The sequence below is a fragment of the Aeromonas dhakensis genome, from assembly GCF_002285935.1.
GTDB lineage: Bacteria > Pseudomonadota > Gammaproteobacteria > Enterobacterales > Aeromonadaceae > Aeromonas > Aeromonas dhakensis.
The window spans coordinates 497,995-555,202 of the sequence record NZ_CP023141.1 but is presented as its reverse complement, the minus strand read 5'-3'; the positions used below and the strand labels follow the sequence as shown (position 1 = coordinate 555,202).

The 57,208-nt window shown below is 62.5% G+C and carries 48 protein-coding genes and 1 tRNA gene (1 of these 49 cut by a window edge); 24 read left to right on the top strand and 25 right to left on the bottom strand.

From position 1 onward, the window contains the following. From nirC to CK627_RS02840, 4 genes are all read right to left on the bottom strand, one after another. On the bottom strand, positions 1-701 hold the 5' portion of the coding sequence (gene nirC, locus CK627_RS02855; protein WP_095591627.1) for a nitrite transporter NirC. The gene continues 112 nt to the left of window position 1, outside the view; only the first 701 of its 813 coding nucleotides appear in the window; the start codon lies at positions 699-701; its stop codon lies beyond the left edge, outside the window. A 57-nt stretch (positions 702-758) separates the two neighbouring features. Continuing rightward, entirely contained in the window at positions 759-1,076 is a 318-nt protein-coding gene (gene nirD, locus CK627_RS02850; RefSeq protein ID WP_017787078.1) for a nitrite reductase small subunit NirD, read from the bottom strand. A gap of 100 nt (positions 1,077-1,176) precedes the next feature. Then, positions 1,177-3,723, bottom strand: coding sequence for a nitrite reductase large subunit NirB (gene nirB, locus CK627_RS02845; RefSeq protein ID WP_167385248.1), 2,547 nt, complete (start codon positions 3,721-3,723; stop codon positions 1,177-1,179). 304 nt (positions 3,724-4,027) lie between these two features. Further along, entirely contained in the window at positions 4,028-4,939 is a 912-nt protein-coding gene (locus CK627_RS02840; RefSeq protein ID WP_167385247.1) for a LysR family transcriptional regulator, read from the bottom strand. Positions 4,940-5,107: 168 nt separating this feature from the next. On the opposite strand from CK627_RS02840, the gene CK627_RS02835 reads away from it, so the two are divergent. Next, positions 5,108-6,532 (top strand): MFS transporter, encoded by a 1,425-nt coding sequence (locus CK627_RS02835; RefSeq protein ID WP_095591624.1) that lies wholly within the window; start codon positions 5,108-5,110, stop codon positions 6,530-6,532. Positions 6,533-6,620: 88 nt separating this feature from the next. Here the strand turns inward: CK627_RS02835 and hslU are convergent, their stop codons facing one another. The 4 genes from hslU to argS all read right to left on the bottom strand — a co-directional run bounded on the left by hslU (position 6,621) and on the right by argS (position 11,324). Then, on the bottom strand, positions 6,621-7,949 hold the full coding sequence (hslU, locus tag CK627_RS02830) for an ATP-dependent protease ATPase subunit HslU (RefSeq protein WP_005306542.1): 1,329 nt from the start codon (positions 7,947-7,949) through the stop codon (positions 6,621-6,623). A 66-nt stretch (positions 7,950-8,015) separates the two neighbouring features. Next, positions 8,016-8,549 (bottom strand): ATP-dependent protease subunit HslV, encoded by a 534-nt coding sequence (gene hslV / locus CK627_RS02825; protein ID WP_017779534.1) that lies wholly within the window; start codon positions 8,547-8,549, stop codon positions 8,016-8,018. A 186-nt stretch (positions 8,550-8,735) separates the two neighbouring features. Next, positions 8,736-9,575 (bottom strand): SPOR domain-containing protein, encoded by an 840-nt coding sequence (locus CK627_RS02820; RefSeq protein ID WP_017784188.1) that lies wholly within the window; start codon positions 9,573-9,575, stop codon positions 8,736-8,738. 3 nt (positions 9,576-9,578) lie between these two features. Further along, positions 9,579-11,324 (bottom strand): arginine--tRNA ligase, encoded by a 1,746-nt coding sequence (gene argS / locus CK627_RS02815; protein ID WP_017764841.1) that lies wholly within the window; start codon positions 11,322-11,324, stop codon positions 9,579-9,581. A 313-nt stretch (positions 11,325-11,637) separates the two neighbouring features. Here argS and CK627_RS02810 point away from each other — a divergent pair, with 313 nt between their 5' ends. From CK627_RS02810 to CK627_RS02800, 3 genes are all read left to right on the top strand, one after another. Beyond that, positions 11,638-12,204, top strand: a complete 567-nt coding sequence (locus tag CK627_RS02810; RefSeq protein ID WP_005306528.1) for an LON peptidase substrate-binding domain-containing protein — start codon at positions 11,638-11,640, stop codon at positions 12,202-12,204. 133 nt (positions 12,205-12,337) lie between these two features. After that, positions 12,338-12,907: a sigma-70 family RNA polymerase sigma factor gene (locus CK627_RS02805; RefSeq protein WP_010635791.1), complete on the top strand. Its 570-nt coding sequence runs from the start codon at positions 12,338-12,340 to the stop codon at positions 12,905-12,907. After that, positions 12,900-13,565: a ChrR family anti-sigma-E factor gene (locus CK627_RS02800; RefSeq protein WP_042005666.1), complete on the top strand. Its 666-nt coding sequence runs from the start codon at positions 12,900-12,902 to the stop codon at positions 13,563-13,565. Before CK627_RS02805 ends, CK627_RS02800 begins: the two co-directional genes overlap by 8 nt. 61 nt (positions 13,566-13,626) lie before the next feature. On the opposite strand, the gene bacA is transcribed toward CK627_RS02800, so the two are convergent. From bacA to galE, 6 genes are all read right to left on the bottom strand, one after another. Further along, a complete protein-coding gene (gene bacA / locus CK627_RS02795) occupies positions 13,627-14,442 on the bottom strand; it encodes an undecaprenyl-diphosphate phosphatase (RefSeq protein WP_095591622.1) in 816 nt (271 codons plus the stop codon). 192 nt (positions 14,443-14,634) lie between these two features. Next, positions 14,635-15,645 carry an aldo/keto reductase gene (locus tag CK627_RS02790; RefSeq protein ID WP_095591621.1) on the bottom strand — a complete coding sequence of 337 codons (1,011 nt, stop codon included), beginning with the start codon at positions 15,643-15,645 and terminating at the stop codon, positions 14,635-14,637. Positions 15,646-15,743: 98 nt separating this feature from the next. Further along, positions 15,744-16,736 (bottom strand): galactose-1-epimerase, encoded by a 993-nt coding sequence (gene galM / locus CK627_RS02785; RefSeq protein WP_167385246.1) that lies wholly within the window; start codon positions 16,734-16,736, stop codon positions 15,744-15,746. Between the two features lie 64 nt (positions 16,737-16,800). Continuing rightward, entirely contained in the window at positions 16,801-17,949 is a 1,149-nt protein-coding gene (gene galK, locus CK627_RS02780; protein ID WP_095591619.1) for a galactokinase, read from the bottom strand. Beyond that, the gene (locus CK627_RS02775) at positions 17,946-18,992 is read right to left on the bottom strand and encodes a UDP-glucose--hexose-1-phosphate uridylyltransferase (protein WP_043170604.1); all 1,047 of its coding nucleotides are present in this window, start codon (positions 18,990-18,992) and stop codon (positions 17,946-17,948) included. Before CK627_RS02775 ends, galK begins: the two co-directional genes overlap by 4 nt. 107 nt (positions 18,993-19,099) lie before the next feature. Next, on the bottom strand, positions 19,100-20,113 hold the full coding sequence (gene galE, locus CK627_RS02770) for a UDP-glucose 4-epimerase GalE (RefSeq protein ID WP_095591618.1): 1,014 nt from the start codon (positions 20,111-20,113) through the stop codon (positions 19,100-19,102). A gap of 206 nt (positions 20,114-20,319) precedes the next feature. Between galE and CK627_RS02765 the strand changes: the two genes are divergently transcribed. The 6 genes from CK627_RS02765 to CK627_RS02740 all read left to right on the top strand — a co-directional run bounded on the left by CK627_RS02765 (position 20,320) and on the right by CK627_RS02740 (position 30,226). Then, entirely contained in the window at positions 20,320-21,324 is a 1,005-nt protein-coding gene (locus tag CK627_RS02765) for a substrate-binding domain-containing protein (protein WP_017764831.1), read from the top strand. Between the two features lie 218 nt (positions 21,325-21,542). Further along, a complete protein-coding gene (locus tag CK627_RS02760; protein ID WP_095591617.1) occupies positions 21,543-24,620 on the top strand; it encodes a beta-galactosidase in 3,078 nt (1,025 codons plus the stop codon). A gap of 234 nt (positions 24,621-24,854) precedes the next feature. After that, a complete protein-coding gene (gene mglB, locus CK627_RS02755; RefSeq protein ID WP_017781207.1) occupies positions 24,855-25,841 on the top strand; it encodes a galactose/glucose ABC transporter substrate-binding protein MglB in 987 nt (328 codons plus the stop codon). A gap of 52 nt (positions 25,842-25,893) precedes the next feature. Beyond that, the gene (gene mglA / locus CK627_RS02750) at positions 25,894-27,414 is read left to right on the top strand and encodes a galactose/methyl galactoside ABC transporter ATP-binding protein MglA (protein WP_017781206.1); all 1,521 of its coding nucleotides are present in this window, start codon (positions 25,894-25,896) and stop codon (positions 27,412-27,414) included. 16 nt (positions 27,415-27,430) lie between these two features. Beyond that, on the top strand, positions 27,431-28,441 hold the full coding sequence (mglC, locus tag CK627_RS02745; protein WP_005306488.1) for a galactose/methyl galactoside ABC transporter permease MglC: 1,011 nt from the start codon (positions 27,431-27,433) through the stop codon (positions 28,439-28,441). Between the two features lie 51 nt (positions 28,442-28,492). Next, on the top strand, positions 28,493-30,226 hold the full coding sequence (locus CK627_RS02740) for a methyl-accepting chemotaxis protein (protein WP_095591616.1): 1,734 nt from the start codon (positions 28,493-28,495) through the stop codon (positions 30,224-30,226). 601 nt (positions 30,227-30,827) lie between these two features. Here CK627_RS02740 and CK627_RS02735 read toward each other — a convergent pair. From CK627_RS02735 to CK627_RS02725, 3 genes are all read right to left on the bottom strand, one after another. Then, on the bottom strand, positions 30,828-31,196 hold the full coding sequence (locus CK627_RS02735) for a hypothetical protein (RefSeq protein ID WP_005306483.1): 369 nt from the start codon (positions 31,194-31,196) through the stop codon (positions 30,828-30,830). Position 31,197: 1 nt separating this feature from the next. Further along, positions 31,198-31,845, bottom strand: a complete 648-nt coding sequence (locus tag CK627_RS02730) for a nucleotide-binding protein (protein ID WP_005306480.1) — start codon at positions 31,843-31,845, stop codon at positions 31,198-31,200. Between the two features lie 98 nt (positions 31,846-31,943). Next, positions 31,944-32,120: a hypothetical protein gene (locus CK627_RS02725; protein ID WP_010635804.1), complete on the bottom strand. Its 177-nt coding sequence runs from the start codon at positions 32,118-32,120 to the stop codon at positions 31,944-31,946. A 746-nt stretch (positions 32,121-32,866) separates the two neighbouring features. Between CK627_RS02725 and arcA the strand changes: the two genes are divergently transcribed. The 4 genes from arcA (at position 32,867) to CK627_RS02705 (ending at position 37,690) form a co-directional block, all read left to right on the top strand. Further along, positions 32,867-34,087, top strand: coding sequence for an arginine deiminase (gene arcA, locus CK627_RS02720; protein WP_017764826.1), 1,221 nt, complete (start codon positions 32,867-32,869; stop codon positions 34,085-34,087). 62 nt (positions 34,088-34,149) lie between these two features. After that, entirely contained in the window at positions 34,150-35,076 is a 927-nt protein-coding gene (arcC, locus tag CK627_RS02715; RefSeq protein ID WP_010635806.1) for a carbamate kinase, read from the top strand. Between the two features lie 79 nt (positions 35,077-35,155). After that, positions 35,156-36,160, top strand: a complete 1,005-nt coding sequence (gene argF, locus CK627_RS02710) for an ornithine carbamoyltransferase (RefSeq protein WP_005306471.1) — start codon at positions 35,156-35,158, stop codon at positions 36,158-36,160. 123 nt (positions 36,161-36,283) lie between these two features. Further along, positions 36,284-37,690: a YfcC family protein gene (locus tag CK627_RS02705; protein WP_005306469.1), complete on the top strand. Its 1,407-nt coding sequence runs from the start codon at positions 36,284-36,286 to the stop codon at positions 37,688-37,690. 148 nt (positions 37,691-37,838) lie between these two features. Here CK627_RS02705 and CK627_RS02700 read toward each other — a convergent pair whose 3' ends face one another. The 5 genes from CK627_RS02700 to CK627_RS02685 all read right to left on the bottom strand — a co-directional run bounded on the left by CK627_RS02700 (position 37,839) and on the right by CK627_RS02685 (position 40,767). Continuing rightward, entirely contained in the window at positions 37,839-38,330 is a 492-nt protein-coding gene (locus CK627_RS02700) for an arginine repressor (RefSeq protein ID WP_005306467.1), read from the bottom strand. Positions 38,331-38,548: 218 nt separating this feature from the next. Then, entirely contained in the window at positions 38,549-39,013 is a 465-nt protein-coding gene (pyrI, locus tag CK627_RS02695; protein ID WP_005306465.1) for an aspartate carbamoyltransferase regulatory subunit, read from the bottom strand. Between the two features lie 16 nt (positions 39,014-39,029). After that, positions 39,030-39,950, bottom strand: a complete 921-nt coding sequence (gene pyrB, locus CK627_RS02690) for an aspartate carbamoyltransferase (protein ID WP_005306463.1) — start codon at positions 39,948-39,950, stop codon at positions 39,030-39,032. Beyond that, a complete protein-coding gene (locus CK627_RS22465; protein ID WP_139431056.1) occupies positions 39,931-40,125 on the bottom strand; it encodes a hypothetical protein in 195 nt (64 codons plus the stop codon). The genes pyrB and CK627_RS22465 overlap by 20 nt, the downstream gene beginning before the upstream one ends. A 99-nt stretch (positions 40,126-40,224) precedes the next feature. Continuing rightward, on the bottom strand, positions 40,225-40,767 hold the full coding sequence (locus tag CK627_RS02685) for a hypothetical protein (protein WP_005306461.1): 543 nt from the start codon (positions 40,765-40,767) through the stop codon (positions 40,225-40,227). 209 nt (positions 40,768-40,976) lie between these two features. On the opposite strand from CK627_RS02685, the gene CK627_RS02680 reads away from it, so the two are divergent. Continuing rightward, positions 40,977-41,053: transfer RNA gene (locus CK627_RS02680), tRNA-Trp, on the top strand. A 294-nt stretch (positions 41,054-41,347) separates the two neighbouring features. After that, a complete protein-coding gene (locus CK627_RS02675; protein ID WP_095591615.1) occupies positions 41,348-42,718 on the top strand; it encodes a phosphatidylserine decarboxylase family protein in 1,371 nt (456 codons plus the stop codon). A 49-nt stretch (positions 42,719-42,767) separates the two neighbouring features. On the opposite strand, the gene CK627_RS02670 is transcribed toward CK627_RS02675, so the two are convergent. Further along, a complete protein-coding gene (locus CK627_RS02670) occupies positions 42,768-43,286 on the bottom strand; it encodes a class IV adenylate cyclase (protein ID WP_095591614.1) in 519 nt (172 codons plus the stop codon). 241 nt (positions 43,287-43,527) lie between these two features. Between CK627_RS02670 and CK627_RS02665 the strand changes: the two genes are divergently transcribed. Further along, entirely contained in the window at positions 43,528-45,420 is a 1,893-nt protein-coding gene (locus CK627_RS02665; protein WP_017779293.1) for a methyl-accepting chemotaxis protein, read from the top strand. 65 nt (positions 45,421-45,485) lie between these two features. On the opposite strand, the gene CK627_RS02660 is transcribed toward CK627_RS02665, so the two are convergent. Together CK627_RS02660 and CK627_RS02655 are read right to left on the bottom strand one after the other, a co-directional pair. Then, positions 45,486-45,998: a lipocalin family protein gene (locus tag CK627_RS02660; RefSeq protein WP_017787097.1), complete on the bottom strand. Its 513-nt coding sequence runs from the start codon at positions 45,996-45,998 to the stop codon at positions 45,486-45,488. 17 nt (positions 45,999-46,015) lie between these two features. Then, positions 46,016-46,918, bottom strand: a complete 903-nt coding sequence (locus CK627_RS02655; RefSeq protein WP_005306451.1) for an AraC family transcriptional regulator — start codon at positions 46,916-46,918, stop codon at positions 46,016-46,018. A 145-nt stretch (positions 46,919-47,063) separates the two neighbouring features. Here CK627_RS02655 and yqhD point away from each other — a divergent pair, with 145 nt between their 5' ends. The 7 genes from yqhD (at position 47,064) to CK627_RS02620 (ending at position 57,203) form a co-directional block, all read left to right on the top strand. Continuing rightward, positions 47,064-48,227, top strand: coding sequence for an alcohol dehydrogenase (gene yqhD / locus CK627_RS02650; protein ID WP_017779296.1), 1,164 nt, complete (start codon positions 47,064-47,066; stop codon positions 48,225-48,227). 507 nt (positions 48,228-48,734) lie between these two features. Beyond that, positions 48,735-50,261, top strand: coding sequence for a Re/Si-specific NAD(P)(+) transhydrogenase subunit alpha (gene pntA / locus CK627_RS02645; protein ID WP_095591613.1), 1,527 nt, complete (start codon positions 48,735-48,737; stop codon positions 50,259-50,261). An 11-nt stretch (positions 50,262-50,272) separates the two neighbouring features. Beyond that, positions 50,273-51,757, top strand: a complete 1,485-nt coding sequence (gene pntB / locus CK627_RS02640; RefSeq protein ID WP_005306445.1) for a Re/Si-specific NAD(P)(+) transhydrogenase subunit beta — start codon at positions 50,273-50,275, stop codon at positions 51,755-51,757. Between the two features lie 96 nt (positions 51,758-51,853). Continuing rightward, entirely contained in the window at positions 51,854-52,606 is a 753-nt protein-coding gene (locus tag CK627_RS02635) for a substrate-binding periplasmic protein (RefSeq protein ID WP_095591612.1), read from the top strand. A gap of 315 nt (positions 52,607-52,921) precedes the next feature. Next, the gene (locus CK627_RS02630) at positions 52,922-54,229 is read left to right on the top strand and encodes an L-cysteine desulfidase family protein (protein WP_043158750.1); all 1,308 of its coding nucleotides are present in this window, start codon (positions 52,922-52,924) and stop codon (positions 54,227-54,229) included. A gap of 166 nt (positions 54,230-54,395) precedes the next feature. Further along, positions 54,396-55,796, top strand: a complete 1,401-nt coding sequence (locus CK627_RS02625; protein ID WP_017779299.1) for an L-cystine transporter — start codon at positions 54,396-54,398, stop codon at positions 55,794-55,796. A gap of 78 nt (positions 55,797-55,874) precedes the next feature. After that, a complete protein-coding gene (locus tag CK627_RS02620) occupies positions 55,875-57,203 on the top strand; it encodes a CoA-disulfide reductase (RefSeq protein WP_095591611.1) in 1,329 nt (442 codons plus the stop codon). The last annotated feature ends 5 nt before the right edge of the window (positions 57,204-57,208 follow it).

The window sequence follows — 57,208 nt, the reverse complement described above, 5'->3', positions numbered from 1 at the left end:
ACTGTGTTGCCCAGGGTCACCCACAGCAGGTTGTGGCCGATGCCGCCAAGAGTGTAGGCCTCGGAGTGGGCGCCGAACCAGGAGAGGGCGAACAGGGTCATGTTGGCGATGGAGTGCTCGTAGCCGGAGGCGATGAAGGCCAGCAGGCACCACCAGATGGCGATGAAGCGGGCGGCACCTTCGGTGCGCAGCGCCATCCAGATGGCGAGGCAGACCAGCCAGTTGCAGAGGATCCCTTTCATGAACAGGGTCAGGGCCGGTGCCTGGGTCTTGGCCAGCGCCACCTTGTGGGCCAGGCTGCCTGCGTCCGGCAGCAGGCTGCCGCCGTAGGAGTAGATGAGCGCCACTGCGATGGAGCCGAGCAGGTTGCCAGCCCAGGTTTGCGGCAGGATGCGCAGCAGGTCGGCCATGGCGATCTTGCCGGTCTTCACCCCGAAGGTGAGGAACATGGTGTGGCCGGTGTAGAGCTCGGAGCCGGCGATGATGACCAGGGTCAGGGCGATGCCGAAGGTGGCCCCCATCACCAGCGGACGGATGCTCGGATCCACCAGGTTGCCCAGGGTGAAGATGAGGATGATGCCAAGGCCCACATAGGCCCCCGCCATGGCGGAGCTGAGCCAGAAGCCGAGCTTGTCGCTGCGCTCGAAGCGGTTGATGCGGGCCGCGTTGGCGGCGCACTTGTTGATGGTTTCGGTATACATCTTTGTTTCCTTCAAGAGGGCCGCCCGCAGGCAGCCCGAAAGAGAGTGAAATCGGCTTTAGACGGCGACCCAGACCTGCTGGTCGCGTACTTCAACGGGATAGCTTTGCACCGACATGGCGGCGTTCTCGAGGCAGTGGCCGTCGCGCAGACGGAAGTGCTGCTTCTTGAGCGGGCTGGCGACCCAGAGCTCACCCTCGTGTTCACCTACGATGCCGCGCGACAGCACGTTGGCGGCGAAGAAGGGATCCCGGTTGTCGATGGCGAATACCTCGGCCGCCGCGCTCGGGCGGAACAGGGCGATCTGGCGACCCTCAATGAGCGCACAGACGCCGGTGCCAGGGAGTATGTCGTTGAGTTGGCAGGCAAGTTTCATCGCTTAATCTCCACCTCGAGTTGGATGGACTGGCTATCGAGCAGGGCGCAAACGTCCATGCAGCCCGGCAGGATGTCGTTGAGTTGGCAGGCTAATTTCATCATTTGGTTTCCACCTCGATCTGGTAGACGGGGATGCGCTCGGCCGGAGTGGCGGGTCTGTGCTGGTCGCGCTCGGCGACGAACTGGACGTCCGGATCGCGCTTGTCGCTGTTGATGAAGTGGCTGAAGCGCTGCAACGCCTGCTCTTCGTTGAGGGTGCGCAACCATTCGCACTCGTAGCTGTCGATGAGGGTCTGGATATCGCGCTCCAGGGTCTCGGCCAGTCCCAGCTTGTCGTCGACGATCACTTCGCGCAGGTAGTCGACGCCCCCTTCCAGGTTGCCGAGCCAGACCGAGGTGCGCTGCAGTTTGTCGGCGCTGGTGACGTAAAACATCATAAAGCGGTCGATCAGCTTGATCAGGGTCTCGCGGTCGAGGTCAGACGCCAGCAGATCGGCGTGGCGCGGCTTCATGCCGCCGTTGCCGCCCACATAGAGGTTCCAGCCCGCGTCGGTGGCGATGATGCCGACGTCCTTGCCCTGGGCTTCCGCACACTCACGGGTACAGCCGGAGACGCCGAACTTCATCTTGTGCGGGGTACGAATGCCCTTGTAGCGGTTCTCGAGGAAGACTCCGAGGCCGACGCTGTCCTGCACACCGAAGCGGCACCAGGTGCTGCCGACGCAGGTCTTGGCCATGCGCAGCGCCTTGGCGTAGGCCTGACCGGTTTCGAAGCCCGCTGCCAGCAACTTGCGCCAGATGGCGGGCAGATCATCCTTCTGGGCCCCGAACAGGCCGATGCGCTGGGCGCCGGTGATCTTGGTGTAGAGCTTGTAGTCGCGGGCCACTTCGGCCACCGCCAGCAGCCCTTCCGGGGTCACTTCACCGCCGGCCATGCGCGGGATGACGGAGTAGCTGCCGTCCTTTTGCATGTTGCCGAGGAAGATGTCGTTGGTGTCCTGCAGCTGGGTGTTGAGCGGGCTCAGCACATAGTCGTTCCAGCAGGAGGCGAGGATGGAGCCGACGGTCGGTTTGCACACCTCGCAGCCATGGCCGTGACCGTGCTTGGCCAGCAGCTCGTCGAAGCTCTTGATCCCTTCCACCTTGACCAGGTGGAACAGCTCCTGACGGGAGTAGGGGAAGTGGCCGCAGAGGTGGTTGTTGACCTCGATGCCCTGCTTCACCAGCTCGGCGTTGAGCACCTGGCTGATGAGCGGCACGCAGCCGCCGCAGCCGGTGCCGGCCTTGGTGTGCTGCTTGATGGCGGCGAGCGTGGTGTGACCCTCGGCCACCGCCTTGGCGATGTCACCCTTGGAGACGTCGAAGCAGGAGCAGATCTGGGCGCTCTCAGGCAGGGCATCCACCCCCAGGGTCGGCTTGGCACCGGCGTAGGCGGGCAGGATCAGGGTGTCCGGGTGGCTCGGCAGGGGCAGGGTGTTGAGCATCATCTGCAGCAGGTTGCCGTAATCCTCCACGTCACCCACCAGCACGGCGCCGAGCAGACGGCTGTTGTCTTCGCTCACCACGATCTTCTTGTAGACGCCGGCCTGGTCGTCCTGGAACACATAGCTGTGGCTGCCCGGGGTGCGGCCGTGGGCATCGCCGATGGAGCCGACGGAGACGCCGAGCAGCTTGAGCTTGGCGCTCATGTCCGCCCCTTCGAAGCGACTGTCGCCGCCCAGCAGATGGTCGACGGTGATCTGGGCCATCTTGTAGCCCGGTGCCACCAGGCCGAAGAAGCGACCCTGCCAGGCGGCACACTCGCCGATGGCGTAGATGTCGGGGTCGGAGGTGAGGCAGTGATCGTCGATGACGATGCCGCCGCGCTCGGCGATGGCCAGATCGCCGTAGCGACCGAGGGTGTCTTGTGGGCGGATGCCGGTGGAGAAGACCACCACGTCCACTTCCAGCTGGCTGCCGTCGGCGAAGGCGAGGCGGTGTTTCGCCTGCTCACCGCCGTGCATCAGGATCTCGCTGGTGCTCTTGCTGGTGTGCACCTGCACGCCCATGGATTCAATCTTGCGGCGCAGCAGCTGGCCGCCCTGGCCATCGAGCTGCTCGGCCATCAGCACAGGGGCAAACTCCACCACATGGGTCTCGAGGCCCAGCGCCTTGAGGGCGCCGGCCGCTTCCAGGCCAAGCAGGCCGCCCCCGATCACCACCCCGCTCTTGCCGCTCTTGGCCGCGCTGCGGATGGCTTTGAGATCCTCGATGGTGCGGTAGACGAAGCATTCGTGGTGCTGGCTGCCCTGAATGGGCGGCACCCAGGGGTAGGAGCCGGTGGCCAGCACCAGCTTGTCGTAACCGACCACAGTGCCCTTGTTGGAGTGCACTTCGCGGTTGGCCCTGTCGATTTTTTTCACCGCTTCGCCGAGCAGCAACCGGATGCCGTGCTTGTCGTAGAAACCGGGTTTGACGAGGGAGAGATCTTCGCTGGTGTGGTGGGAGAAGTAGGAGGAGAGATGGACGCGATCGTAGGCGGGACGGGGTTCTGCACCGAAGACGGTGATCTCGTAGCGGCCCGGCTCAGCCCGCTCGATCAACTCTTCGATGAAGCGGTGCCCCACCATGCCGTTGCCCACAACGACCAGTCTGACTTTGCTCATGATTGCCTCTAGTTTGGAGTAATAAAACATCATTCTGAGGCTAGGCTACCCAGTCGGCAGGGGCGGGCGATTGATGCAAATCAAGTGTCTATTTATATATCCCATCAGGGGTAATTCCTGATAATTCAAAGCTATACATAAATAGGTATACCAGTGGTGCAATTGGTTATGGCGTGGGGATCGGGGCCAGCGTCGCAGGGGCTGCCTGGCTGACCCTGCAAAGAAATGCCCATACCGTCAAAAAGCGTGAAAAATTCCTTCATGGGATGACGGCAACCATGGGTTGTCAGCAGAACCGGGGGCGTCAGGGAAGGGGGCGGTAAGGCTCCTGGGCGCAGATATCGCGGATGAAGGTGCGCAGCCAGCGGTGGGCCGGGTCGGCATCCAGCCTGGGGTGCCAGAGCAGGGCGACCCGGATCGCTGGCAGCGCGAAGGGCAGGGGACGAACAACCAGATCCCCCAGCAGGGCGGCGCAATGACGCTCAGGCACAGTGGCCACCAGATCGCTGCCGCGCACCAGCGCCAGCGCGGTGGCAAAGCCGGGCACCAGGGTGGCGACGGTGCGCGAGAGCCCCTGCTTGGCCAGCGCCTCATCGACCGGGCTGTGGGGTTGGCCGCGGCGGGACACCAGCACGTGGCGCGCCCCGGCGTAGCGGCTGGCGGTGAGCGGGCCGTCGCACAGTGGATGACCGGGGCGCAGCACGACGACGAAGTGGTCCTGAAACAGGGCTTGGGTACGCAGCTCGGGCGCCGTGGTGGCGCTGATGACCCCGGTCTCGAAATCCAGCTCGCCGCTGCGCAGGGGGCCGCTCTCCTTGTCCGGCTTGGCCAGAAAGTGGAGCCGTACTCCGGGGGCCTCGGCGGCGAGTCGGTTCAGCAGGGCGGCGCCGAACAGTTCCACCAGCCCCTCGCTGGCGCGCAGGGTGAAGGTGCGCTCCAGCCGCGCCGGGTCGACCTCCTGCCGGGGGCTCAGCATGCTCTCTGCCTCTTGCACCAGCCGACCGACCTGCTCGCGCAGCAATTGGGCTCGAGGGGTCGGCACCAGGCCGCGGCCGGCCCGCACCAGCAGCGGGTCGCCGGTCGTCTCCCGCAATCTTGCCAGGGCCCGGCTCATGGCGGAGGGGCTCAAGCCCAGTCGTCTGGCGGCGCCCGCCACGCTGCCTTCGTCCAGCAGGGCATCCAGGGTGATCAGCAGGTTGAGGTCGGGAGTGCTCATGTGCATGCCTTCATCGGAGTGGGAGCAGAGGGGCCAGCTTCATCATACCCGAGAACGGGCACCCTTATATGGCGTCCGCTGCATTGATAAGCTGCAACTGGTGCGTCTTCCGCCTGCTCACCGACCCCACTAGCCTTGTCGTCATCACCCCTATGTGGAGCCCGGCTCATGTCAACATCAACCCATTTCCCGTCCCTGGCGGCGCCTCGCCTCGGTCTGCTGGCGCTTGGCCTAACCACCCTGTTGCCCATGCTGGCGGCCAGCATGGGCGGCATCTTGCTGCCGGCATTGGGGGCGGCCTTTCACCTACCTTTCGTCACCTTGCAGTGGGTGCTGGTGGCCTATCTGCTGGGGCTCACTTGCCTGACACTGGTGGCCGGCCGGCTGGGTGACAGGTTCGGCCGGCGCTGGCTGCTACTCTGGGGCATGGGGGGCTTTGCGCTGGCCTCCCTGCTCTGCGCGCTGGCGCCGACCATCGGCTGGCTGATCGCAGCCCGGGCGCTGCTGGGGGCGAGTGCGGCCTGCATGCTGACGCTCTCGCTGGCCATGGTGGGGCAGCTGGTGTCACCGGCCAGACGGGGCTGGAGCATGGGATTGCTCGGCACCCTGTCGGCCTGCGGCACGGCGCTGGGCCCCTCCTTTGGCGGCCTGCTGCTGGAGGTGGCGGGCTGGCAGGCTGCCTTCCTGGCGCTGCTACCCCTCGGCCTGCTGGCGCTGCTTTGTGCCCGTGCCGGTCTGCCCGATGACGGGGCGAGCGGGCAGGGGGCACGACTCAACCTGGCCAGCCTGTGGTGGTTGCTGGTGACGCTGCTGGGCTACGGGCTGGCTCTCACTACGACAGGCGTCCTGGCCCTCTGGCTTGGGGGCGGGGCGCTGCTGGCCGCCGCCTGGCTGGTGCGCAGCGAACTGGGCTCCCCCGCCCCTCTGTTGCCGCTGGCGTTGCTGCGAACCCGGCGGCTGCGCGGCGCTCTGGCGGCCAGTGCGCTGGTGGCCGGGGTGATGGTGGCGACCCTGCTGATCGGTCCCTTCTATCTGCAGGGGGTATTCGGGCTCGGCCCGCTGACCAGCGGGCTGCTTATCTCGGGTGGACCCCTGCTGGCGGCACTGAGCGGGATGCCAGCCGGCTGGTTGGTGGACAGGATCGGCGCCATCACAGTGGTGCGACTGGGCTTGCTGGTGATGAGCGCGGCGGTGGTGCTGCTGGCCACCCTGGGCAGCGGCGGGGGCCCGGTGGGATACCTGCTGCCCGTGTTGCTGCTGACTGCCGGTTACGCCCTGTTCCAGACCGCCAACAACAGCCTGGTGATCGGCGCCGCCGACGAACAGACCCGTGGCGCCGTGGCCGGGTTGCTGACCCTGTCGCGCAATCTGGGCCAGCTGACGGGGGCGGCGGGGCTGGGGGCCCTGTTTGCCGCCCTGGCGGGAGGCGGCAATCCGGCCGTCGCCAGTGCGAGCGAGCTGGCGTTCGCCATGCAGGCCACCTTCGCCCTGACGGCTCTGCTGCTGATGAGCGCACTCTGGCTGGCGGGAAGAGGTGAGCGCGACGTGCCGGGCAATGCGACCCGGGAAGGCTGCGAGCTGAGAGAGCGCTGAAAACGAAGACGCCTCCACAGGGGAGGCGTCTTGCTACGGGGTTGAGCAGGATAGTAAACCGCTCAGCTCCTTTTTATCGATCAACCTGTTACAGAATGAAGCGGCTCAGATCCTCGTCTTCAATCAGCTTGCCGAGGTGGGCGTTGACGTAGTCGGTGTTGATGACGAAGGTCTCGCCGGACTTCTCGGAGGCGTCGTAGGAGATGTCTTCCATCAGTCGTTCCATCACGGTGTGCAGACGACGGGCGCCGATGTTCTCGGTGCGCTCGTTGACCTGCCAGGCCGCTTCGGCCAGACGGCGGATACCGTCCTGGGTGAACTCGATGTTGACCCCTTCGGTGGCCATCAGCGCCTTGTACTGATCGGTCAGGGAGGCGTTCGGCTCGGTCAGGATCCGCTCGAAGTCTTCGGTGGTCAGGGCGGTCAGCTCGACCCGGATCGGCAGACGACCCTGCAGCTCGGGGATGAGGTCGGACGGCTTGGCGATCTGGAAGGCGCCGGAGGCGACGAACAGGATGTGATCGGTCTTGACCATGCCGTGCTTGGTGTTGACGGTGCAGCCCTCGACCAGCGGCAGCAGGTCGCGCTGAACCCCTTCACGGGAAACGTCCGGGCCTGAGCTCTCGCCGCGCTTGCAGATCTTGTCGATCTCGTCGAGGAAGACGATGCCGTTGTTCTCGACGGAGGCGATGGCCTTCTGCTTCAGCTCTTCCGGGTTGACCAGGCGGGCCGCTTCCTCTTCGATCAGCGCCTTCATGGCCTCTTTGACCTTGATCTTGCGCTTCTTCTTCTGGTTCTGGCCCAGGTTCTGGAACAGCCCCTGCAGCTGGTTGGCCATCTCTTCCATGCCCGGCGGGGTCATGATCTCGACGCCCATCGGGGAGGCGGAGAGCTCCAGCTCGATCTCCTTGTCATCCAGCTGGCCTTCCCGCAGTTTCTTGCGGAAGATCTGGCGGGTGTTGGAGTTGTCGGCTTTCTCTTCCTCGCCCCAGCTGTTGCGCGGGTTGGGCAGCAGGGCGTCGAGGATGCGCTCTTCGGCGGCCTCTTCGGCGCGGTATTTCATCTTCTCCATCTCGGTCTCGCGCACCAGCTTGATGGCGACATCGGTCAGGTCGCGGATGATGCTGTCCACTTCCTTGCCCACATAGCCCACTTCGGTGAACTTGGTCGCTTCGACCTTGATGAAGGGGGCGTTGGCCAGCTTGGCCAGACGACGGGCGATCTCGGTCTTGCCGACACCGGTCGGACCGATCATCAGGATGTTCTTCGGGGTCACCTCGTGGCGCATCTCCTCGGAGAGCTGCATCCGGCGCCAGCGGTTGCGCAGGGCCACGGCCACCGCACGCTTGGCGTCGGCCTGACCAATGATGTGTCTGTCCAGCTCGTGGACGATTTCTCTCGGGGTCATCTCGGACATGATGGTGTTCCTGTATCCGGGGCGGGCAGGGCCCACCCCTTGGAAAATGGGGTTTGGCTGGCGGCCTTATTTGGCGGTGTAGTCCAGCACTTCGATGGTGTGGTTGCCGTTGGTGAAGACACAGATGTCGCCCGCAATCTTGAGGGACTTCTCGACGATGCTCTTGGCATCCAGCTCGGTGTTCTCCAGCAGGGCGATGGCGGCGGACTGGGCGAAGTTGCCGCCGCTGCCGATGGCGATGAGATCGTGTTCCGGCTGCACCACGTCACCGTTGCCGGTGATGATGAAGGATTTGTGCTCGTCGGCGACGGCCAGCAGCGCCTCGAGGCGGCGCAGGGCGCGATCGGTGCGCCAGTCTTTGGCCAGCGCCACGGCGGCGCGCTCCAGATTGCCCTGATGGGCCTGCAGTTTGGCTTCAAAGCGCTCGAGCAGGGTGAAGGCGTCGGCGGTGCCGCCGGCAAAACCTGCCAGCACCTTGCCGTTGTAGAGGCGATGAACCTTGCGGGCGTTGCCCTTCATGACGGTGTTGCCAAGAGAAACCTGGCCATCGCCACCGATGACGACCTGACCGTTGCGGCGAACTGAAACTATGGTAGTCACTTTACTTACCTCGCTTGAGCCGAATGACGGCCTGACTGTGCATGGCAAGAGAGATGGGGATGGCAATCCGGCTTTTCAAGCCTGCGCGCTGGCGCGGCCAACGGGGTTGGCTGGGAGTGGTGGCGACTGGCACCAAAAGAAACAGGGCCGGGTGTTGCCACCAGGCCCTGTTTATGGACGCTGCGATCACCCCTTCTTGGGGATGCAGCCGCTGATGCCAGAGCCCTGCAGCTTGCGGTTGGCTGCGTCGGCCGCCGCCTTGCCGCTGAAGGGGCCCACCATCACCTTGTAGACGGCGCCACCGGCCCCGTTCACCACCTGCAGGCTGGAGGAGAGCCCGGCGGTGAAGGCGATGCGCGCCTTGAGGGATTCCGCGGAATCCTGCGAACGCAGGGCGGCGCACTGCATCATGTAGCGCTCGTTGTCAGCCGCGGCAGGCGGGGTCGCCGCCTTGGCCTTGGCGGCCTCGGCCCGTTCCCGCTCCAGTTCGGCGCGCAGCTCCCGCTCCATCCGATCCCGCTCGGCTTTGCGGTCGATCACCTGCTCCTGGGCACTGGCTACCGGCGCGCCGGTAGCCGGCTTGGCCGGTTGTACCGGTTGCGGCTTGTAGGGCTGCACCTGGCCGATGGGGGTTCCAGGCTGGGGAATATTGGTCGGCACCGGCTGCGGCAGCTTCTCCGGCTGCAGGGTCATGGTTTCCGCCGGCGGTGGCGGCAGCACGCCCGGCTGGGGCGGCGGCTCGACGATGTCGACCTGCTTGTTCTCCAGCCGTTCGATGTAGCTCCATTTCTCCTGCGGCAGGCCGTTGCTCTGGGCCTTGGGCTTGTTGGCTTTCACCTGCTCCTCAATGGTGGGGGCGTCGTTGCCCTTGCCACTGATCATGTAGAGGAAACCGCCGAACCCCGCCAGCAACACCACGGCCAGCAGGGCCGGGATAACAGGAAAGCGGCGAGGTGCCGCTTTCTTGGTGTTGCGACCACCCGCCCGACGTCGCGGGCGGCTGCCGACATAATCCCGGGTCGCCATCTATTACATGCGCTCCAGGGTGTGGATGCCCAGTACGCCCAGGCCCAGCTTGAGGACCTTGGCGGTGGCGGCGCACAGCAGCAGACGGCTCTGACGAGTCGCCTCGTCCACGCCATCCTTGTTGATCGGGCAGGCTTCGTAGAAGGTCATGAAGTTGCCGGACAGCTCGTACAGATAGGTACAGAGCAGGTGCGGCATGCCCTTGTCCGCCACGCCGTTGACAGCGTCGGAGAACTGGATCAGCTTCTGGGCCAGGGTCTCTTCCGCTTCCTCGTTCAGGACCACCTTGCCGCCCAGGGTGTCGGCATCGACGCCGGCCTTGCGGAAGATGGACTGGATCCGGGTGTAGGCGTACTGCAGGTAGGGCGCGGTGTTGCCTTCAAAGGAGAGCATCAGATCCCAGTCGAAGATGTAGTCGGTAGTGCGGTTCTTGGAGAGATCCGCATACTTGACCGCGCCCATGGCGATGGCGTGCACCACCTGGGCCTTCTCCTCGGCGGAGAGGTCGCTGTTGCGGCTCTCCAGCAGGGCAGCGGCGCGCTCTTCTGCCTCATTCAGCAGATCGACCAGCTTGACGGTACCGCCGGAGCGGGTCTTGTAGGGACGGCCATCCTTGCCCAGCATCATGCCGAAGGCGTGGTGCTCGAGGGGCACGGATTCCGGCACATAGCCCGCCTTGCGGGTGATGGTCCAGGCCTGCATCAGGTGCTGGTGCTGGCGGGAGTCGATAAAGTACATCACCCGGTCGGCGCCCAGGGTCTCGTAACGATACTTGGCACAGGCGATGTCGGTGGTGGTGTAGAGGAAGCCGCCATCGCTCTTCTGGATGATGACGCCCATGGGCTCGCCATCCTTGTTCTTGAACTCGTCAAGGAAGACGACGGTGGCGCCTTCACTCTCGACCGCCAGGCCGCGCGCTTTCAGATCGGCGACGATCTCCGGCAGCATGTCGTTGTACATGGACTCGCCCATTATGTCCTTGTTGGTCAGAGAGACATTCAGGCGGTCGTAGTTGCGCTGGTTCTGCTCCATGGTCATGTCGACCAGCTTCTTCCACATGGTGCGGCAGTACTCATCACCACCCTGCAGCTTGACCACGTAGTTGCGCGCGCGCTCGGCGAACGCTTCGTCTTCGTCGTAGTGACGCTTGGCCTGGGTGTAGAAGGCTTCCAGATCGCGCAGCTCCATGTCGGAGGCGTGCTCGTTGGCCATCTTCTCCAGATAGGCGATCAACATGCCGAACTGGGTACCCCAGTCGCCGATGTGGTTGGCACGCACCACCTTGTGGCCCAGGAACTCGAGGGCGCGGGCAGCCACGTCACCGAGGACTGTGCTGCGGATGTGATGCACCGCCATCTCTTTGGCCACGTTGGGGGCGGAGTAGTCCACCACCACTGTCTGCGGGGTTGGCAGCTTCACGTTGGCGTTGGCGGAGGTCACCATGGCCTCTACCTGACCAGCCAGCCAGCTCGGGTCGAAGAAGAAGTTGATGAAGCCGGGGCCGGCGATCTCGACCTTGGCGATCAGGTCGGAGGCGGGCAGGTGCTCGATGATGGCAGCGGCCAGCTCACGGGGATTCTTGCGGGCCGGTTTGGCCAGCAGCATGGCCAGGTTGGTGGCCAGGTCACCGTGAGCCTTCTCCTTGCATCGGTCTACTTGCACGCGGGCTTCCAGGTCCGCCGGCAGGATGCCCGCTGACTTGAGATTGGCTACCGTTTGTTCAAGTAGATGATGAATATGCTCTTTCATAACTGACCACCAAGGTTGCGCGTCGAAAAATGACTGATATATAAGGGCGTGAATTTTACCCGCATCGGCCCGAGAAAACTATAGGGATGACCCGCCGCTCGCGGTCGGGCGGATATTTCACTGCATTTGGCACCAGATCCCAGAATATTGGACGGAAATTACGGTGCTTATCCATTTCTACTGCATATCGAAGCGGCTTGTCCAGGCTATTTTCCCCTGATTGTTAAGGGGTTTTTTATTCCAACTCGTTCTGAATGATCTGCCCCGCCGCCCCGGTCGTATCAACAGGTACCTTTTACCGAGGAATCTGTCGATGAAACTGGCGCTGTTTCCCCTCTCGGCCCACCTGCTGCCCGGTGGCATCATGCCGCTGCGCATCTTCGAGCCCAGATATCAGCGCATGATCGCCGAGGCGGGAGAGCAGGGTTTTGCTATCTGCATGCTGGATCCTCGCCAGCCCGATGCGCTGCGCAACATGTACCCCATCGCCACCCGGGTACGGATAGTCGATTTCGATCAGCTGCCGGACGGTCTGCTCGGCATCACGGTGCTCGGCATGGAGCGGGTCAGGATCACCGATCTGTGGCAGGAGTCGGACGGCTTGCGGGTAGGGGAGGTGGAGGTGCTGCCCCCCTGGCGCACCGGCCGGCTCAATGCCGATCAGCACTCGCTGGCCAGGGCGCTGCAGGAGGTGTTCAACGACTACCCGGAATATGCGGCCCTCTACCGCAACCCCGACTGGGACGATGCCAGCTGGGTGGCCCAGCGCTGGCTGGAAGTGCTGCCCATCCCCGTTGAGCAGAAGCAGTGGCTGGTGGCGGCGGAAGACAACCAGCCGGCACTCTCCCTGCTGAGCGGATTGCTGGTCGCCAGCCACTGAGCCGTTTTTGATGGCAGAGCCGGTGATCCTTTTGCCACGCCGCACGTATTGGCACTCACCACCCTCTTCAAGGCATGGCGCAATGGCATATACTGGCCAATCACAATCGACTCCGTACAGGATATCGCCCCCCATGGATGACCCAGCCGGCGATCTCAAGTCCCTGCTCGTCAGGGTTGCCGAACATGGCGACAAGGCTGCCTTCGCCACCCTGTTCCAGCACTTCGCGCCGCGCATCCGCAGCTATGGGCTGCGCCACCTCGGCAGCGAGGCCAACGCCATGGAGCTGGTGCAGGAGACCATGCTGCTGGTCTGGCAGAAGGCCCGTCTCTACCACCCCGACAAGGGCGCCGCCACTACCTGGATCTACACCGTCATGCGCAACCAGGGCTTCGACATGCTGCGCCGGCGCCGCGCCAGCAAGGAAGAGCTCTGCGCCGAGGAGCTGTGGCCCATGCTGGAGTACAGGGCGGAAGAGGAGCACCTGAGCGGCGGCGAAGACGCGGTGCTGACCCGTCAGATGGCCCATTACCTCGGCACCCTGCCGGAGCCGCAACAGCAGGTGGTGCGCGGCATCTACCTGCAGGAGCTCTCCCAGCAGGAGCTGGCGGACCGGCTCGGCGTGCCGCTCGGCACCATCAAATCCCGCCTCAGACTGGCGTTACAGAAATTGAAGGAACAAGTGGAGCAAGGCCATGATTAAAGCCCATCCCGTTCAGGCCATGTTGCGCGCCTTTGCCGCCGACGAACTGCCACTGCCGCTGGCCGTCGGCGTCTCCGCCCACTGCGAGCTCTGCCCCGATTGTGCGGCCCGGCTGCGGGCCTGCGAAGAGGAGCTGGCCCGGCAATACCTGACCCCGGCCGAAGAGTGCGAGCCGCTGCCGGCGGCGTTCGATGCCATGCTGGCCGGCATACTGCAGCAGCCGGTGGCCACTGCGGCCGCGTTGAGTCAGTCGGCGGCGGTTCAGCCCGAGCTGCAGGTGGCGGGCCAGTCGTATCGGTTGCCGCGGGTACTGGCCCGTCACCACGCCCCCAGCTGGCGCCATATCGGCGCCATCCGGCAGGTGAGCCTGCCGCTTGACGAGCAGGGGGCCCGTGCCAGCCTGCTGCACATAGAGGCGGGCGGCCGCATCCCTGAGCACACTCACAAGGGTTATGAGTTGACCCTGCTGTTGGCCGGCACCATCGAAGATGGCGACACCCGCTATCAGGCGGGGGACTTCATCTGGCGCGATGCCAGCCACGCCCACAGTCCGCACACGCCGGACGGCTGCCTCTGCTACACGGTGCAGGACGCGCCAGTGCAGTTCACCAAGGGGCTGTCGCGGCTGCTCAACGGCATCAGCCATCGCCTCTACTGAGCCGACAAAGCAATAAAAAAAGGGACCCTAGGGTCCCTTTTTGCATGGTGCGCTGACCTGATCAGGCCACGAACACCAGGTAGACGGCGAAGGCCACCACGAAGCGGTAGATGGCGAACGGGATGAAGTCGAGGCGACGGATCAGCGCCAGGAAAGTCTGGATGGCGATCATGGCCACCACGAAGGCGGTGACGAAACCCACCGCGAACATGGGGAAGTCGGCCATGGAGAGGAAGTCGCGACTCTTGTAGAGATCCAGTCCGCTGGCCGCCACCATCATGGGCACCGCCAGGATGAAGGAGAACTCGGCCGCCGCCTGACGGCTGATCCCCATCAGCATGCCGCCGCTGATGGTGGCACCGGAGCGGGAGAAGCCAGGCCAGAGTGCCAGGCACTGGAACAGGCCGATGCCGAACGCCTGCTTGTAGCTGATGTCGTCCAGGGTTTCGGAGCGTACCGCCGGGCGGAACTTCTCGGCGATGATCAGCAGGATGCCGCCGGCGACCAGGGCGTACATCACGGTCTGCGGGCCAAACAGATGGGCCTTGATCCAGCTGTGGATGGCGAGGCCGATGACGACGGCGGGCAGCATGCCGAGGATGATGTGCACCAGCGAGAGGGTGGCGTGTCCCTGCGCCGGCTTCTGGCCGAAGTGGATGCCGATGAGGCCAAACAGGCGGCGCCAGAATACGGCGACCACCGCCAGGATGGAACCCATCTGGATCACCACTTCGAAAGTGGCAGCCTTGGGGCCGTCGAAGCCAAGCAGGTGGCCGACGATGATCATGTGGCCGGTGGAGGAGACGGGGAGGAACTCGGTCAGGCCCTCCACTATGCCCAGCACGAAGGCGACAAACAGGGCGTAAGACTCTGTCATGTTTCAGATCTCTTGATTATTGGTCCGGTTGAAGTCGGCCCCGAGCCGAGCCGGGGGCGACCAATGATGGAGGAAAATCGGGCGGGCAACCAGTGAATATTGTGTTGGCGCCAGGCCCCGCCGGCGGGATCGACGGCGAGGTCATTGGTTTTCATTCGGGCTTACATGGCGTTCGGCGCTCAGCGGCCCCGATCAGGCGGGGCCCTGACCGGCCAGGATCCCCTCGATTTGCTGCAGCAGCGCCGTATCCAGCGGGGGCTGGGCCTGGGCCTCCACCGCGCTGACAATCTGCTGCGGGCTGCTGGCACCGATCAGGGCGCAGCTCACCACAGAGTCGCGCAGGACCCACTGCAGCGCCAGCTGTGACAGCGGTTGGCCCCGCTGCTGCGCCAGCGCGTGCAGAGCACGGATGGTGGCCAGCTTGTCGGCGGTGATCTGTTCGGGCTTGAGGAAGGGGCTGGCACTGGCGGCGCGCGAATCCGCCGGAATGCCAGCCAGGTAGCGATCGCTCAGCAGCCCGCCGGCCAGCGGGGAGAAGGCGACCACCCCCATACCGTGCTCGCGGCAGACCGGCAGGGTTTCGGCTTCAATATCGCGCTGGAACAGGGAGTATTTGAGCTGATTGACCAGACAGGGGGTGCCCAGCTCCGCCAGCCGGGCGGCGGCCTGTGCGGCGAGCGGGGCCGGGTAGTTGGAGAGGCCGATGTAGAGCGCTTTGCCCTGACGAACCATCAGGGCCAGCGCCTGACAGGTCTCTTCCAGCGGGGTGCGCGGATCCGGCCTGTGGTGGTAGAAGATGTCCACGTAGTCGAGACCGAGCCGGCGCAGGCTCTGGTGCAGGCTGGCAAACAGGTATTTGGCGCTGCCGCCGTCGCCGTAGGGGCCATCCCACATGATGTATCCCGCCTTGCTGGCGATGATGAGCTCGTCCCGATAGGGCGCCAGGCTCCCCTTGAGCAGCTTGCCGAAGGTGATCTCGGCCGACCCCGGCGGCGGCCCGTAGTTGTTGGCCAGATCGAAGTGGGTGATGCCCAGATCGAACGCCTGGTGCACCATGGCTTTCGCGGTGGCGGGATCGCTCCCTGCGCCGAAGTTGTGCCAGAGGCCGAGAGCTATGCCGGGCAGGCGCAGACCGTGGCGACCGGCGGGTCGATAGGGCTGGCGCTGGTAGCGGTCGGGGGCGGCGAGGTAGTGATCATCCATAACGACTCCTTGCGTGGGATTGTTTGCGAGCAGAGGCGAGGGGTGACCCCGGTCCCTCTTCGCCTGGCATGTCTGCGTGGGAGAAGAGGGCGCCGGGGTCAGCTGGCGGCGATGAAGCGGTAACGGGTCTGATGGCGATAGGTCTGCCCCGGCAACAGCCAGGGATCCCCCAGCTCGGGTCGGTTGGGGCTGTCCGGCAACTGCTGGGCCTCCAGACAGAGGCCGGCGTGATCCCGATGGAGCCGGCCATCGCGTGCCGGGGTATTAGCCAGCCAGTTGCCGCTGTAGAACTGCAGCGAAGGCTGGTTGGTGTAGACCTCCATGGTCAGCTGGCGATCCCCTGAAACGACCCGCGCCGCCCACTCGGCGCTCGGCCCGTTGAGCACAAAGGCGTGGTCATACCCCTTGGCCTGTTGCTGCTGGGGATGGTTCAGCCAATCTTGTCCGATCAGGCGTTCGTGGCGCAGATCGAACGGCCCCTCCACCGGTGCGATCGCGAGCGGCAGCCCGCTTTGGTCGGTGGGCAGGAAACGGTCGGCGTTGAGGCGGATGAGATGATCGCGCACATCGCCATCGCCGGCTTGTCCATCGAGATTGAAGTAGGTGTGGCTGGTGAGGCTGACCGGGGTTGGTGCATCCGTGCTGGCGACGAAATCTACCACCAGATCGCACTGCTCCAGCCGGTACTCCAGTGTCACCCGCAGGTTGCCGGGAAAGCCCTGATCCCCGCTACGGGAGAGCAGGGTCAGTCTGACCCGGTCCGCCTCCCGCTCCTTGATCTGCCAGTGCTGGCGATGAAACCCCGCCCGTCCGCCGTGCAGGCAGTGGGGGGGCTGGTTGGCATCCAGCGGCCAGCGCTCGCCCCCTCGTACCAGCTCGGCTCCGCCGATGCGGTTGGCAAAGCGCCCCGCCACCGCCCCCAGCCACACCTGCTGGGTGGGATAGGCCTCATCGGTGCAGCCCAGCAGCACTTCACGGCGCCCACCCGCCACCGGCAGGGTGAGGGAGGTGAGGGTGGCCCCGAAGTCGAGGCCGCGCAGGCGCAGCCCCTCCTCGTTTTCCAGCTCGAACGGGATCATGGCATCGCTCATAGTTTGCCTGCACCGGCGTTGCCGACCCGGCAGACGTCGCCGTCGGCCTGCATCATCAATGGGCTCATAGTTTTCCTGCCCCCGCGCTGGCGCGGCAGACGTAGCTGTCGGCCTTGAGGCCGAAGCGGGCCGGGTACTCGGCATCGACCGCGGCGATCACCTCGGCCACCTTGTCGGGGTGCAGCAGGGCGACCACGCAGCCACCGAAGCCGCCGCCGGTCATCCGTACGGCGCCCTCAGTGCCGATCCTGGCCTTGATGATCTCCACCAGACCGTCGATGGCGGGCACGGTGATTTCGAAGTCATCGCGCATGGCGGCGTGCGAGTCGGTCATCAGCTCGCCGAGGCGCACCAGATCCCCCTGCGCCAACGCGTCGGCGGCGTCCAGGGTGCGGCTGTTGTCGCCCACCACGTGACGGGCGCGGCGGTAGCAGACCTCATCCAGCCCGGCCTTGCCCGCTTCCAGCGCCGCCAGATCGAGATCGCGCAGCGCCTTGACCCCGTAGTGACGGGCGGCGGCTTCGCACTGCTGACGACGGGTGTTGTATTCGCTGTCCACCAGACCGCGACGGACGTTGGAGTTGACGATCAGCACCGCCAGATCGGTGGGCATGGGGATGAGCCGGGTCTCCAGCGAGCGGCAGTCGAGCAGCAGGGCGTGATCCTGTTTGCCGCTGGCGGAGATCATCTGGTCCATGATGCCGCAGTTGCAGCCGACGAACTGGTTCTCCGCCTGCTGGCCGTTGAGGGCAATCTCGGCCTGGCTGATGGTGAGCCCCAGCGCCTCCTTGAAGGCCTGGCCGATGGCCACCTCCAGCGAGGCGGAAGAGGAGAGGCCGGCCCCCTGCGGTACGTTGCCGGAGACCACGAGATTGAGGCCGCGCAGGGGATAGCCGCGCTCCTGCAGGTACTTCACTACCCCGCGGATGTAGTCGCTCCAGCGCTGGTCGGCATGATGATTGATGGGCTGGCCGAGATCGAACAGGTCGCGCTGGTTGCCGTAGTCGGCGGCGACCACGTGCACCAGGCTGTCATCGCGCAGGCCGATGGCGACGCAGGTCTCGTAGTCGATGGCGCAGGGCAGCACGAAGCCGTCGTTGTAGTCGGTGTGCTCGCCGATGAGGTTGACGCGGCCAGGGGCCCGCACCAGCAGGTCGGGTTGTTGCTCAAACTGCTCGGCAAAGACGGCGCTGACGCGCTGGCTCGGGGTCATGGGGTCACCTCATTGGCTTTGTAATGAACGGGGGAAAGGGTGCGCAGGCGCTCCGCGGCTTGCTCCGGGGTCAGGTCGCGCTGGGTTTCGGCCAGCATCTCGAAGCCCACCATGAATTTGCGCACCGTGGCGGAGCGCAGCAGGGGCGGGTAGAAGTGGGCATGCAGTTGCCACGCCTCTGGGCAGTCGGAGCGGGGCGGCGCAAAGTGCCAGCCCATGGAGTAGGGAAAGCTGCACTCGAACAGGTTGTCGTAGCGGCTGGTGAGCTCCTTGAGCGCGATGGCCAGATCCTGTTGCAGCTCGGGGGTGAGCTCGAGCAGAGAGGGGACATGGCGCTTGGGCAGCAGCAGGGTTTCGAACGGCCAGGCCGCCCAGAAGGGCACTACCGCCAGCCAGTGTTCGGTCTCCACCACGATGCGGGAGCGATCCTGCAGCTCCCGCTCCACGTAGTCGACCAGCAGCGGGCGGCCGTGCTCCGCCAGCCAGGCGCGCTGGTGCTGCTCTTCGCGGGCAATTTCATTGGGCAGGAAGTCGCTCCCCCACAGCTGACCGTGGGGATGCGGGTTGGAGCAGCCCATGACGGCGCCCTTGTTTTCAAACACCTGCACCCACTCCCACTGGGCCGACAGCTCGGTCACCTGCTCCATCCAGGTGGTGATCACCTGCTCGATGGCGGGCAGAGGCAGCTCGGGCAGGGTCTTGCCGTGATCCGGCGAGAAGCAGATGACCCGGCTGGTGCCACGGGCGGCTTCCAGTCTGAGCAGGGGATCCTGCTCGCCACTGGCGGCCGGGGTGTCCTGCATCAGGGCGGCGAAGTCGTTGGTAAACACGAAGGTGTCCCGATAGTCGGGATTCTGGTCGCCGGTGACGCGCTTGTTGCCGGCACAGAGGAAGCAGTCGGGGTCATGGGCCTGGCTCGGCGCCTGGCTCACCTTCTCGACCTGACCCTGCCAGGGGCGCTTGGCCCTGTGAGGGGAGACCAGCACGTATTGGCCGCTCAGCGGGTTGAAACGACGGTGGGGGTGATCAACCGGGTTGAACATCATCACTCCTCAAGCTCAATAAAAGAAAATGCGGGCAGGGATGAGGGCGGGTGCGCCTCTCATCTGTGACCCTTCCCCCACAAAGGGAGAAGGGAGCAAAACGGGCATCACGCCTCGTACCCCTGCGGGTTGGCGGATTGCCAGCGCCAGCTGTCGGCGCACATGGCGGCCAGATCCCGCCGGGCACGCCAGCCCAGCTCGCGCTCGGCCCTGGCGGGATCGGCCCAGCATTCGGCGATGTCGCCTGGGCGTCTTGGTTCGATGCGATAGGGCAAGGGGCGACCACTGGCCGCCTCGAACGCCGCGACCATCTGCAGCACGCTCTGGCCCTGGCCCGTGCCCAGGTTGTAGACGTGCACGCCGCCCTTGCTGGCGCAGTGCTGCAACGCCTTGACGTGCCCTTCGGCCAGATCCATCACGTGGATGTAGTCACGCACACCGGTGCCGTCGACGGTGGGGTAATCGTTACCAAAGACCGAGAGGCAGTCGCGCCGGCCGATGGCGACCTGGGTCAAAAACGGCATCAGGTTGTTGGGGATCCCCTGGGGATCCTCCCCCATGGTGCCCGACTCGTGGGCGCCGACCGGGTTGAAGTAGCGCAGCAGGGTCATGCTCCAGTGCGGCTCGGCCCGCTGCAGATCCTCGAGGATCTCTTCGATGATCAGCTTGGAGCGGCCGTAGGGATTGGTGGCGCTGCGCGGGAAATCTTCCCGGATGGGCGTGCTGGCGGGGTCACCGTAGACGGTGGCCGACGAGCTGAACACCAGGTTGTGGACGCCGGCCCGCTTCATTGCCTGCAGCAATACCAGGGTGCCGTTCAGGTTGTTCTCGTAGTAGTCGAGGGGGATGCGGGTGGACTCGCCAACCGCCTTGAGGGCGGCGAAGTGGATCACGGCGTCGATCCGTTGCTCGCTGAAGATGCGATCCAGCAGGAGCGGGTCACGGATGTCCCCCCGATAGAAGCGGGGCTCGCGTCCGCTGATGGCGGCGATGCGGGCCAGCACGCCGGCCTTGCTGTTGCAGAGGTTGTCCACCACCACGGGCTCCATGCCGGCCGCCTGCAGTGCCAGGCAGGTGTGGCTGCCGATGTAACCGCAGCCGCCGGTGACCAGTACTTTCATCCTCATCTCCACGCTCAAAAAAAGCCTGTGAAGGAGTCTAGCCGAGGGGCTGGCGGGCAAACTGTGAACTGGCTAACAAATACGTGTAAACGATTACACTTGTTTTGGTGGTCATCATTTCAGCAATATGGTTTTTCCCCCCTGTTATCAGTGACATTGCTCGGTATAATGGCCTAGTCCCGAACCGTGAAATAAGTGAAAACAGCATGAGTACCATCAAGGATGTCGCCCGTTTGGCCAACGTATCGGTGGCAACGGTTTCACGGGTGATGAACAACTCACCCAAGGCCAGCGCCGCCTCCCGCGAGGTGGTGTTGAAAGCCATGGCCGAACTGGGCTACACCCCCAATGCCAACGCACGGGCGCTGGTCAGCCAGACCTGCGACACCATGGGAGTGCTGGTGGGCGATGTGGCGGATCCCTTCTTCGGCGCCCTGGTCAAGGGGGTCGCCGCGGTGGCGGTGGAACAGGGGCTGCACCTGTTGATGGGTAATGGTTTTCACACGGCACGGCAGGAGCGCGAATCCATCGAGCTGCTGATCGGCAAGCGCTGCGAGGCGCTGGTGGTGCACAGCAAGGCGCTGAGCGACGAGGAGCTGATCGACTATGCGCTGCGGGTGCCCGGCATGGTGCTGATCAACCGCGACATCCCGGCACTCAAGGGGCGCTGTATCGCCCTCAACAACCGGCAGGGGGCGGCCACGGCGACCCGGCATCTGCTGGAGCTGGGCCACCGTCACATCGCCTTCCTGAGCTCCGATCACGCCATCGAGGATGCCATCCTGCGGCTGCAGGGCTATCAGGATGCGCTGGCCGAGGCGGGCGTGCGCGCCGACCCCGAGCTGGTGGAGAGCGGCATGCCCAACGAGGAAGGCGGCGAGCGGGCCATGCTCAACCTGCTGGCCAAGGGGCTGCCCATCACGGCCGTGGTGGCCTACAACGATGCCATGGCGGCGGGTGCCATCTCGGTGCTGGCGGACAACGGCCTCAAGGTGCCGGAGGAGGTGTCGGTGGTGGGCTTCGATGACATCATCTATGCCAGATACCTGCGCCCCAAGCTCTCCACCATGCGCTACCCGGTTGAACTGATGGCAGCCCAGGCGGCCAAGCTGGCCCTGCAGCTGGCAGCAGGGGAAAGCGAGGTGGTACAGAGCCGCATTTACACCCCGACCCTGATCAACCGCCACTCGGTGGCGCCCGTTCGAAGCTGATCCCTTTCATTTACCTCCGTTTATCGCTCCGGATTGCCGCTTTTAAGGCGCTCGATCCGGAGCCTTGGTCTTTTACCTGCATTTAGCGCATTTTTACCCTGTTTTACTTAACAAATTAAGTGTAATCGTTTACATCTGTGTGAGCGGGATCGCCGATCACTGGGCAAATCTCCCCTACACTGCATACGTTTTCGGCGTTCATGCAGGGAGAGAGACGAATGCTCAGGGAGATAGTGGCCCGTCAGGACTGGCAGACCCAGGCGATTACCGCAGTGAATCGGCTGCCCGCCCATACCCCCTTGTTCAGCTGGCGCAACGAGGCCGCGGCGCGCGATGATCTCGCCTCGCCTTCGCGCACCCTGCTGGATGGGGAGTGGTGCTTCTCCTTCTTCACGGCGCCCGAGCAGGTGCCGGAGCAGTGGCTGGCGCAGGATCTGGCCGATGCCTGTCCCATCCAGGTGCCGGGCAACTGGCAGCTGGCTGCGGCCTACCCAGGGTTGCGGCCTGTGACCGACGTGCCCATCTACACCAACATCAAGTACCCCTTCCCCTGTAATCCGCCCCGGGTGCCCGCCGAGAATCCCACCGGCTGCTACTCCCGCGAATTCAGCGTGCCAGCCGACTGGCTCACCAGCGGCCAGACCCGGATCATCTTCGACGGGGTGGACAGCGCTTTTCACCTCTTCTGCAACGGTCGCTGGGTCGGTTACTCCCAGGACAGCCGGCTGCCCGCCGAGTTCGATCTGACCCCCTTCCTGCAGGCCGACGACAACCGGCTGGCAGTGCTGGTGCTGCGCTGGTCCGACGGCTCCTATCTGGAAGATCAGGACATGTGGCGCATGAGCGGTATTTTCCGCTCCGTCAGCCTGCTGCACAAACCGGCTCGTCATCTGATGGATATACGGGTAACGCCCGAGCTCGACGCCTGCTACCGAGATGGCCGCCTCAAGATCGCATTGCAGGTAGCCAATGGGACCGGCCTGTCGGTGGAGCTCAACCTCTATGACGGCGGTGATCGGGTGGCGACCCTGTGCCAGCCGATCGGCACGCAAACCATTGACGAGAAAGGGGCGTATGACGATCGCGCCGAGTGCTGGCTCGAGGTGGCGGCCCCACGCAAGTGGAGCGCCGAGACCCCCCACCTCTATCGCCTCACCCTGACCCTGCTGGACGAGCGGGGGGAGCCCATCGAGAGCGAAGCCTGTGACGTGGGCTTTCGGGCGGTGGAGATCCGTGGTGGCCTGCTGCGGGTGAACGGCCAGCCGCTGCTGATCCGTGGCGCCAACCGCCACGAGCATCACCCCGCAACGGGGCACGTGGTGACGCCCGCCGCCATCGAGCAGGATCTGCTGTTGATGAAGCAGCACAACTTCAACGCGGTGCGCTGTTCCCACTACCCCAATCACCCCGAGCTTTATCGGCTGTGCGACCGGCTCGGCCTCTATGTGGTGGACGAGGCGAACCTGGAGACCCACGGCATGACTCCCATGGGGCGGCTGGCGCGGGATCCCGCCTGGAGCAACGCCTTCCTGGAGCGGGTGACCCGCATGGTGGCCCGCGACTTCAACCACCCCAGCATCATCATCTGGTCCCTTGGCAACGAGTCGGGCTACGGCCCGGCCCACGATGCCATGTATGGCTGGGTCAAGGGGGCGGATCCGAGCCGCCCGGTGCAATACGAAGGGGGTGGGGCCGATACGCCGGCCACCGACATCATCTGCCCCATGTATGCCCGCACCCATCAGGATCAACCCTTCCCGGCGGTGCCCAAGTGGGCGCTGGCCAAGTGGATCGGCCTGCCGGGGGAGACCCGCCCACTGATCCTGTGTGAATACGCCCACGCCATGGGCAACAGCTTGGGGGGCTATGCCCACTACTGGCAGGCATTTCGCGATCATCCGCGGTTGCAGGGTGGCTTCGTCTGGGATTGGGTCGATCAGGGATTGGACAAGCTGACCGATGACGGCCGCCACTTCTGGGCCTATGGCGGTGATTTCGGCGATACCCCGAATGATCGCCAGTTCTGCTGCAACGGTCTGGTTTTCCCCGACCGTACCCCCCATCCCGCCCTGTTTGAGGCAAAACGTGCCCAGCAGCCGTTCGTGCTGACCTTGCAACACCGTCAGCCGCTGACGGTCGAGATCCGCAGCGAATACCTGTTTCGCGAGACGGACAACGAGCGGCTGCAGTGGCGGCTGTGCGAAGACGGCGTGGTGGTGAGCCAGGGTGAATGCCCACTCACCTTGGCACCGCAGGGCTGCGTGACGCTGACCCTGCTGGAGCAGTTGCCGACCTTTGCGCCGGGGGTGCTCGCCTGGCTGGATCTCGCCATCGTGCAGCCCGCCGCCACGCCCTGGTCAGCGGCCGGTCACGAGGTGGCGCGCCAGCAATGCATGTTGCCCGCGCCATTGGCGCTGCCTGCCGCCCGCACGCCGGCCACCTTCATCGAGCTGGTGGATGGCTGGCAGATCCGGGCGGCCAACAGCGAGTGGCGGCTGGACAAGGCCAGCGGCCGCGTCCAAAGCTGGTGCAAGCTGGGCCGCGAGCAACTGAAAGAGGCCATCGCCGATCACTTCTATCGGGCGCCGCTCGACAACGACATCGGCACCAGCGAGGCGGACCACGCCGATCCCAACGCCTGGATCGCCCGTTGGCAGGCGGCCGGGCTGAATGAGTTGCAGCATCGCTGCCTCGAGCTGGTAGTGAGCCCTGACCAAGGGACTGTGACGGTGCGTCACGGCTACTTCGTCGGCGAGGCGCTCAAGCTGCTGACCCTCTGGCGTCACGAGTTCGATCAGGATGGTGCCATGCGCCTCGCCATCGAGGTGGAAGTGGCAGCCGAGATGCCCTCCCTGCCGCGCATCGGCGCCCTGCTCTGGCTGGCCGACGAGGTGCTGGCGGCAGGGGAGGAGGTGAGCTGGCTGGGGCGTGGTCCGCACGAGAACTATCCGGATCGCCTGCTGGCTGCCGACCTCGGTTGCTGGCAGTCGTCGCTCGATGCGCTGCACACCGCGTATGTGTTCCCGACCGACAACGGGCTGCACTGTGACACCCGTCAGCTGCGATTCGGCTCCATCGAGGTCGAGGGACTGTTTCATTTCAGCCTGAGCCGTTTCAGCCAGCAGCAGCTGGCCCAGGCTCGTCACCAGACCGATCTGGTGGCCGCAGGCGGGCTCCATCTCTGTCTGGATGGTTTTCATATGGGGATTGGAGGGGATGACTCCTGGAGCCAGAGCGTACGACCGGAATATTGGCTGCAACCAGGCAGCTACTATTGGAACTGTGTTCTACGCTGAACCTGAGCGATTGCTTAACAAGAAAGAGTCCCGTTCAGAGCTGTAGTGTCGCCAATTAAATATAACCATATGATTTTTAATTGATTTGTTGCTATGTAACAGAGTGTAAACGTTTTCATTTTGTTGTCATGATCACAGAACGACATACAACAAACTGATTACATTAGGCTGGCGCCAGTTCACTTGGTGTACAGCATTCCCTACAAAAACAGATAGAGAGATCGGAGCATAACAATGAAAAAGATCACGACCATTGCCGCCGTACTGATGAGCCTGATGGCAGGAGCCACCGCCCATGCCGAAACCCGCATCGGGGTGACCGTCTACAAATACGACGACAACTTCATGGCGGTAGTGCGCAAGGCAATCGAGAAGGAAGCGGCGGCCAACCCGGGGGTGGAGCTGCTGATGAACGACTCCCAGAATGACCAGTCCAAGCAGAACGACCAGATCGACGTGCTGCTGGCCAAAGGCGTGAAGGCGCTGGCCATCAACCTGGTTGACCCGGCGGCGGCCCCGGTCGTGATCGAGAAAGCCCGTGGCGAGGACGTGCCCGTGGTGTTCTACAACAAGGAGCCTAATGCCGCCGATCTGGCCAGCTATGACAAGGCCTACTACGTGGGTACCGATTCCAAGGAGTCTGGCATCATCCAGGGTCAGCTGATCGCCAAGCACTGGAAAGCCAACCCGGCCTGGGATCTGAACAAGGATGGCGTCATCCAGTACGTGCTGCTGAAGGGCGAGCCGGGTCACCCGGATGCCGAAGCCCGTACCACCTACGTCATCAAGACCCTGAACGATGGCGGCATCAAGACAGAGCAGCTGCACATGGATACTGGTATGTGGGATACCGCCATGGCCAAGGACAAGATGGACGCCTGGATCTCCGGCCCGAACGCCAACAAGATCGAAGTGGTCATCGCCAACAACGATGGTATGGCGATGGGTGCCGTAGAGTCGCTGAAGGCCCAGGGCAAGACCGCCATCCCGGTGTTCGGCGTGGATGCACTGCCTGAAGCGCTGGCGCTGGTCAAAAGCGGCGCCATGGCCGGTACCGTGCTGAACGATGCCGCCAACCAGGCCAAGGCGACCTACGAGCTGACCAAGAACCTGGCTGAAGGTAAACCGGCCGGTGAAGGCACCAGCTGGAACATCGTCAACAAGGTCGTGCGTGTTCCCTACGTTGGCGTAGACGCAGACAACCTGTCCAAATTCGAATAATTCCCTCCTCCAGGGCAAGGGAGATCCCTTGCCCTTTTTTCAACCAGATGTGATGGCTGATATGACAACACAGCAACAATCAGAATGGCTGTTGGAGATGATTGGCGTCAGTAAGAGCTTTCCTGGCGTCAAGGCACTCGATAATGTCAATTTACGGGTCCGTCCTCATTCTGTGCATGCGTTGATGGGCGAGAACGGGGCAGGGAAATCGACGCTGCTCAAGTGCTTGTTCGGCATTTACGAGAAGGATGAGGGCAAGATCTTCTTCAAGGGGCAGGAGATCAACTTCACCTCCTCCAAGGAGGCGCTGGAGAACGGTGTCTCCATGGTGCATCAGGAGCTGAACCTGGTGCTGCAGCGCTCCGTGATGGACAACATGTGGCTCGGCCGCTATCCCACCAAGGGATTGTTCGTCGACCACGGCAAGATGTATCAGGACACCAAGCATATCTTTGACGAGCTGGACATCGACATAGACCCGCGGGTCAAGGTCGGTACCCTCTCCGTCTCCCAGATGCAGATGATCGAGATCGCCAAGGCGTTCTCCTACGATGCCAAGATCGTCATCATGGACGAGCCCACCTCCTCGCTGACCGAGAAAGAGGTGAGCCACCTCTTCAAGATCATCAACAAGCTCAAGGAGAAGGGGTGCGGCATCGTCTACATCTCCCACAAGATGGAAGAGATCTTCCAGCTCTGTGACGAGATCACCATATTGCGGGATGGCCAGTGGGTGGCGACCCAGCCGCTCAAGGGCATGACCATGGATCAGATCATCGGCATGATGGTCGGTCGCGAGCTCACCCAGCGCTTCCCGGAGAAGACCAACCAGCCGAAAGAGGTGATCCTCGAGGTCGAGCACCTGACGGCGAAGAACCAGCCCTCCATCCAGGACATCACCTTCAACCTGCACAAGGGGGAGATCCTCGGGGTGGCCGGGTTGGTGGGGGCCAAGCGCACCGACATCGTCGAGACCCTGTTCGGCATTCGCGACCGCAGCGAGGGGTCCATCAAGCTGCACGGCAAAGAGGTGGCCAACCACAACGCCCACGAGGCGATCCGCAACGGCTTTGCGCTGGTGACCGAGGAGCGGCGCTCCACCGGCATCTATTCGCGCCTCGACATCGCCTTCAACTCCCTGATCGCCAACATGGACAACTACAAGGGCTCCATGGGGCTCCTCAGCGACAACAAGATGAAGAGCGACACCCAGTGGGTCATCGACTCCATGCGGGTCAAGACGCCGACCCAGCAGACCCAGATCGGCTCCCTCTCCGGGGGCAACCAGCAGAAGGTGATCATCGGCCGCTGGCTGCTGACCCAGCCGGAGATCCTGATGCTGGACGAACCGACCCGCGGCATCGACGTGGGGGCCAAGTTCGAGATCTACCAGCTCATCCTGGAGCTGGCGAAGAAGGACAAGGGCATCATCATCATCTCGTCGGAAATGCCCGAACTGCTCGGCATTACGGATCGCATCATGGTGATGAGCAATGGCCGGGTCGCCGGGATCGTCAATACCAAAGAAACTGACCAGAGCGAGATACTGCGCCTGGCATCTCTGTACCTCTAGAGACAGGAAGACATTTATGGAGTCGGCTAAAAATTTCAATCTGATGCGGGCGCTCAAGGAGAACGGCATCTACGTGGTGCTGCTGGTGCTGCTCATGATCATCGTGATCAAGGAACCCTCCTTCCTGAGTCTCACCAACTTCAGCAACATCCTGACCCAGTCTTCGGTGCGGGTCATTATCGCGCTCGGGGTGGCTGGCATCATCATCACCCAGGGTACGGATCTGTCGGCCGGTCGTCAGGTCGGTCTGGCGGCGCTCATCGCGGCAACCATGCTGCAGGCGCTGACCAACGTCAACAAGGTGTTCCCCAGTCTGGGCGAGGTACCCATCCCGGTGGTGATCCTGCTGGTGTGCGCGGTGGGTGCCCTGATAGGTCTGGTCAACGGCCTCATCGTGGCCTATCTGAACGTCACCCCGTTCATTACCACCCTGGGGACCATGATCATCGTCTACGGCATCAACTCCCTCTATTTTGATTCGGTGGGCGCTTCGCCGGTGGCCGGTTTTGACCCCCGTTTCTCCAGCTTCGCGCAGGGGTTCATCAAGCTGGGCGGGTTCAAGCTATCCTATCTGACCTTCTATGCCGCTATTGCCAGTGTCTTTGTCTGGGTGCTGTGGAACAAGACCCGCTTTGGCAAGAACATCTTCGCCATCGGCGGCAACCCTGAAGCGGCCAAGGTCTCCGGCGTCAACGTAGCGGTCAATCTGGTGATGATCTATGCGCTGGCGGGGGTCTTCTACGCCTTCGGCGGCATGCTGGAAGCGGGCCGGATCGGCAGCGCCACCAACAACCTCGGCTTCATGTACGAGCTCGATGCCATCGCCGCCTGCGTGGTGGGCGGGGTGTCGTTTGCGGGTGGCGTGGGTACGGTTGCAGGGGTGATCACCGGCGTGCTCATCTTCACCCTGATCAACTATGGTTTGACCTATATCGGCGTCAGCCCTTACTGGCAGTTCATCATCAAGGGCGGCATCATCATTCTGGCGGTGGCACTGGACTCCATGAAGTACGCCAAGAAGAAATAACGATTGGCAGGGAGGGCTGGCAGTGCCGGCCCTCTCTTCTGGAGGGATCCCATGCCATTCAAGGTCAAGATTTACGTCCTGTTGCTGCTGGCCATCCTGGTCACCATCGGCACCGCCTGGTTCAGCGTCAATCACTTCATCAGCGCCTACATCCGCACTCAGGCGACCAAGAACATCAACGAACAGATCTCCCTGGTCAAAGAGAAGCTGGCCGGCGACATCAATCAGAAAATCCTGCTGGCAGCCAACCTCAACTTCGGGGTGACCAACGTCAAGAAGACGCTGGAAGAGACCGGCTTTCACAACATCGTCAAGGTGATCGGCGACATGGCGTTCGACGTGAGCGGCGTCATCAACGACAGCAGTAAGGTCGATGCCCTGCGCAAGCTTATCCCCGCCGCCAACAACCAGATCACCGTCAGTCCGCTGCAGCAGGTGGATGGCAAGCCCGTCATCTCGATTCTGGTGCCGCGCGGTGCCGACTCTGCCTACCTTTATTACCTCGACATGAGCGAGTTCAAGAACCTGCTGGCCAGCGTCAGTGGCGAAGGGCGCTACTTCTCGCTGGCTGACGGGCAGGGCAATGAGCTCTACAGCAGCAAGCCGCAGGGGGAGAGCGAAGCGCGCCCCAATTCGCTGGATATTCGCGGCAGCAGCTGGACCCTGACCGGTTACATAGATCTCGACTACATCCGCACCATGACCCGGGCACTCAACGGCCAGATCATCATGGCATTGCTCGGGGTAGCCTTGGTGGTGATGGTGCTCGCCGTGCTGGCGCTCAATGTGGCCTATCGCCCGATTCTCTCGCTGCGGGACCTGGTGCAGGAGCTCTCCCGTGGCAGCGGCGATCTGACCCGTCGGCTGGCGGTAACCAGTACCGATGATCTGGGCCAGATTTCGGCCGGTATCAACCGCTTCATCGAGCGGCTGCAGGAGATGATGAACGAGGTACGCCAGGCCAGCGGCCAGCTCAATAGCGGCATTGCCGGATTGGCCAGCCAGACCGGTGCTGCCCAGTCCCTGTTGGCGGATCATGTGCGGGAGACTGAGCTGGTGGTGACCGCCATCAACGAGATGAGCCGCACCGCGGTTTCAGTTTCGGAGAGCGCCGCCAGCACGGCCCAGCTCACCGGCCAGAGCCAGCAACTGGCGAGCCAGTCCCGTCAGGTGGTCGATCAGGCCATGGCCAGCGTGATGGCGCTGGTAGATGAGGTGGAAACCACCGCCCGTTCCATCGAGGCCATGCAGCAGGATGTGCAGCAGATTGGCTCGGTGCTCGGGGTCATCGGCAGCATAGCCGAGCAGACCAATCTGCTGGCCCTCAACGCTGCCATAGAGGCCGCCCGCGCCGGCGAGCAGGGGCGTGGCTTTGCCGTGGTGGCTGACGAGGTGCGTTCACTCGCCGCCCGTACCCAGCAGAGTACGGCGGAGATCCAGACCATGCTGGCCAGCCTGCAGCAGGGGACCCGGACCGTGGTGAATGCCATGAGCAATACCAAGCAGAGTTGTCAGGGCGCCGCCGAGAACACCACTCGGGTCAACGAGTCACTGGATCTGATGGCGGGCGAGGTGGTGGAGATCAACGATCTCATCAGCCATATCGCCACGGCTGCGGAGCAGCAGAGCGCGGTAGCCGAGGAGATCAATCGCAACATGAGCGCCATTGCCGAGGTGATCCGCCAGCTGACCCACAACGGCGAGGCGACGGTGGCCAGTGCCGGCTCGATGCAGCAGACCTATGACAGGCTGCGGGAGATTGTGGGGCATTTCCGGCTGGAATGAGCGGGTAGAAAGGTAGGCCGAGGTAAAAATGGCCAAAAAAGATGGGGGCGACTTGCGTCGCCCCCGATAGTCTTATCGCTCATATCCTTGAACGAAGTTGCTCCCTGCAATCCCTGACTATACCTCTTCCTTTAGGTTTCCCCTTCCCAATCCTTTGGGGTGTCCTTTAGCCATCATGGCCTGACGAGTCATCCGTTCCCGTCGCACTTTCTCCGTCCTGGGAGGTGTCCTTTACCACATCCTGTGGTGAGTCCATTTGCCCAACCCTGGCAGCCAGTCTTCCTGACCGACTTCATTGCGTCCGTGCAGGAGTAACTATAAGGATTTCAGGGAGCGGGACAACGGCAGAGTGAAAAACGTTTTTACGCATCTCGTTACGAAGGAAACTTGTTTCAATATTTATCCTTTACTTTCATTGTGATAGGTGTTTTTTGTTCATGTTTTACGATCTTATCTTCCGACTATCGCGGGATCTTTTCTAGCGCTTTGCCTACATCCGCTATGGCGAATGTCTTACACCTTGTTCAACTGGGATTAAGAAAGGAGAGGCGAACAGATAAGGGCCATGCTGGCAACGAAGCATGGCTGGAGGAAGATAGCGTCAGTTGTGTGCCTGCAGCCGCTCATAGATGGTCTGGCGTTCTTCCGGGCTCAGGGAGGAGAAGTAGTGGGTAAACAACCGCAGCAGCAGAGATTTGTTCATGCCGTCCTGCTGGGTCAGGTTGCCAAGCTCATCGATGGCCGTGGTGCTGAGCGAGAAGGTGGCTTTCTTGAAGCTGGGTTTGAGATGTTCACCGCTCTCGATGAAGGCGAGTGCGGTCAGAGCCTCGTCCCGATGCAGAGTCAGCTCCAGGCTGACGACCTTGGGCTTGCCCTTGGCATAAAAATCCGCGTCCTCGATGAACTCGTCTATGGTGAACTTCTTCTGGTGATGCAGATTGTGTTTCTTCTTCAGGTCGGCAAGTCCCATCTCATACCCCCAGCTCCAGAAACTCCTTGGCGATGGCGCGGATCTCTTCGGCAGACTTGCCATCCGGCTCTATCTCCATCACCGACAATCCCTTCTCCTCGCTGTCGTCGTAGACGTTGCGGCCATAGGTGATGGAATTGAGCACGTCGACACCGAAGGAAGAGCAGACCTCCTTGGCTTCCAGTATCCGCTTCGCCTGGTTGGGCAGGGCGGGGCATTGGGTCAGTACTACGGCAGCCCGCAAGGTCGGGTTGACCATCTTGCAGGTGGTGATGAGGTCTTCCATGTGCGGCAGAGTCTTGAGATCGCGGCGCTTGGGACGCAGCGGGATCAGGGCATGGGTGGCGACGGCCATGGTGGAACGCAGTGCCCGGTTGTCCTGGCCGCCACAGTCGACGATCAGGTAGTCATAGCGGTTCTTCAGGCTGAGCAGATCGTTGCGGATGTTGCCGTAGAGCTGGACGCAGTTTATCTGGGGCAGATCCGGATTGTCGTTGCGCTCCTGGATCCAGTCCGAGGTGGTGCGCTGCGGATCGCAGTCCACCAACAGTACTTCGCCGTGAAACTGGGTTCTGAGGTAGACCGCCAGATTCTGGGCCAGACAACTCTTGCCGCTCCCTCCTTTCTCACCACCGACCAGCAGGATCATGACCGTCTCCTATCCCTATGAAAAACAGCTGCATTGAGTATAGGAGGGGGTTGGGCCATGACAAGCCAGGAGGAGAAGACCTCCTCCCGGGGGGTCGCTCAGTAGTGCTGACTGCCGCCGTGCCACTGACACACGTAGGCGGGTACCAGCATCTGGGGGGCCTGATCGACATGGCACACCACCAATGGCATGGCAGGGGCACCCTCCGCATGGACCAGTGCCGGGGTCATGGGCAGCAGCAGAGTGGAAAGCAGCAGCAGTGACTTCATCTTCATGGCTATCTCCTTGGTGACATAACAGGTGTGATCCTGATCACTTTCTGAGTTAAGCCGAGCCGGCTTGTGACGCAAGCTGCTGAAATAAATTCAACTAATGAAAAAAGTTTGAAAAAGCCCCTGCGCCGGCCAGTTGAAAATTGGCCGGCCAAGATGCGCAATTCGTGCATATCCATATAAGAGGTGAAGAGGCAACACTGCCTGTAGTCTGGCCCGGCAAGCGGAACAGACGCGATGCCATGATCTGGAACAACAAACAGATTATTCAGCGCGAAGCCTGGCCGTGACTTTTTATTTGCTGCGAGCGCCTCGTAAAGAGCGCGGAAAATTCAAATATCTGCATATAAAATTCACTTCTTGTTGTGTATGTTTTTATCTATATGAAATTAAACGATTTTTGTTTTTGCTGCTATCCCTTTGTAGATATTTGGTGTGAATGAAATAAGGCAAAATATGAAATATGTGCCGAAGAAAGTGCGTATTTAAACGGGAGAGGTGAATGGGAGATTGTCAGTTCTGTTACCCCTATCAAAGAATAAACCGTGAATTTATTCAGTTCTGGGTGAATGTGATCAATGTCTAAGTTTATCGTGATTGGCAGGTCTAACCTCGGTCTCGAAAGGCAAGGGCAGGATAGAACACAAGCCGATTACCCTACATAAAGAATATCCCGCCTTAGCCACGAGCATGAATAGAAGGAATCTATTCAATCACTCGCAGGGACCACAGCTAGACGGAATATAATCATGAGCAAATTTTATGTAGGTTCTGAAGTTGGCCAATTGCGCCGTGTCATGTTGCACCGCCCCAACCTCAGTCTGAAGCGTCTGACTCCTTCCAACTGCCAGGATCTGTTGTTCGATGACGTCCTGTCCGTTGAACGTGCCGGTCAGGAGCACGACAAATTCGCTCAGGTACTGCGCGATCAGAATGTCGAAGTTTTCCTGCTGACCAATCTGCTGGCGGAAACCCTGGACGTGCCGGAAGCCAAAACCTGGCTGCTGCAACATCAGGTCTCCGACTATCGCCTCGGCACTTCTTTTGCCAACGACGTACGCTGCTTCCTGGCCGACATGCCGCACCGCGAGCTGGCCCGCATTCTCTCCGGTGGCCTGACCTACTCCGAGATGCCCTACAGCGGCGTCAACATGGTAGTGGGCATGCACGCACCGACCGACTTCATCATCGAGCCGCTGCCCAACCACCTCTTTACCCGTGATACCTCCTGCTGGGTCTATGGTGGCGTCTCCATCAACCCGATGGCCAAACCGGCCCGCCGTCGCGAAACCAACCACGTGAAGGCCATCTATCGCTGGCACCCGCAGTTTGCCGGTCAGGACTTCATCAAGTACTTCGGTGACGAGGATCGCGACTACGACAACTCCACCATCGAAGGGGGTGACGTACTGGTCATCGGTCGTGGCGCCGTGCTCATCGGCATGTCCGAGCGCACCACACCGCAAGGGGTCGAGCACCTGGCTCGCGGCCTGTTCAAGCACGGCCAGGCCAAACAGGTCATCGCCATGCAACTGCCGAAACACCGCAGCTGCATGCACCTGGATACCGTCATGACCCACATGGACATAGACACCTTCTCCGTCTATCCGGAAGTCATCCGCAAGGATGTGAACTGCTGGAGCCTGACTCCGGGCGGTGCCACCGGCATGAACATCAAGGAAGAGGGCTACTTCGTCACCGCCATCGAGAAGGCACTGGGGGTCGATCAGCTCAAGCTCATCACCACAGGTGGCGACACCTTCGAGGCCGAGCGCGAGCAGTGGAACGATGCCAACAACGTGCTGACCGTGCGCCCTGGCGTGGTGGTGGGTTACGAGCGCAATACCTACACCAACGAGAAGTACGACAAGGCCGGCATCACTGTGCTGCCCATCCCGGGTGAAGAGCTGGGACGTGGCCGCGGCGGCGCCCGCTGCATGAGCTGCCCGATGGAACGCGACGGCATCTAACAAGACGGCGTGGCGCCGGCAGAGGCTGGCGCCACACAGCACCAAACTCGAGAGTAACACTCATGAAAAAACCAACTGTCGTCGTCGCCCTGGGTGGCAATGCCCTGCTCCGTCGTGGCGAGCCGCTCGAAGCAGATATCCAGCGCAAGAACATCGCCACCGCCGCCAAGACCATCGCCCTGATCGCTCAGGAGTACAACGTGGTGTTGGTGCATGGCAACGGCCCGCAAGTCGGCCTGCTGGCTCTGCAGAACAGCGCCTACACCAAGGTATCCCCCTATCCGCTGGATGTGCTGGGTGCCGAGTCTCAGGGCATGATCGGCTACATGCTGATCCAGGAGTTGAAGAACCTGATGCCGAGTCGCAACGTCACCGCGCTGCTGACCCAGGTGCAGGTTGACCCGCAAGATCCGGCCTTCGTCAATCCGACCAAATTCATCGGTCCCGTCTACGAAGAGGCTGAAGCCCGCGCCCTGGCTGCAGAGAAGCAGTGGGTGGTGAAGGCCGATGGCAAGTTCTTCCGCCGCGTGGTGCCGTCTCCGCTGCCCCAGCGCATCGTGGAAGGTGACGCCATCGAAACCCTGATCGCCCAGGGCCACCTCATCATCTGTACCGGTGGTGGCGGCATCCCGGTGACCTGGGATGGCCAGAGCCTGACCGGTATCGAAGCCGTCATCGACAAGGACATGTCTGCCGCCTACCTGGCCAAGCAGATCAAGGCCGACGCCCTGCTGATCCTGACCGATGCCGATGCCGTCTACCTGGACTGGGGCAAACCGACCCAGCGTCCGCTGCGGATCACCAGCCCGGACGAGCTGGCCGGCGTCAAGTTCGACGCAGGCTCCATGGGGCCCAAGGTCGAAGCCTCCTGCGAATTCGTCAAGGCGACCGGCGGCATGGTCGGCATAGGTGCACTGGACGATGGCCTGGCCATCCTCAAGGGCGAAGCCGGCACCAATATCGTCGCCACCCGTACCGTGAATGCGTAATTACCGACATATGTACTGAGAATGCGTAGTCAACACTACTGCCTGAATTGGTCTGAAACAAATATAGAGAGAACTCATCATGGCTTTTAATCTGCGTAACCGTAACTTCCTGAAACTGCTGGACTTCACCCCGCGCGAAATCCAATACATGATCGATCTGGCCATCGACCTGAAGAAAGCCAAATACGGTGGCTATGAGCGTAAACACCTGACCGGCAAGAACATCGCCCTGATCTTCGAGAAGACCTCCACCCGTACCCGTTGTGCGTTTGAAGTGGCGGCCTTCGACCAGGGTGCCCAGGTCTCCTACCTCGGCCCGAGCGGTTCCCAGATCGGTCACAAGGAGTCCATGAAAGACACCGCCCGGGTGCTGGGCCGCATGTATGACGGCATCGAATACCGTGGCTATGGCCAGGAGATCGTCGAAGAGCTGGGTGCCCACGCCGGTGTCCCGGTCTGGAACGGCCTGACCAACGAATTCCACCCGACCCAGATCCTGGCCGACTTCATGACCATGCTGGAGCACGGCAAGGGCAAACGCCTGGATCAAATCAAGTTCGCCTACCTGGGTGACGCCCGCAACAACATGGGTAACTCCCTGATGGTCGGCGCCGCCAAGATGGGCATGGACATCCGCCTGGTCGCGCCGAAAGCCTTCTGGCCGGAAGAAGAGCTGGTTGCCAAGTGCCGCCTGATCGCCGAAGAGACAGGCGCACGCATCACCCTGACCGAAGATGTGAAAGAGGGTGTGCTGGGGACCGACTTCCTCTACACCGACGTCTGGGTTTCCATGGGTGAAGCGAAAGAAGCCTGGGATCAGCGCGTCAAACTGATGACCCCGTATCAGGTCAACATGGACGTCATCAACGCCACCAAGAACCCGGATGTGAAGTTCATGCACTGCCTGCCGGCGTTCCACAACGACGAGACCACCATGGGCAAGGAAGTGGCTGACAAATACGGCATGAAAGGCCTGGAAGTGACCGAGGACGTGTTCGAATCCGAGCACAGCATCGTGTTCGACGAGGCCGAAAACCGGATGCACACCATCAAGGCAGTGATGGTTGCTACGCTGGGCGACTAAGGTCGCAGTAGTGGTGCCGGGGGGCGACCCCCGGCTTTTCGACCATGTGACAGCGGCATAATACCTCCAACCCTACGACCCGCAGCCTGCATGGATACCACACCCACAGAAGGAAGCTGGACCATGACCAAATTCAAGTTCCCGTCAGCCTACACGATACTGTTCGTGCTGATCGCCCTGGTGGCCGCCCTGAGCTGGATAGTGCCGGCCGGCAAATACGAAATGACCATGAACGAAGCCCTCGGCAAGGAAGTGCCGGTGGCCGGTACCTACAAGCTGGTAGAGGGCAATCCCCAGGGGATCGTCGACGTGCTGCTGGCGCCGATCGATGGTCTCTACAACCATGACACCTACGAGGCAGGCGCCATCGACGTCTCCCTCTTCATCCTGATCATCGGTGGTTTTCTTGGCATAGTGACCAAGACCGGTGCCATCGATGCCGGTATCGAACGGGTGACCGACCGCCTGCGCGGCCGTGAAGAGTGGATGATCCCGATCCTGATGGCGCTGTTCGCCGCAGGGGGCACCATCTACGGCATGGCGGAAGAGTCCCTGCCGTTCTACACCCTGCTGGTGCCTGTGATGATGGCTGCCCGCTTCGACCCGGTCGTCGCCGCCGCCACCGTGCTGCTGGGGGCCGGTATCGGTACCCTGGGTTCCACCATCAACCCGTTCGCCACAGTGATCGCCGCCAACGCCGCCGGTATCTCCTTTACCGACGGCATCTGGCTGCGCGTCGCCATGCTGGTGGCCGGCTGGCTGCTCTGCGTGGCCTATGTGATGCGCTACGCCAAGATGGTTCGCAGCGACCCCAGCAAGTCCCTGGTGGCTGACAAGTGGGAAGAGAACCGTGCCCACTTCCTCGGCAACAAGAGCGACCAGATGCTGGAGTTCACTCTTACTCGCAAGATAGTGCTGGGCATCTTCGTCGCCGCCTTCGCCGTGATGATCTACGGGGTGGCAGTGCTGGGCTGGTGGATGGCGCAGATCTCCGGTGTGTTCCTGGCCGCCGCCATCATAGTCGGCGTCATCTCCCGCATGAGTGAAGAGGAGCTGACCTCCAACTTCATCGACGGTGCCCGCGACCTGCTCGGCGTGGCCCTGATCATCGGTATCGCCCGCGGTATCGTGGTGGTGATGGACAACGGCATGATCACCCACACCATACTGCACAGCGCGGAAGGGATAGTGACCGGCCTCTCCACAGTAGTGTTCATCAACGTGATGTTCGTGCTGGAAGTGGTGCTCTCCTTCCTGGTGCCGTCCTCCTCCGGCCTGGCCGTGCTGACCATGCCGATCATGGCGCCGCTGGCCGACTTCGCCAACGTGGGTCGCGAGCTGGTGGTCACCGCTTACCAGTCCGCCTCCGGTCTGGTGAACCTGGTGACCCCGACCTCAGCCGTGGTCATGGGTGGCCTGGCCATCGCCAAGGTACCCTATGTACGTTGGCTGAAATGGGTAGCCCCGCTGCTCGGCCTGCTGACCGTGCTGATCGTGGTCTGCCTGAGCCTGGGTGCCGTGCTGGCATAAACACCGACAGACATAGCCGTAAAAACGGGAGCCGCTGGCTCCCGTTTTTTATGGCCGACCACGAGGCGCAGCGCACAGATGGGATAAAAAGCCGATTGGCAGACAACAAAAAGGCGACCCTGGGTCGCCTTGCTACATTGGGGGAAGGCTAGCGCGCCTGTTCCAGGGTGCGCACCACGGCGGCGTGGGCCTGACGGGTGCGGCTGATGTGACGCGGGGCGACCAGCACCACGTCGTTGCCGGCGACGGCCCCCATGATCTCGGGATTGGCGTTGCGATCCAGCAGACGAGCCACCACGGTGGCGGCCCCTGGTGTGGTATGGATCAACACCATCTGCTGGTTGTGCACCACGGCGCGCACCATGTCGTGAATGGAGCGGGTACTGCCGGCGGGTTCCAGCTGTTCGTCAACCAGGGTGTAGACCTTCTTGCCGTTGGCATTCTGCGCCTTGGCGACGCCGAGACGGCGCAGCAGGCGGGAGATGGTGGACTGGCTGATGTCGGCGAAGCCGCGCTCCGACAGCTCGCGGCGGATCTCTTCTTGGGTGCTGTAGCAGTGCTGGCCGATGATCTGGCGACAGGCATCCAGCTGGGCCAGATCGGGCTCTTGGGCAACGGGACGGCTGAGGGTCTTGACCACGGCGAATTCCTTTGATGATGACCGACGGTAAACGCTCGATATCTGCCGCATTTGCTGAATATCAGCAAAAAATACTGGCAATCAATGCACTGGCAGGAAATGAGCGGGAATAGCTCTCTTTGGATGGCAAATTATAACCAACTGGTTATTTGGTGATGTGACAGGGGTCAAAAATGGGCCCCTTGGGGCCCACCTGGATATCTTTTTGAGTCTGGTTCTCAGTAGCGTTCGCTGACGATGTCCTGGGTGAAGGACTTCTCGCAGTATTTGCACTTCATCCGTACCGCGCCTTTCACCTCGCGCACCCGGAAGTAGCTCTCCACCGGCTCGTTGTGGGAGATGCAGTTGGAGTTGGGGCAGTGGAACACCCCGGCGATGAACTCCGGCAGCTTGAGCTGGTGCTTCTTCACCACTGCGAAGTCTTCGATGATGTTGACGGTTGCCTTGGGGGCGAACAGCGCCAGCTGGTTGGCCTGCTGCTCGGTCAGGCGGGTGTTCTCGATCTTGATGAGATCCTTTTTGCCGAGGGCGCCGGATTTGAGGTTGAAGCCGACGGTGATCCGCTCCTGGGTCTCTACCAGCTGGAACAGCTTGAGGATCTTGATGCCCTGGCCGGCGGGGACGTGGTCGATGACGGAGCCGTGACGGATGGCTTCGACTTGCAGTTGGTTCTTGTCAGACATGATGTTCCCCTTTCCGTTAGACAGTTTCGTTCAGTACCAGAGCCAGCAGTGCCTGGCGCGCATAGACCCCGTTCTCCGCCTGCTGGAAGTAGTAGGCGTGGGGCGTCTTGTCGACCGCGACGTCGATCTCGTCGACGCGGGGCAGGGGATGCAGGATCTTCATGGTGGGCTTGGCCCCTTCCAGGGTGGCCAGTTCCAGCACGAACTTGGCGGCCATGTGCTTGTACTCGGTCTCGTCGAAGCGCTCTTTCTGGACCCGGGTCATGTAGAGGATGTCGAGCTCAGGCATCACCTCTTCCATGGTTTCATGCACGCTGAACTGGATGCCCTTCTCTTCCAGCTCTTCGCAGATGTAGTCCGGCATCGCCAGCGCTTCCGGCGAGATGAAGAAGAAGCGGCAGTTGAACAGGCTGAGGGCCTGAGCCAGCGAGTGCACGGTGCGGCCGTACTTGAGGTCACCGACGAAGGCGACGTTGAGGCCGTCCAGTTTGCCCTGGGTCTCGCGGATGGAGAAGAGGTCGAGCAGGGTCTGGGTCGGATGCTGGTTGGAGCCGTCGCCGCCGTTGATGACCGGCACGCGGGAGAATTCGGAGGCGAGGCGGGCCGCCCCCTCTTTCGGATGACGCATCACCACCGCATCGGTGTAGGAGCCGATGATCTTGATGGAGTCGGCCAGGGTTTCACCCTTCTTGGCACTGGTGTTGCCACCGTCGGCGAAGCCGATGATGTTGCCACCCAGGCGCTGCACCGCGGTCTCGAAGGAGAGGCGGGTGCGGGTAGAGGCTTCGAAGAAGCAGCTGGCGACCAGCTTGTCTTTCAGCAAGCGGGTGTCGGGCTCGGCCTTCAACCGTTGTGCGGTTGAGACTACCAGTTCCATTTCAGACCGGGTCAGGTCCGTGATGGAGATGACATGTTTCTTATAGAGTGGATTGGTCATCGTCTGCATTCCCTTTGACATCAATGAAGGTTTTTCGGGCACAAAAAAAAGCCCCTGAAACAGGGGCTTTTTTTGAAAACAATTGGGGATCTGTGGGTCGGGAACCGGAAACAACGGGGCCGCTCTGGTGCGCTCCACCCGTCTGCAAGGCTGTTTTTTTCATCAAAAACTGCATCGTCCTGTCCTGACCTTTTTTCAAACCGGACAGATTATAGAGTCGCATTTTGAATTGTCAAAAATTTATTTCAAAGGCAAGATTTGCACGGAAAAACGTTTAAGTGCTGCGAACAGGTCGGCAAACCCACACCTGATGCTGGGGCTGCAGTGGCTCGTCATCATGCACCATGGCGCGCAGATAGCCGAGCCTGTGGTGCCCTTCCAGCAGGCAGTAGGGGTGGGGCAGGGGTTGTCCGTTCGGGTAGCTGTCCCCTGCCGTCGATGCCAGCACTATGATGGGTTCTGGCCAACTCCCTTCACGCAACATCCTCTCCCCGAGCCAGGAGCTGCGCACGTAGCGGTTGCTGCGCAACATCTCGCCCCAGCGTTCGATCACCTCCATATGGCGGGAGTCTATCTGGTCGATGATCCGTGCGGTGGGCCAGCTCTCGCACTCGAACTGATGGCGGGCGAGATCGATAAAGCTCCAGTTGGACTCAAAACCGCGCCAATGGCGATAAATCCACTGGATGAGCACATTTTCGGGAATGAAGGGCACCAGCGGGGCGACCCGTGCCAGATAGTCGGGCAGTGTCTCGGTTTTGCTTTCATCTCTGAAGTTGAGCGGTGCAAGTTGTTGCAGTAACCGGTAATTGAGCATGTGCAGCCCCCTTCTTGCCAGGCCCCAAGCTTAACCCTACCCCCATTGTGGTCAGTTTCCTACCCAAACAAGGCTGTAAATACAGCAGGTTACCCATTGGAGCTGCATAAATTGGCAGGATCTGCTCGTCCTTTGCGCAATCGCACCGAAAGTGAGAAAAAAGCCTTTACCTTTGAAACCCGCTTTGTATACTACGCCTCGTTTGTTGCAGGGGCGTAGTTCCAATTGGTAGAACAGCGGTCTCCAAAACCGATGGTTGCGGGTTCGAGTCCTGCCGCCCCTGCCATTTTCAGAAAAGCCAGCTCATTGAGCTGGCTTTTCGCTTTTCCGGGCCTGCCACTCTCCTTTTGCACATCCCCCTGTGCCGCCTGCTCTCCTGGCCTGGTTGCTCTCCCCATACCCGCATCTCCCAACCGCTAGTCGCTATTGCGCCACTCTGCCCTGTCGTTTCTGGCAATCGTGCTGCCGGGCCCCCTGTGCTACATAACAGGGTCGGTGCCCTGGCATGCCGCTGGCAGGCCGGCACTCAATGCTCAAGCCGTGGATTGTGGGCGTGAACATCAGCTGAGGAGAGCGAACCATGAACAAGGCAGTGGAAACCCGATTGAACAAGTCCCGACCCGGCGGCTGGATCCCCCAGGATGGGGCCCATGTCGAGCGCTGGATCCGGCGGATCAAGCACTACGTGAACCAGCAGCCGAGAGCGCTGGTCCCCCCCATCGCCGAGCTGCGGGATCTGGTCAATGCCGACCCGGCGCTGCATGCCCAGGCCGAGGCCATGTTCAAGGAGGCCTGGCGCCACAAGCACCAGACCCCGCTCGGTCAGCCTGAGGTGCGTTCGTTCGAGGAGTTCCTCGGTCTGCTCAACGGCATCATGACCACGGCCCCCGAGGCCTATCAGGACATCCCCAGCCAGGAACCGTCCGGCCTCATCGGCTTTCCCATCAATGCCCTGCTCGACTGGCCCATGGCCACTCGCTCCGGCTACCAGTTTTTTGCCAATGCCCTGGTCAATCAGCAGTTCAAGAAGATCCTCGACTACTGGGCCCAGTTCCTGCAAAGCCCGGCTTCCCGCTATGTGCTGACCGAGCCGGTAAGCAGGCTGGATCGCGAGACCCTGGTGGTGCCTTGGCTCGGCAAGGCAGCCAAGGCCGAGATGGTGCAGGTGGCGAACGAAGCGGTCGGGGAGGGGCCCAACCCCACGCCGGGCAGTTTCGAGCAGATCTTCGAGTGCGAGCCGGCAGCCGATTACCACGGCTTCGGCTGCTGGGATGACTTCTTCACCCGGCGTTTTCGGGCCGGGGTGCGGCCGGTCTCGGCGCCAACGGATGACAATGTCATCGTCAACGCTTGCGAGTCGGCGCCGCTGCAGGTGCGCAAGGAGGTGAGCCGCAGCGATCAGTTTTGGCTCAAGGGGCAGCCCTATTCGCTGGAGAACATGCTCGATTTTGACGATCTGGCCCCCCGTTTCGAGGGCGGCACCGTCTATCAGGCTTTCCTCAGCGCGCTCAGCTACCACCGCTGGCACAGCCCGGTGAGCGGCACCATCCGCAAGGTGCGCGTCATCAACGGCACCTACTATCTGGAGAACCAGTTCGAAGGCTTTGCCGACCCGCAGGGGGCGGATCCCAGCGCCCCCAACAACTCCCAGCCGTTCCTCACCTCGGTGGCGACCCGGGCACTCATCTTCATCGAGGCGGACAACCCCAAAATCGGTCTGATGTGCGTGGTACCGGTGGGGATGGCCGAGGTGTCGAGCTGCGAGATCACGGTGCAGGCGGGGGATCGGGTGAAGAAGGGGGATCAGCTCGGCATGTTCCACTTCGGCGGCTCCACCCACTGTCTGCTGTTTCGCCCCGGCGTCAGGCTGGAGTTCGACTTCCATGGCCAGACCCCAGGGCTGGATGCGACCAATATGCGGCTCAATACCGCCATCGCCCGGGTCAAGTAGCTCTGCCGGGCAGAGTATGGGAGGCCGCCTGCGGGCGGCCTTGTTGCATTCAGGCCTGCTGCCGGAGGAGCAGATCCAGATAGGCGCCTTCTATCAGCCGGGAGGGCTCAACTCCAAGCTGCGCCATGAGGTCGTTGGCTTCCTGCATCCCCGCCTCAAGCGGCTCGTCCTCCTCCAGCACCACCTCCAGTTCGAGGAAGTGGCCGAGCCCCTGCACCCGATCGAGGTGGATCCGGGTTCTGCCGACCAGCAACAGGGTGCGCTTCTTCTGCACCCTGCCGATCTGGCCACAGGCCAGGCTGAGGGTCTCCCGCAGGCGATCCGGTTCATGTGTCGGGGTCAGCTGATAGAAGCTCTCCTTGGGGCCTTGTTGATCGGCGCGGCGGTAGAAGATGAGCTCGCCGGCCGAGGGAGAAAAGGTTCGCAGCTTCAGACGACCGGCGTCACAGCGAAAGAAGGTGTCATCCTGCTCGATCTCGACGGGGCCCTGATCGGCGATGGCGAGTGCCTTGGGGAGCAGGTCATCTATCCGCTCTATGCTGGCTTTGATCTCGATATTTCGGGGCATGGCAGGGTTATCCATCAGGGTTTGAAGGAGTCCAACCTAGCACGGATTGCGTCCTGCATAGCCATTTGTCGAGACGGATATCGGCCGAAGAGTGGGTGGTTTTTCGTGAGCTGTGGCACAACCTGTTGCCGAGTCATGATAAATCGACAGGATTCACTAAAGTCTGTTCAGCATGTGGCCGATAGCCTTGATTAAACAAGGGTCTCTCCCTGGCCCGTCACAACAACAAGGATCCGTAGTCATGACACTTTCGTTGCGCGGCAAGCTGCTGGCCACCAGTCTGGGGGTGGTGCTGCTGATGGCCTCACTGCTCGGCATCGTTGCTTTTCACACCCTCAAATCCCGCACCATGAGCGCCATCCAGAGCGAGGCGGTCAACTATGGCCACGCCTACTCGGTCGCCATCGGCGACTGGATGGCGGATCGCAAGAACACGGTGCACGCGCTGGTGAACCTGATCGCCGACAACCCGCAGGCCGAGCTGGTGCCGCACCTGAAGCAGGCCTACACCTCGGGTGGCTTCGGGCTCACCTACTTTGGTTCCACCCAGGGGGTGATGACCCGCCAGGACCCCTCCCTCAATACCGGCAACTATGACCCGCGCGAGCGTCCCTGGTATCAGGACGCGGTGAAGGCGGGGCAGCTCATCGTCACCGCCCCCTATGTCAGCGTCACCATGCAGAAGCTGGTGGTCACCCTCTCCGAGCCGGTACGCCATCAGGGCGAGCTGGTCGGCGCCGTGGGGGCCAACCTGGCGCTCGACAAGCTGATCGACGAGGTGCTGGCGATGCAGGTACAGGGGGATGGGTACGCCATGCTGCTCGACAGCAGCGGTCTCATCGTCGGTCACCCCAACAAGGAGCTGGCGCTCAAGCAGATTGCCGAGCTCTCTCCCGACCTGTCGGCGGCCACCTTCCAGCAGTGGGGCCGCGAGAACAACGAGCTGCACGCCGCCACCCTCGACGGGCGCGACGTGTTGCTGGCGGTGCAACCGGTGGCGGGCACCGACTGGCTGCTGGCCATGGTGATGTATCGCGACGTGCTGGAGGCACCGCTCGCCACCCTGCTGTGGCAGCTGGTGGGGCTGACCCTGGTGCTGATGCTGGTGTTCAGCGCCCTGCTCACCGCCATGTTCAAGTATCTGTTTGCCGATCTGGGTCGGGTCGCCGGCGCGCTGCACGACATCGCCCACGGCGAGGGGGACCTCACGGTCCACATCAACACCCGCAGCAAGGATGAGGTGGGTCAGCTGGCGGAGAGCTTCAACCAGTTCGTGGCGCGGCTGCACGGCATCGTCAGCCGACTGCGTGACGTCACCGTCGAGCTGGCGGCCCAGTCCCGCGCCCAGGCGGCCGGGGCCCAGTCCCGCAGTCAGCGGGTGCGCCAGCAGCAGGACGAGATCGTGATGGTGGCGACCGCGGTGACCGAGATGGCCTCCGCCACTCAGGAGATCGCCGGCAACGCCGAGTTTGCCGCCACTACCTCGGGCGATGCGGTCAAGCTGGCGGTATCCGGCCAGTCGCAGGTCGGCCAGAGCCAGCGCAGCATCACCGGGCTGGCAGACGAAGTGGCCGACGCCAGCCAGATCATCGTGGAGCTGGATGCCCATGCCCAGAAGATCAGCGGCATTCTGGCCACCATCAGCGGCATCGCCGAGCAGACCAACCTGCTGGCGCTCAACGCCGCCATCGAAGCGGCCCGGGCCGGCGAGCAGGGGCGCGGCTTTGCGGTGGTGGCGGACGAGGTGCGGGTACTGTCGCGCCGCACCCACGACTCCACCGACGAGATCCAGCAGATGATCGAGACCCTGCAGCAGACCACCCGCCGGGCGGTGGGCGGCATGGAGACCAGTCGCCAGCTGGCGGGTACCAGCGTGGAGGACGCGGAGTCCGCCAACCAGAGCCTGGCGCGGATCAACGAGGCGATCGGTTCCATCAGCGACATGGCGACCCAGATTGCGGCGGCGGCCGAAGAGCAGACCTCGGTCACCAGCGAGATCAGCCGCAACACCGAGAACATCCGCCACGTCTCCCAGGAGCTGGCCGAGCAGGCCAATCAGGAGGCGGCGCAGGCGGCCGAGCTGAAGGGGTTGACCGAGCGGCTGGAGCAGGAGATCGGCCGCTTCCGGCTCTGATCATCGCTCGAACGTCCATGAAAAAGGGCAGCCCGCGGGCTGCCCTTGCTTATTTTACGACAGGCTCAGGGGGTCTGCTTGACCCAGATCAGCTGATCGGTGGCAAAGCCCAGCGATGCTGCCTTGGCGACCAGCGCATCTACTTTGGCCTTGGGCGGATTGGGTGAACGGGCGAGGATCCAGAGGTAGTCGTGGTTGTAGCTGGTCACCAGCGAGAGCTGGTAATCGGGATCCAGTTCGATGACGTTGTAGCCGCCGTAGAAGGGGCCGAAGAAGCTCACCTTGAGCCGTGCCTCGTCCGGTTTGTCGACGAAGTAGGCCTTGCCCTCTGCCTCGCGCCAGCTGCCGTCGCTCTGCTTGCCGCGATTGAGTACCTTGACCCCGCCGTCGTCGCGCAGGCTGTAGGTGGCGCTCACCTGCTCCAGTCCGCGCTCGAAGCTATGGTCGAGGCGGGCTATCTCGTACCAGGTGCCGAGGTAGCGGTCGAGCTGGAAGCCGGTAACGGGGCGGATGCCGTCGGCGAGGCCGGTACAGGCCGTCAGCAGGCAGGCGGTGAGCAGGCAAAGCAGTGTACGCATGAACAATTCCTCTCTGGTTATCCCTCTATGATGCGCAGCTGGCCTTCCCGAAAGCGGGAGGCCTGATCCGTCGGCGTGCTGCCGAAGAAGCGCTTGTACTCCCGACTGAACTGGGAGTTGCTCTCGTAGCCGACCCTGGCCGCCGCGGTGCCCGCCTTGATGCCGTCGTGCAGCATCATCATCCGCGCCTTGTGGAGGCGAAACGACTTGATGTACTGCAGTGGCGAGGTGGCGGTGACCGCCTTGAAGTGGTGGTGGAAGGCGGAGACGCTCATGTTCACCTCCCGCGCCAGCTCCTCCATGGTCAGGTTGTCGGCGAAACGCTGCTCTATCATACGCAGCACCCGGGCGATCTGGCCCACATGGTTGTGGCGATTGGCGAGCGCCTGCAACGCCGGGCCGCCCCCCTCGTGCAGGGCGTAGAACAGCATCTCCCGCACCGTCTGTGGCCCCAGCACCCGGGCGTGGTGGGGCTTGTCCATCAGATCGATCAGCCGCTCGGCGGCGCAGAACATGGCCTCCGACAGGGGCACCGAATGCACGCCGCTCTTTTGCGGAGCGGGGGCGGGCAGGGCATCCCCCAGCTCCAGCAACAGCTCCTGCAGGGTCACCAGGTTGATCTCGAGGGAGAAGCCGATGAGGGGCTGCTCGGGGGAGGCGAAGCACTCGCACTCGCAGGGCAGCGGCAGGGTCATCAGCAAGTAGTGGTTGGGGTCGTAGCGAAACACCTGGTCCGCCAGATAGCCCACCTTGTGCCCTTGCAGGATCACTATCATCCGCGGCTGATAGAGCACCGGGGTGCGGCCGTGGTATTCGGTGGTGTAGATGAGGCTCACCTGATCCACCGGCGAGGGAGTGATGCCGGGTGCGGTGACGTGGCGAGCCAGCTTGGCGGCGAGGTCGGTGTAGCGTGTCTGCATGGGGTGCTCTTGAAGTCTGTTCTGGCTGCTTTGTAGAAATAGGCAAAGAACTAGCAGGATGTTGTCTTGATGGTATTGGTTGTCTGGAGAAAAATGCAATCACATTTTTGCGGCCTGGCCGCCAGAGACTAAAAAGGCAATGTCGATGAACAACTTCACCCTGCATACCCCGACCAAGATCCTGTTCGGCAAGGGCCAGGTCGCCCAGCTGCGTGCCCAACTGCCACACGACGCCCGCATCCTCATCACCTACGGTGGCGGCAGCGTGGTGCGCAGCGGCCTGCTGGCCCAGATCCGCAGCGAACTGGCCGGCATGACCCTGTTTGAATTCGGCGGCATCGAGCCCAACCCCACCTACGAGACCCTGATGGGGGCGGTCGAGCTGGCCCGCGCCGAGCGGGTCGACTTCCTGCTGGCCGTCGGCGGCGGCTCCGTGCTCGACGGCACCAAGTTCATCGCCGCGGCCGCCCACTACGATCCGGCCCGGGATCCCTGGCACATCCTCGAGACCGTGGGCAACGAAGTGCGCTCCGCCATCCCGCTCGGCGCCGTGCTGACCCTGCCGGCCACCGGTTCCGAGATGAACATGGGCGCCGTGGTGACCCGGCGCAGCAGCGGCGACAAGGTGCACTTCTTCTCGCCCTTCGTGATGCCGTGCTTTGCCGTGCTCGACCCCGTGCTCACCTACACCCTGCCGGCCCGTCAGGTGGCCAACGGGGTGGTGGATGCCTTCGTGCACATCCTGGAGCAGTACCTCACCTACCCGGTCAACGCCAAGGTGCAGGATCGCTTCGCCGAGGGCCTGCTGCTGACCCTGCTGGAAGAGGGCCCCAAGGCACTGGTGGAACCGGAAAACTACGAGGTGCGCGCCAACATCATGTGGAGTGCCACCCTGGCGCTGAACGGCCTGATCGGAGCCGGTGTACCGCAGGACTGGGCCACCCACATGCTGGGCCACGAGATCACCGCCCTGCACGGCCTCGACCACGCCCAGACCCTGGCGGTGGTGCTGCCGGCCCTGCTGCAGGCCAAGCGCCAGCAGAAACACGCCAAGCTGCTGCAATACGCCGAGCGGGTGTGGGGTCTGCGCAGTGGCAGCGAGGCTGAGCGCATCGACGGCGCCATCGCCGCCACCCGCGACTTCTTCGAGCGGATGGGGATCAAGACCCGGCTGCGGGATTACGGCGTGGCGGACGCAGGAATTGATACCCTGCTCGGCAAGCTGGCGGAACACGGTATGACCGCCATCGGCGAGCACGGCGATATCGACCTGGTGCAGAGCCAGCATATTTATGAGGCGGCCTGGTAAACCGGGCGCACCGGTCAGTCACCATCGAAACGATTAAATAACAGGGGCCGGATCCGCCTATTTGGCGGGTAGACGGCCCCTTGTCTGTTACAAAACAGTTACTTTTTTCGTTTTCGGCCTGATATCTGTGATCCGTGCGGATTTCGTAAGAACAAAAAGCGCTAAGATAGAGGGCCGGTAAAACATTTTTTTTGACTGGTTGGATCACTTTTTCCAGCGCTTTTTACTGGTATAAGTCGCTAATTTGGTTTGTTTTTTTAAATCATGGTCCGGGACGGGCTGAATTCTGTACGCGCGCTGCCGGGACTGCGGTTGTAATAAAACTCCAAAATTTGATACTAATCACCTTCGCGCCTGAAAAGCGGGGGCCTGACCATGACAGGAGGTTGAGGTAAAGCCTACTGATTTTCATAACAAAGGGCCCGTGACCTGCACTTTGGTCATGTCTTGTTTCGCCAGAAATGCGACACTGGGCAGCGATTGTTTATTAACCATCAGGGAATAGTCATGCAGATTGGAATACCGAGAGAGAGTCTCGCCGGTGAGACCCGGGTCGCAGCGACCCCGGCCACCGTTGAGCAGCTGAAAAAGCTCGGCTTCGAGGTCGCTATCGAGGCCGGTGCCGGCCTGCTGGCCAGCTTCGATGATGCCGCCTTCGAGGCTGCCGGTGCCAGCGTGGTGCCGAGCGTCTGGCAAGCCGACCTCATCTTCAAGGTCAATGCGCCGACCGATGCCGAGATCGCACAAATTAAAGATGGTGCCACTCTGGTGAGCTTCATCTGGCCCGCCCAGAACCCTGAGCTGGTCAAGAAGCTGTCCGCGCACAACATCAATGTGATGGCGATGGACATGGTGCCGCGGATCTCCCGTGCCCAGTCCCTCGATGCCCTCTCCTCCATGGCCAACATCGGTGGCTATCGCGCCGTCGTTGAAGCCGCGCACCAGTTTGGTCGCTTCTTCACCGGCCAGATCACCGCCGCCGGTAAAGTGCCGCCCGCCAAGGTGCTGGTGATCGGTGCCGGTGTCGCCGGTCTGGCCGCCATCGGTACTGCCGGTTCCCTCGGTGCCATCGTGCGTGCGTTCGATACCCGTCTGGAAGTGGCCGAGCAGATCGAGTCCATGGGTGGTGAATTCCTCAAGCTCGACTTCGGCGGCGAGGATGGCTCCTCCTCCGATGGTTACGCCAAGGTCATGAGCGAAGAGTTCATCGCGGCTGAGATGGCGCTGTTTGCCCAGCAGGCCAAGGAAGTGGACATCATCATCACCACCGCCCTGATCCCGGGCAAGCCGGCACCCAAGCTGATCACCAAAGAGATGGTGGACAGCATGAAACCGGGTTCCGTCATCGTGGACATGGCTGCCCAGGCTGGCGGCAACTGCGAATACACGGTATCGGGTGAACTGCATGTCACCGACAACGGCGTCAAGGTGATCGGTTACACCGATCTGCCGGGTCGTCTGCCTGCCCAATCCTCCCAGCTCTACGGTACCAACCTGGTCAACCTGATGAAGCTGATGTGCAAGGAGAAGGACGGCAACGTCGCCATCGACTTCGAAGACGTGGTGCAGCGCAACATGACGGTGATCCAGGCCGGTGAAGTGACCTTCCCGCCGCCCGCCATCTCCGTCTCTGCCGCCCCGCAGAAGCCGGCCGCCGCCAAACCGGCTGCCAAGAAAGAAGAGGCCAAACCCTCCAACAAGAAGTTCGTGTTCGGTGCCCTCGGCATCGCCGCCTTCGGCTGGGTTGCTGCCGTAGCGCCTGCCGCGTTCCTCTCTCACTTCACCGTATTCATCCTGGCCTGTGTGGTCGGTTACTACGTGGTGTGGAACGTCTCTCACGCCCTGCACACGCCGCTGATGTCGGTCACCAATGCCATCTCCGGCATTATCGTGGTCGGTGCCCTGCTGCAGATTGGGCAAGGGTCGACCCTGGTCACCGCATTGGCCTTCATCGCCGTGCTGATTGCCAGTATCAACATCTTCGGCGGCTTCACCGTCACTCAGCGCATGCTGAAGATGTTCCGTAAGGATTAAGGGGGTTTAACGTGTCTCAAGGACTGGTAACAGCATCCTATATCGTTGCCGCCGTGCTCTTCATCCTCAGTCTCGCGGGACTGTCGAAGCAAGAGACGGCCAAACATGGCAACCTGTTCGGTATCGCGGGGATGGCCATCGCCCTGCTCGCCACCGTATTCAACCCGGAAACCAGTGGCGTTCACTGGATCATCCTGGCCATGGTGATCGGCGGTGCCATCGGCGTGCGTCTGGCGCTCAAGGTCGAGATGACCGAAATGCCCGAGCTGGTGGCCGTGCTGCACAGCTTCGTGGGTATGGCGGCCGTGCTGGTGGGCTTCAACAGCTTCATCGATCTGCACCCGTCTGCTCCGGCTGAAGTGGTGGTCTCTGTCGGTTCCAACCTGGATGCCACTCTGGCCGCAGCCCGCGCCGCCTTCGAACAGGCCAACAGCGTCGCCCAGGTCGAGCACCTGACCGGCGCCATGCTGAACATCCACCTGGTGGAAGTGTTCCTGGGCGTCTTCATCGGTGCGGTGACCTTCACCGGTTCCGTGGTGGCGTTCGGCAAGCTGCGTGGCCTGATCTCTTCCAAGCCGCTGATGCTGCCGCACCGCCACAAGCTGAACCTGCTGGCCGTGGTGGTCTCCATCGCGCTGATGATCCACTTCGTCAACGCCGGTGGCTCCACCTTCGCCCTGCTGGTGATGACCCTGATCGCCTTCGCCTTCGGCTGGCACCTGGTTGCCTCCATCGGCGGCGCCGACATGCCGGTGGTGGTCTCCATGCTGAACTCCTACTCCGGTTGGGCGGCGGCGGCGGCGGGCTTCATGCTCTCCAACGACCTGCTGATCGTCACCGGTGCCCTGGTGGGTTCTTCCGGTGCGATCCTCTCCTACATCATGTGCAAGGCGATGAACCGCTCCTTCATCTCCGTGATCGCCGGTGGCTTCGGCTCCGACGGTGTGGCCTCCACGGCCGACCAGGAGATGGGCGAATACCGCGAGACCAGCGCCGAAGACGTGGCCGAGCTGCTGAAAAACTCCAGCTCCGTCATCATCACCCCGGGCTACGGCATGGCGGTGGCGCAGGCCCAGTATCCGGTTGCCGAAATCACCCAGAAGCTGCGTGACCGCGGCGTCAAGGTGCGCTTCGGTATCCACCCGGTTGCCGGTCGTCTGCCTGGCCACATGAACGTGCTGCTGGCGGAAGCGAAAGTCCCGTACGACATCGTGCTGGAAATGGACGAGATCAACGAAGACTTCAGCGATACCGACACCGTGCTGGTGATCGGTGCCAACGACACCGTCAACCCGGCCGCCATGGAAGATCCGGGCAGCCCCATCGCCGGCATGCCGGTGCTGGAAGTGTGGAAGGCGCAGAACGTCATCGGCTTCAAGCGTTCCATGAACACTGGCTATGCCGGTGTGCAGAACCCGCTGTTCTTCAAAGAGAACACCCAGATGCTGTTCGGCGATGCCAAGGCCAGCGTCGAGGCCATCCTGAAAGCGCTGTAAGCGCTGGAGAGGAAAGCAAAAAGGAGGCTGTGGCCTCCTTTTTTATTACTTACTTTTTGGTATATCCTCAGCCAATGCACAGAGGGAGAGCGCGGCATGGTGTGGCGGAAAGGATGGATCCTGTTTTGTCTCTGGTGGGGGGGCCTGGTGCAGGCCGCCGAGCCGCCGACCCTGACCTTGCTCACTGAACTGTGGCCGCCCTATGTGATGCGCCTCGACGACGGCAGTCTGGGCGGTGCCGATCTTGAGCTGGCCCGCACTGTGCTCAAACGGATGGGCTACCAGACCACGGTCAAGGTGCTGCCCTGGAAGCGGGTGCTGCAGGAGGCCAGGTTCCAGCGCGGCGATGCCGTGGTCGACGTCTTCTTCGAGGAGCGCCGGCTGGAGTGGCTGCACTATCCGGATGAACCCCTATCCCAGAGCGGCGAAGTGATCTTCTTCCCCTTCAGCAAGCCTGTCGACTATCAGAGCCTGGAGAGCCTCAAGGGGCTGCGTATCGGCACCCAGGCAGATTACGCCTATGGCGAGCCCTTCCTGACCTCGGCCCTGTTCACCCGGGTGCCCATGACCGGGGAGAGCAACATGATCAAGCAGCTGCACCTGATGATGGCCGGCCGGCTGGATGCGGTGGTGATGAACCAGATAGTGGGCCGTTACCTGCTCAAGGGGCAGGGTCTGCAGGATCAGATCGGTCACAGCGAGAAGATGGTGACCGAGAGCAACCGCAACTTTCTCGCCTTTACCCATAGGCCCGGCAACGAACGGCTGGCCTATCAGTTCTCCCTCGCCCTCAAGGCCTTCAAGCAGACCCCCGAGTATCAGGCCCTGCTGACCCGCTACGGGCTCTGACCCCGTCTTGAACCGGTTGAACCGGGCCGCTATCGCCTTGTTGTGCGCCTGTTCACATTTTGTGGCACTTCACCGCCAGTGGGGCATAATGCCTGCGCAAAAAGCGAGTCGGCTCAATTTTATTTGAGTCCTATTGCTTTAGCGTTACCAAAAGTTGATCGGATTGCCCAGCGCCGCAGCGGCTCCGATCATAGGCGCGGCCCTCATTCGGCTGCCGCCAGACCGGCATCTCCCGCCATACTGGTTATATGTCGCTCCGCCGTTGCACGGCGGGCCGGACTGCACAATACACGCCCCCATGCGGGCACCATGAACATGAGACACATCGCAATGAACGCACAATGGACCGACTTTATTACCCTGCTCAAGCGTGAAGTGGTGCCGGCCCTTGGCTGCACCGAGCCCATGTCGGTGGCGCTGGCGGCGGCCAACTGCCGCAAGCTGCTGGGGCAGGTGCCGACCCGCGTCAGCGTCTGGGTCAGCGGCAACCTGTTCAAGAACGGCATGGGGGTCGGGGTGCCGGGCACTGGCATGATAGGGCTGCCGGTGGCAGCGGCGGTCGGCATCACCGGCGGCAACCCGGATGCCGGGCTGGAGGTGCTCAAGACCCTCACGCCGGATCAGGTCGAAGCCGCCAAGGCGCTGCTGCCCGCCATCAAGGTGGACGTGAAGGACGTGCCGGACGTGCTCTACGCCGAGGTGCTGGCAGAGGTAGAGGGCCACAGCGCCCGGGTGGTGATCTGTACCGACCACACCCGCATCATCCTGATGGAGCGCGATGGCGAGGTGCTGATGGCGCAGGACAGTGCCCCTGGTGTGCAGATCCAGGCCGCCCCTGCCAGCAAGCCCACCATGACCCTGCGCGAGATTGTCGAGTTCGCCCTGCAGGTGCCGCTGGCCGAGATCGACTTCATCCGCGAGGCGGCCACCATGAACCAGGCGCTGGCGGACGAAGGGCTGCAGGGCTATGGCCTGCGCATCGGCAAGATCCTCACCGAGCAGGTGGAGCGCAAGCTGCTCTCCGATGACCTGATGACCCTGGCGATGCGTTTGTCGTCTGCCGCCTCCGATGCGCGCATGGATGGTGCCATGCTGCCCGCCATGTCCAACTCGGGCTCCGGCAACCAGGGCATTGCCGCCACCATGCCGGTGGTCGCCGCCGCCCGCTTCCTCAAGGCGAGCGACGAGCAGCTGACCCGGGCGCTGGTGATGAGCCACCTGGTCGCCATCTACATCAAGACCTACCAGAACAAGCTGTCGGCCCTCTGTGCCGCCAGCACCGCCGCCATGGGGGCGGGGGCCGCCATCACCTGGCTGCTGGGTGGTCAGTTCGAGCAAATTAGTCACTGCATCAACAACATGATTGGCGACGTTTCCGGTATCATCTGCGACGGTGCCGGCAGCGCCTGTTCCATGAAGGTCTCTACCTCCACCTCGGCGGCGGTGAAATCCTCGCTGATGGCCATCAACAATCTGCGGGTCCCCCAGAGCGAAGGCATCGTCTCCGACGACGTGGATCAGACCATCGCCAACCTGGGCCGCCTCTCCAAGCAGGGGATGCTGGATACCGATATCGAGATCATCAACATCATGCGGGCCAAGCAGCAAGGCAAGGCCGAGTGATGCAAGAGGGTGGCGCAGGCCACCCTCCGTTTTTCTGCCAGTTGACGCCACCCCGGCCATACCGGGGGGCGCGCCGCCACGACGCGGCAGGTTTCAGGGAGGAGTGCGTACTGGGCACTCGTCCGCACACTTCGGGCCTGGCCCGATCATTTTGGGGAATATCGTCATGACTCTTAGCGTTATAGGTAATCTGGCCATCCTGGCCATGTTGCTGCTGTTTCTCTATCGGTTGCAGCAGACCCACGTCAGCTTCACCCGCCGGGTCTTCTCGGGGCTGGGGCTGGGTATCCTGTTCGGCGCCGCCCTGCAGCTGCTCTACGGGGCCGGTTCCGACGTGCTGGTGCAGACCGGCGACTACCTGGATATCGTCGGCAGCGGCTACGTGAAGCTGCTGCAGATGATCATCATCCCGCTCATCATGGTCTCCATCATTGGGGCCATCCTCAAGCTCAACGGTGGCACCGCCCTTGGCAAGATCAGCGCCATGACCATAGGTGTGCTGATCTTCACCACCATGATCGCCGCCGGGGCGGGCATCCTGATGTCCAACCTGTTCGGCCTGACCGCCGAGGGGCTCACCGCCGGCGCCGCCGAAACCGCCCGCGGGGCGGCCTTGCAGACCACCCTCGGCAGCGTCGAGAGCATGTCCTTTGCCAAGATGGTGCTGGAGTTCATCCCGGCCAACCCCTTCCTCGACATGACGGGGGCGCGCAAGACCTCCACCATCGCCGTGGTGATCTTCTCCATCTTCATCGGCCTCTCCGCCACCGGCATCGCCCGCAAGAAACCGGAGATTTTCGCGAGCTTCGGCCACTTCATGCAGGTCGCTCACGTCATCGTGATGCGGATGGTGACCCTGGTGCTGCGCCTCACCCCCTACGGTGTGCTGGCGCTGATGACCAAGGTGGTGTCCGGCTCCAACTACGCCGACATCATCAACCTGCTCAACTTCGTGCTGGCTTCCTACGGTGCCATCGCCATCATGTTCGCCGTGCACCTGCTGCTGGTGGCGCTGGTGGGCATCAACCCGGCCCGCTTCCTGAAGAAGATCATGCCGGTGCTGGCCTTTGCCTTCACCTCCCGCACCAGCGCGGGTTCCATCCCGATGAACGTGCAGACCCAGACCAAGGCGCTCGGCATTCCTGAGGGGATCGCCAACTTCGCCGCCTCGTTCGGTTCGACCATCGGCCAGAACGGCTGCGCCGGCATCTATCCGGCCATGCTGGCGGTCATGATTGCGCCGACCGTGGGGGTCAACCCCATGGATCCGGGCTTCATCATGACCCTGATCGCCATCATCACCGTCAGCTCCTTCGGGGTGGCCGGCATTGGTGGCGGCGCCACTTTTGCCGCGCTGATCGTGCTCTCCGCGCTGGACTTCCCGGTGGCGCTGGCCGGTCTGCTCATCTCCATCGAGCCGCTGATCGACATGGGCCGTACCGCGTTGAACGTCTCCGGCTCCATCACCGCCGGTACCGTCACCAGCCGTCTGCTGGGGGAGACCGACATGGCGGTGTTCAACAGCGAGCAGGAAGTCTGTCTGGACGGCGAAGAGTCCACCATCTGATCCGCCGCGGGAGGGGATCCCTTCCGCCATCAACCACAGGGAGGGCACGCCCTCCCTGCGTCATTGACAGGAGCAAGTATGAGAATCGTGATTATCGGTGGCGAAGCCGCCGGCATGAGTGCGGCCGCCAAGGCGCGCCGACTGGCCAAAGAGGCTGAGATCGTGGTGTATGAGGCGTCCGAGGTGATCTCCTTCGGCGCCTGCGGTCTGCCCTATTTCGTTGGCGACGAGTTTCAGGAGCCCGGCTACATGGCCGAGTTCACCCCGGCGCAGTTCGCCGCCAAGGGGATCGAGGTCAAGACCGGCCACCGGGTGCTGAGCCTGGATGCCAATGCTCAGACACTGAAGGTCGAACATAACGGCGACACCTTCACCGATCGCTACGATCGGCTGATGATCGCCACCGGCGCCCGCGAAGTGATGCCGCCCATCCCGGGCCTGCAGCAGCAAGGGGTATTCGGCCTGCGCCGGATGGCCGATGGGCTGGCCCTCAAGGCCGCCGTGCAGGACAAGGCCAACACCCGTGCTGTTGTGATCGGCTCCGGCTTTATCGGGCTGGAGGTGGTCGAGGCGCTGGTCCATCAGGGCAAGGAGGTGCGTCTGATCGAACTGGCGGAGCGGGTCATCCCGGAGGCGTTCGACAGCGAAATCACCCAGCATATCGAGACCGAGCTGCGTGAGCAGGGAGTCTCCCTCCATCTCGGCGAGCGGGTCGAAGCCCTGTTGGGAGAGGGCCGGGTGACCGGCGTGCGCACCAGCCATGGCGAGTACGAGGCCGATATCGTGGTGGTCTGCACCGGGGTCAAACCCAATACCGAGTTCCTGGCCGATACCGGCATCGAGCGGCTCGGCAACGGCGCCATCAAGGTGGACCGGCAGGGGCGCAGCTCGCTGGCCAACGTCTGGTCGGCCGGTGACTGTGCCAGCGTCTGGCACGGCGTGAAGCAGCAGCAGGTCTATGTGCCGCTCGCTACCATCGCCAACAAGCTGGGACGCATGGTGGGCGAGAACCTGGCGGGCGCCGAGCAGGAATTCCCGGGCACCCTCGGCTCTGCCGCGCTCAAGGTGCTGGGGCTGGAGGCGGGCCGTACCGGTCTTTCCGAGCAGGAGGCCAAGGCGATGGGCCTTGATTATCGTACCGTGGTGATCAAGGACAAGTGCCACACCAACTACTGCCCAGGTCAGTCAGACATTCACGTCAAGCTGGTCTATGAGGCGGGCAGCAAGCGGTTGCTGGGTGGTCAGATCCTCGGGCGCAAGGGGGCGGTGCACCGCATCGATGCGCTGGCGGTCGCCATCACCATGGGGGTGACCACGGAGCAGCTCGGCATGCTGGACTTTGCCTACGCGCCGCCCTTCTCCCGCACCTGGGATGTGCTCAACGTGGCGGGCAACGTCGCCAAGTAATACAA

Excerpts from the sequence above, each read along its gene's own strand:
- CK627_RS22465 (WP_139431056.1), bottom strand. The coding sequence starts at position 40,125 with ATGCAGTTTTTGATGAAAAAAACAGCCTTGCAGACGGGTGGAGCGCAC.
- CK627_RS02705 (WP_005306469.1), top strand. The coding sequence starts at position 36,284 with ATGACCAAATTCAAGTTCCCGTCAGCCTACACGATACTGTTCGTGCTG.
- mglC (WP_005306488.1), top strand. The coding sequence starts at position 27,431 with ATGGAGTCGGCTAAAAATTTCAATCTGATGCGGGCGCTCAAGGAGAAC.
- nirD (WP_017787078.1), bottom strand. The coding sequence starts at position 1,076 with ATGAAACTTGCCTGCCAACTCAACGACATACTCCCTGGCACCGGCGTC.
- CK627_RS02730 (WP_005306480.1), bottom strand. The coding sequence starts at position 31,845 with ATGATCCTGCTGGTCGGTGGTGAGAAAGGAGGGAGCGGCAAGAGTTGT.
- CK627_RS02790 (WP_095591621.1), bottom strand. The coding sequence starts at position 15,645 with ATGGATGATCACTACCTCGCCGCCCCCGACCGCTACCAGCGCCAGCCC.
- galK (WP_095591619.1), bottom strand. The coding sequence starts at position 17,949 with ATGACCCCGAGCCAGCGCGTCAGCGCCGTCTTTGCCGAGCAGTTTGAG.
- CK627_RS02820 (WP_017784188.1), bottom strand. The coding sequence starts at position 9,575 with ATGGCGACCCGGGATTATGTCGGCAGCCGCCCGCGACGTCGGGCGGGT.
- pntA (WP_095591613.1), top strand. The coding sequence starts at position 48,735 with ATGCAGATTGGAATACCGAGAGAGAGTCTCGCCGGTGAGACCCGGGTC.
- CK627_RS02760 (WP_095591617.1), top strand. The coding sequence starts at position 21,543 with ATGCTCAGGGAGATAGTGGCCCGTCAGGACTGGCAGACCCAGGCGATT.
- arcC (WP_010635806.1), top strand. The coding sequence starts at position 34,150 with ATGAAAAAACCAACTGTCGTCGTCGCCCTGGGTGGCAATGCCCTGCTC.
- CK627_RS02835 (WP_095591624.1), top strand. The coding sequence starts at position 5,108 with ATGTCAACATCAACCCATTTCCCGTCCCTGGCGGCGCCTCGCCTCGGT.
- arcA (WP_017764826.1), top strand. The coding sequence starts at position 32,867 with ATGAGCAAATTTTATGTAGGTTCTGAAGTTGGCCAATTGCGCCGTGTC.
- galE (WP_095591618.1), bottom strand. The coding sequence starts at position 20,113 with ATGAAAGTACTGGTCACCGGCGGCTGCGGTTACATCGGCAGCCACACC.
- CK627_RS02685 (WP_005306461.1), bottom strand. The coding sequence starts at position 40,767 with ATGCTCAATTACCGGTTACTGCAACAACTTGCACCGCTCAACTTCAGA.
- yqhD (WP_017779296.1), top strand. The coding sequence starts at position 47,064 with ATGAACAACTTCACCCTGCATACCCCGACCAAGATCCTGTTCGGCAAG.
- pyrI (WP_005306465.1), bottom strand. The coding sequence starts at position 39,013 with ATGTCTGACAAGAACCAACTGCAAGTCGAAGCCATCCGTCACGGCTCC.
- CK627_RS02670 (WP_095591614.1), bottom strand. The coding sequence starts at position 43,286 with ATGCCCCGAAATATCGAGATCAAAGCCAGCATAGAGCGGATAGATGAC.
- CK627_RS02665 (WP_017779293.1), top strand. The coding sequence starts at position 43,528 with ATGACACTTTCGTTGCGCGGCAAGCTGCTGGCCACCAGTCTGGGGGTG.
- CK627_RS02805 (WP_010635791.1), top strand. The coding sequence starts at position 12,338 with ATGGATGACCCAGCCGGCGATCTCAAGTCCCTGCTCGTCAGGGTTGCC.
- CK627_RS02630 (WP_043158750.1), top strand. The coding sequence starts at position 52,922 with ATGAGACACATCGCAATGAACGCACAATGGACCGACTTTATTACCCTG.
- CK627_RS02765 (WP_017764831.1), top strand. The coding sequence starts at position 20,320 with ATGAGTACCATCAAGGATGTCGCCCGTTTGGCCAACGTATCGGTGGCA.
- CK627_RS02675 (WP_095591615.1), top strand. The coding sequence starts at position 41,348 with ATGAACAAGGCAGTGGAAACCCGATTGAACAAGTCCCGACCCGGCGGC.
- pyrB (WP_005306463.1), bottom strand. The coding sequence starts at position 39,950 with ATGACCAATCCACTCTATAAGAAACATGTCATCTCCATCACGGACCTG.
- galM (WP_167385246.1), bottom strand. The coding sequence starts at position 16,736 with ATGAGCGATGCCATGATCCCGTTCGAGCTGGAAAACGAGGAGGGGCTG.
- CK627_RS02655 (WP_005306451.1), bottom strand. The coding sequence starts at position 46,918 with ATGCAGACACGCTACACCGACCTCGCCGCCAAGCTGGCTCGCCACGTC.
- CK627_RS02735 (WP_005306483.1), bottom strand. The coding sequence starts at position 31,196 with ATGGGACTTGCCGACCTGAAGAAGAAACACAATCTGCATCACCAGAAG.
- mglB (WP_017781207.1), top strand. The coding sequence starts at position 24,855 with ATGAAAAAGATCACGACCATTGCCGCCGTACTGATGAGCCTGATGGCA.
- bacA (WP_095591622.1), bottom strand. The coding sequence starts at position 14,442 with ATGACAGAGTCTTACGCCCTGTTTGTCGCCTTCGTGCTGGGCATAGTG.
- CK627_RS02810 (WP_005306528.1), top strand. The coding sequence starts at position 11,638 with ATGAAACTGGCGCTGTTTCCCCTCTCGGCCCACCTGCTGCCCGGTGGC.
- argF (WP_005306471.1), top strand. The coding sequence starts at position 35,156 with ATGGCTTTTAATCTGCGTAACCGTAACTTCCTGAAACTGCTGGACTTC.
- CK627_RS02620 (WP_095591611.1), top strand. The coding sequence starts at position 55,875 with ATGAGAATCGTGATTATCGGTGGCGAAGCCGCCGGCATGAGTGCGGCC.
- CK627_RS02635 (WP_095591612.1), top strand. The coding sequence starts at position 51,854 with ATGGTGTGGCGGAAAGGATGGATCCTGTTTTGTCTCTGGTGGGGGGGC.
- nirB (WP_167385248.1), bottom strand. The coding sequence starts at position 3,723 with ATGAGCAAAGTCAGACTGGTCGTTGTGGGCAACGGCATGGTGGGGCAC.
- CK627_RS02840 (WP_167385247.1), bottom strand. The coding sequence starts at position 4,939 with ATGAGCACTCCCGACCTCAACCTGCTGATCACCCTGGATGCCCTGCTG.
- CK627_RS02740 (WP_095591616.1), top strand. The coding sequence starts at position 28,493 with ATGCCATTCAAGGTCAAGATTTACGTCCTGTTGCTGCTGGCCATCCTG.
- CK627_RS02800 (WP_042005666.1), top strand. The coding sequence starts at position 12,900 with ATGATTAAAGCCCATCCCGTTCAGGCCATGTTGCGCGCCTTTGCCGCC.
- CK627_RS02775 (WP_043170604.1), bottom strand. The coding sequence starts at position 18,992 with ATGTTCAACCCGGTTGATCACCCCCACCGTCGTTTCAACCCGCTGAGC.
- CK627_RS02725 (WP_010635804.1), bottom strand. The coding sequence starts at position 32,120 with ATGAAGATGAAGTCACTGCTGCTGCTTTCCACTCTGCTGCTGCCCATG.
- CK627_RS02625 (WP_017779299.1), top strand. The coding sequence starts at position 54,396 with ATGACTCTTAGCGTTATAGGTAATCTGGCCATCCTGGCCATGTTGCTG.
- CK627_RS02660 (WP_017787097.1), bottom strand. The coding sequence starts at position 45,998 with ATGCGTACACTGCTTTGCCTGCTCACCGCCTGCCTGCTGACGGCCTGT.
- hslU (WP_005306542.1), bottom strand. The coding sequence starts at position 7,949 with ATGTCCGAGATGACCCCGAGAGAAATCGTCCACGAGCTGGACAGACAC.
- argS (WP_017764841.1), bottom strand. The coding sequence starts at position 11,324 with ATGAAAGAGCATATTCATCATCTACTTGAACAAACGGTAGCCAATCTC.
- mglA (WP_017781206.1), top strand. The coding sequence starts at position 25,894 with ATGGCTGATATGACAACACAGCAACAATCAGAATGGCTGTTGGAGATG.